Source organism: Clostridioides sp. ZZV14-6345, from assembly GCF_020657775.1.
Lineage (GTDB): Bacteria > Bacillota > Clostridia > Peptostreptococcales > Peptostreptococcaceae > Clostridioides > Clostridioides difficile_D.
The window spans coordinates 1-56,879 of sequence record NZ_JAGWCX010000018.1; the positions used below are offsets into that span (position 1 = coordinate 1).

General features: G+C 26.1%; 77 protein-coding genes and 2 tRNA genes (1 of these 79 running past the window's edge). 46 read left to right on the forward strand and 33 right to left on the reverse strand.

The window, feature by feature from the left end:
* Nucleotides 1–54 precede the first annotated feature (54 nt).
* The 25 genes from KGF39_RS06600 to KGF39_RS06715 all read right to left on the reverse strand — a co-directional run bounded on the left by KGF39_RS06600 (nt 55) and on the right by KGF39_RS06715 (nt 12,951).
* Nucleotides 55–948 (reverse strand): hypothetical protein, encoded by an 894-nt coding sequence (locus KGF39_RS06600; protein ID WP_227821662.1) that lies wholly within the window; start codon nt 946–948, stop codon nt 55–57.
* Between the two features lie 113 nt (nt 949–1,061).
* Nucleotides 1,062–2,021, reverse strand: coding sequence for a tyrosine-type recombinase/integrase (locus KGF39_RS06605; protein WP_227821663.1), 960 nt, complete (start codon nt 2,019–2,021; stop codon nt 1,062–1,064).
* Between the two features lie 151 nt (nt 2,022–2,172).
* On the reverse strand, nt 2,173–2,541 hold the full coding sequence (locus KGF39_RS06610) for a Fic family protein (RefSeq protein WP_227821664.1): 369 nt from the start codon (nt 2,539–2,541) through the stop codon (nt 2,173–2,175).
* Nucleotides 2,538–2,711, reverse strand: a complete 174-nt coding sequence (locus KGF39_RS06615) for a hypothetical protein (protein ID WP_227821665.1) — start codon at nt 2,709–2,711, stop codon at nt 2,538–2,540. Before KGF39_RS06615 ends, KGF39_RS06610 begins: the two co-directional genes overlap by 4 nt.
* A gap of 76 nt (nt 2,712–2,787) precedes the next feature.
* A complete protein-coding gene (locus KGF39_RS06620) occupies nt 2,788–3,360 on the reverse strand; it encodes an integrase (RefSeq protein ID WP_227821666.1) in 573 nt (190 codons plus the stop codon).
* Nucleotides 3,361–3,524: 164 nt separating this feature from the next.
* Complete coding sequence (locus KGF39_RS19860) at nt 3,525–3,650, reverse strand: hypothetical protein (protein ID WP_255643257.1); 126 nt, start codon at nt 3,648–3,650, stop codon at nt 3,525–3,527.
* Nucleotides 3,651–3,775: 125 nt separating this feature from the next.
* Nucleotides 3,776–4,294: a hypothetical protein gene (locus KGF39_RS06625; RefSeq protein ID WP_227821667.1), complete on the reverse strand. Its 519-nt coding sequence runs from the start codon at nt 4,292–4,294 to the stop codon at nt 3,776–3,778.
* A 90-nt stretch (nt 4,295–4,384) separates the two neighbouring features.
* Nucleotides 4,385–4,714, reverse strand: a complete 330-nt coding sequence (locus KGF39_RS06630) for a hypothetical protein (RefSeq protein ID WP_227821668.1) — start codon at nt 4,712–4,714, stop codon at nt 4,385–4,387.
* 32 nt (nt 4,715–4,746) lie between these two features.
* A complete protein-coding gene (locus KGF39_RS06635; protein WP_227821669.1) occupies nt 4,747–5,688 on the reverse strand; it encodes a hypothetical protein in 942 nt (313 codons plus the stop codon).
* 90 nt (nt 5,689–5,778) lie between these two features.
* On the reverse strand, nt 5,779–6,399 hold the full coding sequence (locus KGF39_RS06640) for a hypothetical protein (RefSeq protein WP_227821670.1): 621 nt from the start codon (nt 6,397–6,399) through the stop codon (nt 5,779–5,781).
* Nucleotides 6,400–6,459: 60 nt separating this feature from the next.
* Complete coding sequence (locus KGF39_RS06645) at nt 6,460–7,062, reverse strand: hypothetical protein (protein ID WP_227821671.1); 603 nt, start codon at nt 7,060–7,062, stop codon at nt 6,460–6,462.
* Nucleotides 7,063–7,268: 206 nt separating this feature from the next.
* Entirely contained in the window at nt 7,269–7,766 is a 498-nt protein-coding gene (locus KGF39_RS06650; RefSeq protein ID WP_227821672.1) for a hypothetical protein, read from the reverse strand.
* A gap of 238 nt (nt 7,767–8,004) precedes the next feature.
* Complete coding sequence (locus tag KGF39_RS06655; protein ID WP_227821673.1) at nt 8,005–8,259, reverse strand: hypothetical protein; 255 nt, start codon at nt 8,257–8,259, stop codon at nt 8,005–8,007.
* Nucleotides 8,260–8,307: 48 nt separating this feature from the next.
* Nucleotides 8,308–8,610 carry a hypothetical protein gene (locus tag KGF39_RS06660; RefSeq protein ID WP_021394637.1) on the reverse strand — a complete coding sequence of 101 codons (303 nt, stop codon included), beginning with the start codon at nt 8,608–8,610 and terminating at the stop codon, nt 8,308–8,310.
* 57 nt (nt 8,611–8,667) lie between these two features.
* Nucleotides 8,668–8,931: a hypothetical protein gene (locus KGF39_RS06665; RefSeq protein ID WP_227821674.1), complete on the reverse strand. Its 264-nt coding sequence runs from the start codon at nt 8,929–8,931 to the stop codon at nt 8,668–8,670.
* A gap of 21 nt (nt 8,932–8,952) precedes the next feature.
* Complete coding sequence (locus tag KGF39_RS06670) at nt 8,953–9,264, reverse strand: hypothetical protein (protein ID WP_227821675.1); 312 nt, start codon at nt 9,262–9,264, stop codon at nt 8,953–8,955.
* Nucleotides 9,265–9,277: 13 nt separating this feature from the next.
* The gene (locus tag KGF39_RS06675; protein WP_227821676.1) at nt 9,278–9,973 is read right to left on the reverse strand and encodes a hypothetical protein; all 696 of its coding nucleotides are present in this window, start codon (nt 9,971–9,973) and stop codon (nt 9,278–9,280) included.
* Between the two features lie 45 nt (nt 9,974–10,018).
* On the reverse strand, nt 10,019–10,255 hold the full coding sequence (locus KGF39_RS06680) for a hypothetical protein (protein WP_227821677.1): 237 nt from the start codon (nt 10,253–10,255) through the stop codon (nt 10,019–10,021).
* A gap of 12 nt (nt 10,256–10,267) precedes the next feature.
* On the reverse strand, nt 10,268–10,408 hold the full coding sequence (locus tag KGF39_RS06685; protein ID WP_021373113.1) for a hypothetical protein: 141 nt from the start codon (nt 10,406–10,408) through the stop codon (nt 10,268–10,270).
* A gap of 68 nt (nt 10,409–10,476) precedes the next feature.
* Nucleotides 10,477–10,755 carry a hypothetical protein gene (locus KGF39_RS06690; protein WP_227821678.1) on the reverse strand — a complete coding sequence of 93 codons (279 nt, stop codon included), beginning with the start codon at nt 10,753–10,755 and terminating at the stop codon, nt 10,477–10,479.
* Nucleotides 10,756–10,780: 25 nt separating this feature from the next.
* Nucleotides 10,781–11,287, reverse strand: a complete 507-nt coding sequence (locus KGF39_RS06695) for a hypothetical protein (RefSeq protein WP_227821679.1) — start codon at nt 11,285–11,287, stop codon at nt 10,781–10,783.
* Between the two features lie 141 nt (nt 11,288–11,428).
* Nucleotides 11,429–11,620 (reverse strand): helix-turn-helix domain-containing protein, encoded by a 192-nt coding sequence (locus KGF39_RS06700; RefSeq protein ID WP_009900703.1) that lies wholly within the window; start codon nt 11,618–11,620, stop codon nt 11,429–11,431.
* 91 nt (nt 11,621–11,711) lie between these two features.
* Nucleotides 11,712–12,014, reverse strand: coding sequence for a hypothetical protein (locus tag KGF39_RS06705; RefSeq protein WP_227821680.1), 303 nt, complete (start codon nt 12,012–12,014; stop codon nt 11,712–11,714).
* A gap of 13 nt (nt 12,015–12,027) precedes the next feature.
* Nucleotides 12,028–12,288: a hypothetical protein gene (locus KGF39_RS06710; RefSeq protein ID WP_227821681.1), complete on the reverse strand. Its 261-nt coding sequence runs from the start codon at nt 12,286–12,288 to the stop codon at nt 12,028–12,030.
* Nucleotides 12,289–12,762: 474 nt separating this feature from the next.
* A complete protein-coding gene (locus KGF39_RS06715) occupies nt 12,763–12,951 on the reverse strand; it encodes a helix-turn-helix domain-containing protein (RefSeq protein ID WP_227821682.1) in 189 nt (62 codons plus the stop codon).
* Nucleotides 12,952–13,044: 93 nt separating this feature from the next.
* Here KGF39_RS06715 and KGF39_RS06720 point away from each other — a divergent pair, with 93 nt between their 5' ends.
* On the forward strand, nt 13,045–13,356 hold the full coding sequence (locus KGF39_RS06720; protein ID WP_227821683.1) for a helix-turn-helix domain-containing protein: 312 nt from the start codon (nt 13,045–13,047) through the stop codon (nt 13,354–13,356).
* Nucleotides 13,357–13,508: 152 nt separating this feature from the next.
* Here the strand turns inward: KGF39_RS06720 and KGF39_RS06725 are convergent, their stop codons facing one another.
* From KGF39_RS06725 to KGF39_RS06740, 4 genes are all read right to left on the reverse strand, one after another.
* Nucleotides 13,509–13,709, reverse strand: a complete 201-nt coding sequence (locus KGF39_RS06725; protein WP_227821684.1) for a helix-turn-helix domain-containing protein — start codon at nt 13,707–13,709, stop codon at nt 13,509–13,511.
* Nucleotides 13,710–13,912: 203 nt separating this feature from the next.
* Nucleotides 13,913–14,071: a hypothetical protein gene (locus KGF39_RS06730; RefSeq protein WP_165483898.1), complete on the reverse strand. Its 159-nt coding sequence runs from the start codon at nt 14,069–14,071 to the stop codon at nt 13,913–13,915.
* A gap of 382 nt (nt 14,072–14,453) precedes the next feature.
* A complete protein-coding gene (locus KGF39_RS06735) occupies nt 14,454–14,810 on the reverse strand; it encodes a hypothetical protein (protein ID WP_227821685.1) in 357 nt (118 codons plus the stop codon).
* 13 nt (nt 14,811–14,823) lie between these two features.
* Nucleotides 14,824–15,168, reverse strand: coding sequence for a hypothetical protein (locus KGF39_RS06740; protein ID WP_227821686.1), 345 nt, complete (start codon nt 15,166–15,168; stop codon nt 14,824–14,826).
* Between the two features lie 1,558 nt (nt 15,169–16,726).
* Between KGF39_RS06740 and KGF39_RS06745 the strand changes: the two genes are divergently transcribed.
* Both KGF39_RS06745 and KGF39_RS06750 read left to right on the forward strand, forming a co-directional pair.
* Complete coding sequence (locus tag KGF39_RS06745) at nt 16,727–16,897, forward strand: hypothetical protein (RefSeq protein ID WP_227821687.1); 171 nt, start codon at nt 16,727–16,729, stop codon at nt 16,895–16,897.
* 16 nt (nt 16,898–16,913) lie between these two features.
* A complete protein-coding gene (locus tag KGF39_RS06750; RefSeq protein ID WP_227821688.1) occupies nt 16,914–17,858 on the forward strand; it encodes a plasmid segregation protein ParM domain-containing protein in 945 nt (314 codons plus the stop codon).
* Between the two features lie 126 nt (nt 17,859–17,984).
* On the opposite strand, the gene KGF39_RS06755 is transcribed toward KGF39_RS06750, so the two are convergent.
* Both KGF39_RS06755 and KGF39_RS06760 read right to left on the reverse strand, forming a co-directional pair.
* Nucleotides 17,985–18,602 carry a helix-turn-helix domain-containing protein gene (locus KGF39_RS06755; protein WP_227821689.1) on the reverse strand — a complete coding sequence of 206 codons (618 nt, stop codon included), beginning with the start codon at nt 18,600–18,602 and terminating at the stop codon, nt 17,985–17,987.
* 1 nt (nt 18,603) lies between these two features.
* Nucleotides 18,604–18,849 (reverse strand): hypothetical protein, encoded by a 246-nt coding sequence (locus KGF39_RS06760; protein WP_219674308.1) that lies wholly within the window; start codon nt 18,847–18,849, stop codon nt 18,604–18,606.
* 693 nt (nt 18,850–19,542) lie between these two features.
* Between KGF39_RS06760 and KGF39_RS06765 the strand changes: the two genes are divergently transcribed.
* The 36 genes from KGF39_RS06765 (at nt 19,543) to KGF39_RS06940 (ending at nt 48,204) form a co-directional block, all read left to right on the forward strand.
* Complete coding sequence (locus tag KGF39_RS06765; protein ID WP_227821690.1) at nt 19,543–19,737, forward strand: hypothetical protein; 195 nt, start codon at nt 19,543–19,545, stop codon at nt 19,735–19,737.
* Nucleotides 19,697–20,911 (forward strand): LuxR C-terminal-related transcriptional regulator, encoded by a 1,215-nt coding sequence (locus KGF39_RS06770; RefSeq protein ID WP_227821691.1) that lies wholly within the window; start codon nt 19,697–19,699, stop codon nt 20,909–20,911. Before KGF39_RS06765 ends, KGF39_RS06770 begins: the two co-directional genes overlap by 41 nt.
* 88 nt (nt 20,912–20,999) lie before the next feature.
* A complete protein-coding gene (locus KGF39_RS06775; RefSeq protein WP_021403118.1) occupies nt 21,000–21,305 on the forward strand; it encodes an HU family DNA-binding protein in 306 nt (101 codons plus the stop codon).
* Between the two features lie 443 nt (nt 21,306–21,748).
* Entirely contained in the window at nt 21,749–22,420 is a 672-nt protein-coding gene (locus KGF39_RS06780; RefSeq protein ID WP_227821692.1) for a hypothetical protein, read from the forward strand.
* 91 nt (nt 22,421–22,511) lie between these two features.
* Nucleotides 22,512–23,066, forward strand: coding sequence for a hypothetical protein (locus KGF39_RS06785; RefSeq protein WP_227821693.1), 555 nt, complete (start codon nt 22,512–22,514; stop codon nt 23,064–23,066).
* 430 nt (nt 23,067–23,496) lie between these two features.
* Nucleotides 23,497–24,327 carry a hypothetical protein gene (locus KGF39_RS06790; protein ID WP_227821694.1) on the forward strand — a complete coding sequence of 277 codons (831 nt, stop codon included), beginning with the start codon at nt 23,497–23,499 and terminating at the stop codon, nt 24,325–24,327.
* A gap of 18 nt (nt 24,328–24,345) precedes the next feature.
* Nucleotides 24,346–24,422, forward strand: a tRNA-Ile gene (locus tag KGF39_RS06795).
* A gap of 5 nt (nt 24,423–24,427) precedes the next feature.
* Nucleotides 24,428–24,518: transfer RNA gene (locus KGF39_RS06800), tRNA-Ser, on the forward strand.
* Between the two features lie 56 nt (nt 24,519–24,574).
* Complete coding sequence (locus KGF39_RS06805; protein WP_227821695.1) at nt 24,575–25,192, forward strand: hypothetical protein; 618 nt, start codon at nt 24,575–24,577, stop codon at nt 25,190–25,192.
* 363 nt (nt 25,193–25,555) lie between these two features.
* Entirely contained in the window at nt 25,556–25,744 is a 189-nt protein-coding gene (locus KGF39_RS06810; protein WP_009894806.1) for a hypothetical protein, read from the forward strand.
* A 75-nt stretch (nt 25,745–25,819) separates the two neighbouring features.
* A complete protein-coding gene (locus KGF39_RS06815) occupies nt 25,820–27,013 on the forward strand; it encodes a metallophosphoesterase (RefSeq protein WP_227821696.1) in 1,194 nt (397 codons plus the stop codon).
* A 141-nt stretch (nt 27,014–27,154) separates the two neighbouring features.
* Nucleotides 27,155–28,078: a hypothetical protein gene (locus tag KGF39_RS06820; protein ID WP_227821697.1), complete on the forward strand. Its 924-nt coding sequence runs from the start codon at nt 27,155–27,157 to the stop codon at nt 28,076–28,078.
* Nucleotides 28,071–29,846, forward strand: a complete 1,776-nt coding sequence (locus KGF39_RS06825; protein ID WP_227821698.1) for a hypothetical protein — start codon at nt 28,071–28,073, stop codon at nt 29,844–29,846. The genes KGF39_RS06820 and KGF39_RS06825 overlap by 8 nt, the downstream gene beginning before the upstream one ends.
* A 19-nt stretch (nt 29,847–29,865) precedes the next feature.
* Entirely contained in the window at nt 29,866–31,329 is a 1,464-nt protein-coding gene (locus KGF39_RS06830) for a hypothetical protein (RefSeq protein WP_227821699.1), read from the forward strand.
* Between the two features lie 12 nt (nt 31,330–31,341).
* Nucleotides 31,342–31,545 (forward strand): hypothetical protein, encoded by a 204-nt coding sequence (locus KGF39_RS06835; RefSeq protein WP_227821700.1) that lies wholly within the window; start codon nt 31,342–31,344, stop codon nt 31,543–31,545.
* 2 nt (nt 31,546–31,547) lie between these two features.
* Nucleotides 31,548–32,930: a hypothetical protein gene (locus tag KGF39_RS06840; RefSeq protein ID WP_227821701.1), complete on the forward strand. Its 1,383-nt coding sequence runs from the start codon at nt 31,548–31,550 to the stop codon at nt 32,928–32,930.
* A gap of 29 nt (nt 32,931–32,959) precedes the next feature.
* Nucleotides 32,960–33,409 (forward strand): hypothetical protein, encoded by a 450-nt coding sequence (locus KGF39_RS06845; RefSeq protein ID WP_227821702.1) that lies wholly within the window; start codon nt 32,960–32,962, stop codon nt 33,407–33,409.
* A 71-nt stretch (nt 33,410–33,480) separates the two neighbouring features.
* A complete protein-coding gene (locus KGF39_RS06850) occupies nt 33,481–34,461 on the forward strand; it encodes a hypothetical protein (protein WP_227821703.1) in 981 nt (326 codons plus the stop codon).
* Nucleotides 34,462–34,533: 72 nt separating this feature from the next.
* On the forward strand, nt 34,534–35,103 hold the full coding sequence (locus KGF39_RS06855) for a hypothetical protein (RefSeq protein WP_227821704.1): 570 nt from the start codon (nt 34,534–34,536) through the stop codon (nt 35,101–35,103).
* Nucleotides 35,104–35,118: 15 nt separating this feature from the next.
* Nucleotides 35,119–35,745: a hypothetical protein gene (locus KGF39_RS06860; protein WP_227821705.1), complete on the forward strand. Its 627-nt coding sequence runs from the start codon at nt 35,119–35,121 to the stop codon at nt 35,743–35,745.
* Nucleotides 35,745–36,734 carry a hypothetical protein gene (locus KGF39_RS06865; RefSeq protein WP_227821706.1) on the forward strand — a complete coding sequence of 330 codons (990 nt, stop codon included), beginning with the start codon at nt 35,745–35,747 and terminating at the stop codon, nt 36,732–36,734. The genes KGF39_RS06860 and KGF39_RS06865 overlap by 1 nt, the downstream gene beginning before the upstream one ends.
* A 14-nt stretch (nt 36,735–36,748) precedes the next feature.
* Entirely contained in the window at nt 36,749–37,243 is a 495-nt protein-coding gene (locus tag KGF39_RS06870; RefSeq protein WP_227821707.1) for a hypothetical protein, read from the forward strand.
* Complete coding sequence (locus KGF39_RS06875) at nt 37,243–38,037, forward strand: hypothetical protein (RefSeq protein WP_227821708.1); 795 nt, start codon at nt 37,243–37,245, stop codon at nt 38,035–38,037. Before KGF39_RS06870 ends, KGF39_RS06875 begins: the two co-directional genes overlap by 1 nt.
* Before the next feature lie 49 nt (nt 38,038–38,086).
* On the forward strand, nt 38,087–38,902 hold the full coding sequence (locus KGF39_RS06880) for a hypothetical protein (protein ID WP_227821709.1): 816 nt from the start codon (nt 38,087–38,089) through the stop codon (nt 38,900–38,902).
* A 129-nt stretch (nt 38,903–39,031) separates the two neighbouring features.
* Nucleotides 39,032–40,441 (forward strand): hypothetical protein, encoded by a 1,410-nt coding sequence (locus KGF39_RS06885; protein WP_227821710.1) that lies wholly within the window; start codon nt 39,032–39,034, stop codon nt 40,439–40,441.
* Complete coding sequence (locus KGF39_RS06890) at nt 40,392–41,213, forward strand: phage tail domain-containing protein (RefSeq protein WP_227821711.1); 822 nt, start codon at nt 40,392–40,394, stop codon at nt 41,211–41,213. Before KGF39_RS06885 ends, KGF39_RS06890 begins: the two co-directional genes overlap by 50 nt.
* 12 nt (nt 41,214–41,225) lie before the next feature.
* Nucleotides 41,226–41,438 (forward strand): hypothetical protein, encoded by a 213-nt coding sequence (locus KGF39_RS06895; protein ID WP_227821712.1) that lies wholly within the window; start codon nt 41,226–41,228, stop codon nt 41,436–41,438.
* Nucleotides 41,439–41,461: 23 nt separating this feature from the next.
* A complete protein-coding gene (locus KGF39_RS06900) occupies nt 41,462–41,911 on the forward strand; it encodes a hypothetical protein (RefSeq protein ID WP_227821713.1) in 450 nt (149 codons plus the stop codon).
* Nucleotides 41,912–42,346 (forward strand): hypothetical protein, encoded by a 435-nt coding sequence (locus KGF39_RS06905; RefSeq protein ID WP_227821714.1) that lies wholly within the window; start codon nt 41,912–41,914, stop codon nt 42,344–42,346.
* Nucleotides 42,347–42,567: 221 nt separating this feature from the next.
* A complete protein-coding gene (locus KGF39_RS20060; RefSeq protein ID WP_306800920.1) occupies nt 42,568–43,167 on the forward strand; it encodes a hypothetical protein in 600 nt (199 codons plus the stop codon).
* A 264-nt stretch (nt 43,168–43,431) separates the two neighbouring features.
* Entirely contained in the window at nt 43,432–44,754 is a 1,323-nt protein-coding gene (gene iscB, locus KGF39_RS06915; RefSeq protein WP_227821715.1) for an RNA-guided endonuclease IscB, read from the forward strand.
* Nucleotides 44,755–44,975: 221 nt separating this feature from the next.
* Nucleotides 44,976–45,719: a BRO family protein gene (locus KGF39_RS06920; RefSeq protein ID WP_227821716.1), complete on the forward strand. Its 744-nt coding sequence runs from the start codon at nt 44,976–44,978 to the stop codon at nt 45,717–45,719.
* 60 nt (nt 45,720–45,779) lie between these two features.
* Nucleotides 45,780–46,049 (forward strand): hypothetical protein, encoded by a 270-nt coding sequence (locus KGF39_RS06925; protein ID WP_227821717.1) that lies wholly within the window; start codon nt 45,780–45,782, stop codon nt 46,047–46,049.
* An 8-nt stretch (nt 46,050–46,057) separates the two neighbouring features.
* Nucleotides 46,058–46,606, forward strand: coding sequence for a hypothetical protein (locus tag KGF39_RS06930; protein ID WP_227821718.1), 549 nt, complete (start codon nt 46,058–46,060; stop codon nt 46,604–46,606).
* A gap of 301 nt (nt 46,607–46,907) precedes the next feature.
* Nucleotides 46,908–47,612, forward strand: a complete 705-nt coding sequence (locus KGF39_RS06935; protein WP_227821719.1) for a LytR/AlgR family response regulator transcription factor — start codon at nt 46,908–46,910, stop codon at nt 47,610–47,612.
* Nucleotides 47,613–47,844: 232 nt separating this feature from the next.
* Nucleotides 47,845–48,204: a hypothetical protein gene (locus tag KGF39_RS06940; protein ID WP_227821720.1), complete on the forward strand. Its 360-nt coding sequence runs from the start codon at nt 47,845–47,847 to the stop codon at nt 48,202–48,204.
* 159 nt (nt 48,205–48,363) lie between these two features.
* Here KGF39_RS06940 and KGF39_RS06945 read toward each other — a convergent pair whose 3' ends face one another.
* Entirely contained in the window at nt 48,364–49,125 is a 762-nt protein-coding gene (locus tag KGF39_RS06945) for a helix-turn-helix domain-containing protein (RefSeq protein ID WP_227821721.1), read from the reverse strand.
* Nucleotides 49,126–49,436: 311 nt separating this feature from the next.
* Between KGF39_RS06945 and KGF39_RS06950 the strand changes: the two genes are divergently transcribed.
* From KGF39_RS06950 to KGF39_RS06960, 3 genes are all read left to right on the forward strand, one after another.
* Entirely contained in the window at nt 49,437–49,607 is a 171-nt protein-coding gene (locus tag KGF39_RS06950; RefSeq protein WP_009900766.1) for a hypothetical protein, read from the forward strand.
* 118 nt (nt 49,608–49,725) lie between these two features.
* The gene (locus KGF39_RS06955; RefSeq protein ID WP_227821722.1) at nt 49,726–50,499 is read left to right on the forward strand and encodes a BRO family protein; all 774 of its coding nucleotides are present in this window, start codon (nt 49,726–49,728) and stop codon (nt 50,497–50,499) included.
* Between the two features lie 14 nt (nt 50,500–50,513).
* Nucleotides 50,514–50,852: a hypothetical protein gene (locus KGF39_RS06960; protein ID WP_227821723.1), complete on the forward strand. Its 339-nt coding sequence runs from the start codon at nt 50,514–50,516 to the stop codon at nt 50,850–50,852.
* A 129-nt stretch (nt 50,853–50,981) separates the two neighbouring features.
* On the opposite strand, the gene KGF39_RS06965 is transcribed toward KGF39_RS06960, so the two are convergent.
* Complete coding sequence (locus tag KGF39_RS06965) at nt 50,982–51,443, reverse strand: helix-turn-helix domain-containing protein (RefSeq protein WP_227821724.1); 462 nt, start codon at nt 51,441–51,443, stop codon at nt 50,982–50,984.
* A gap of 255 nt (nt 51,444–51,698) precedes the next feature.
* On the opposite strand from KGF39_RS06965, the gene KGF39_RS06970 reads away from it, so the two are divergent.
* From KGF39_RS06970 to KGF39_RS06985, 4 genes are all read left to right on the forward strand, one after another.
* Nucleotides 51,699–52,742 carry a phage antirepressor KilAC domain-containing protein gene (locus tag KGF39_RS06970; protein WP_227821725.1) on the forward strand — a complete coding sequence of 348 codons (1,044 nt, stop codon included), beginning with the start codon at nt 51,699–51,701 and terminating at the stop codon, nt 52,740–52,742.
* 102 nt (nt 52,743–52,844) lie between these two features.
* A complete protein-coding gene (locus KGF39_RS06975) occupies nt 52,845–53,558 on the forward strand; it encodes an SHOCT domain-containing protein (protein ID WP_227821726.1) in 714 nt (237 codons plus the stop codon).
* A gap of 59 nt (nt 53,559–53,617) precedes the next feature.
* A complete protein-coding gene (locus KGF39_RS06980) occupies nt 53,618–55,243 on the forward strand; it encodes a phage tail tape measure protein (RefSeq protein WP_227821727.1) in 1,626 nt (541 codons plus the stop codon).
* Between the two features lie 584 nt (nt 55,244–55,827).
* Nucleotides 55,828–56,879: the 5' end (the start) of a hypothetical protein gene (locus KGF39_RS06985; RefSeq protein WP_227821728.1), read on the forward strand. Its footprint extends 5,401 nt past the window's final position; 1,052 of the gene's 6,453 nt are visible here — the first part of the coding sequence; it begins with the start codon at nt 55,828–55,830; its stop codon lies beyond the right edge, outside the window.

A 56,879-nucleotide genomic window follows, 5' to 3' on the forward strand; every position in this document is an offset into this window, starting at 1 on the left:
AGCTTTTTACAAGCTACTACCCTTTAGGGTAGTTGGCAGTTGACAAAAAGATTTTTATTCTCGATTAGTCTTTAAATTATGATACCTCTGATGATATGCTTTATATATATTATTTGCATCGCCTTTCAAGCATTTTAATTCTAAATATCGTTTTATCTCTGGAATAGACCAAGATACACACTCATAAGCTTCTTGTTCATACATGTCATATATTATCCCTGATTTTTGTAAAGTCTTACCAGTCAGATGTATATCTAAATCTGAAAATGCTACTGATAAAGTTTTCAACCTATTTTGTATTCCATTCTTACTAATAGCCTTCATACCATTATCAGTTAATTTGGTAGGTCTAGTTTTTATTATATATTCACAATCCATGTTAAATTTATATTCTGTTTCTTTACTAGTTCCTTTTATTTCGCTTTTAGTATAATAATCTTCTACAATAACATCTTCTAATATTTCCTTCATATAATCATCACAAATAAATCTTCTGTCTGGAAGGTCTATATATGAATAATCTTTTGCTATATCTGACACTTTCAAATATCTTAATTCTATATAATCTTTTCCCATGATACCCTCAAAGAGAGCATATACTATAAATTTATCCTGAGCATTTAAAAATGCACTACATATATTTTTTATTTGGTTTCTTGTAAAATATTTATTAGCATTAAATTTTATCATATCTGTATATTTGTTAGTATCTATACTTATATTACAATTGTTCTCTTTTAATATCTCTCTTAAAATTTTTAAGTTATTATATACAGTTGTAGCAGATTCTCCTATCAATCTTCCTTTTATAAAATTATCTATATTTTGTTCATTTAAATTACTTATTTTATCTATTTTAGCTTTAGTTATAAACTCTTCTAAGTATCCATTTATTCTGTTGCGTCTTACTTCTTCTTCTCTTATTGTACTTTCTAATTTATTAACCATTTTTTTTAATTCACTCCCTTTTTAAGCCTATATAATAAATTATAGTACAACATAATCTATAAGTACATATTATTATGTTTTATTTAGCTTAATTGTTCTATAATTTTTTAATATTAATTAACATCTCCCACTTTTAATAATTTATATATTGGATTATTTTCAGTCATTTTTTTTGTATTGCTTTCTTTGTCTTGATGCATATAATATTTATACATTGTCTGTATACTTTTATTACCTGTAAATTTTCCTATTTCTTCTAATTTTGTTCCTGTTCCAGACATTAATGAAACAAAACTATGTTTAAAACTATGTGGTGTTACATGTGGCAATCCAGCTAACTTCAATGCTTTTTCTACAAGTCTTTCAATTGACCTTGTTGTTAATCTTGAATTATTCTTAGATAAGAACAAAGCATTTGTGCTGTCTTTATTATCTTTTTTGCCTTCAATTTGGTTTCTAAAATATAAAAAATCTCTATACATTTTTAATACTTGTTCATTTAAACCTACATTTCTTTTTAATTTTCTTTTTCCTATTACTTCAAAATTTCCATTAGAGAAATTTATGTCTTTTATATTCATTTTTTCTATTTCATGTATTCTCATACCAGTAAAAATAAGTATGTTTATAATCAAATTATCTCTGCAAGTATTATAACTTTTATTATCAACATATACTTTATTCATAGTTTCTAATAACTTAATAATTTCATCTTTAGTTAATATCTTTTTCTCAGATTGAATTTTATCTTGTAATTTTTTAACGTAGGCAACTGGATTATCTTTTATCTTACCTTTAGCTCTAAGGAAAGCACAATAAGCTTTAAATGATGCTCTTTTTCTATTTATTGTAGCTGCTTTCATTCCTTTTTCTTTTAATAAGATAAGCCATTTTTCTTGTATGTCTGTAAAAAGTATTTTATCAAGCTCTTCCATTGTACAATCTTCTTTTTTAAATAAATACCTTATGCCTTCTTTTACATCGGCTCTATATGCTTTTATTGTTTTCTCATCTCTATCATTATATAACTTTAAATTTAATAAAAATTCTTCTAGAGCCTCTATTCCAGTCATATGTACCACATCCTTTTTATATTATATTTATATCATATACCTATTTTATTTAGTTGTCAATATTTCTAAGTGATTTTATATTTTATTTAGTTTAATTTATCTTACCAAAATATAAAATTTTTTGATAAGATATTAAATTAAAACTACGATTTTATTTTTTATTCCAAGTTTTTAACATATTACTCAAATCGGATTCACTTATTTTATTTAAAGCTATTTCTATAGCTAAACTTTCTTTATCATAATTTATATCTATATTATATTTGTCACAAAGTATTAATAGTGTAGCTAATCCAGTTCTTTTATTTGCATCTATAAATATATGTCCTTGTATAATACCTACTACAATATGAGATATTTTTTCTTCAACTGTAGGATACATAACTCTACCAAATACTTCCTGATTTATACCATTAATTATACTTATAGCAAGATTTTTATTTCTAACACCTATTCCAGCTCCACCATATCTTTCAATCATCTTTTTGTTAATTTTACATATATATTCAAGTGTAATCATTTACTTGCCAACCTTCTAAATACATCATCATTTTCTTCTATACACTTATCTATTTCATTATCAGAAATCGGACAAAGATTATCTAATTCTTTTCTGATTTCTTGACTATATATATAACCTTTTGATTTTATAAATTCAAGTACTTCATCTATTGTTATTTTATCGACCATAATAATGCCTCCATTTTATATTATAGTTATATTTATATTACCCTAAAATAGTAATAATTACAACAATACAAAAATGTTATTTATCATACTTCTTTATGTATTCTAATAATGCCATACTCATCAAATCAGACTTATTAAACTCTCTAAACTTTTCACAAAACGCATCAAATAAATTCCATGCATCTTTATTTAACCTAACTGTAGTCCTTATAGCATCTTTTGAATGTAAATCAATCTTAATACCATCTTGTACAACTTCTATGACGCTTGTATCATCTTTATTCTTAAACCAATTCAATACATCTTGTATTTTAGCATAGTCTTTTGCTAAAGAAATTATATTATTTTTAAATTGATTGTCAATTACTACGTTATTACTGTTGTCATCTTCTATTGTCATATTAAATATATTATCATTATTACTTTGTGATTTACTATTTACTACCTTTGTCATACTATTGTCACCAATAAATATATACTCATCATTTATACGCTTATAACCTTTTTTAGTGAGATATTTTCTTATACTACTTTCAGACACACCAAGATCTATGGCAACTTTAGTTAAGCTCTTACTATTATTTAACTTACTATTAATATATTCAACTATATATGTTATATCATTGTTTTTTAAATCATTCCAAGTCATGTAATCACCTCAACTTAAGTATACTATATGAGATTACGATTGTCATACTATGTTCATCTTTTAATTCTATCTTTTATCTACATATATTTCTAAACTATATCATTTTTTTACAATATTATATCTATTAAACAATAGATAATTAAACTCAATGCAACTAAAATAAGTCAACCAACAAAACTTTCTTTTTTACTATCAAACATATTCAAAAATCTTAACGAATCTTTAAATATTGAAATAGATAATCTTATAACTACACAAATTGCTAATACAATAAATAACGTTTTAAACATTTTTTCTCCTTTTAAAATGGTTATTTTAATGTCTTTTATATTAAAAAACTGTATCATTATAATACAGTTTTACGTTTTTTATAAATAAAGGTAATCACTTATACCTTTAGAATAGTTGACAATTTCTACTCTGTTTTAAAACTAGAATAAGCTCCAGCCATTTTCTTTATATCTCTTGAATTAAAATTTCTTTGTAATTTATTGATTGTCATAACATATTTATTCCTATCAAAATTATTATCTAACTGCTCCATTCTACATTTTTTTATGTATTTAGATGTATTAGTGTTTAGTCCAACATGTCTTAATCCTTTTACAATATTATTATTAGCTTCTACTAATATTAAATTCATAGCTAATCCTTGATTTTCTCCAATTTCTGCTATTTCTTTGACTTTGCTTAAATTAAATGAAAATGGTATATCAGCGTCTCCTATTCCAGACGTGTTTGTAAACACAAAGAAAATAATTTTTTCTAAAAAAGCCACATCTATTCTTAAATTACCTGTTTTAAATCCTGTTATTTCTTTATCTGATAAATTACTTAACTTGAATACAACTATAAATCCAGATTCATCAAAAGAAATATTCAGACCTTCTTGTGCATTTGCTTCTAGTTTTTTACCAACTTCTATTTTAAACATAGTTCATATTCCTCCAATTTCATATACTCTACATTATAAGTATAACTTACTTAATACTATCTTTCATCATTATATTTTTTTACAATACACTTAAAATTCTATATTAATCAACTTATTGTTAGCTCTTAGATATTTTGCAATACTTCTTTCTATTTCTTCTCTAATCTTTGCAACCTCATCATTAAATTCATTACTTTCAGTTAGTTCTTCTGTATCTGAAATATCTTTATATTTCTTTGAAAAAATTGTATTGGAATATGGAATATATGCAGTGTATTTTACAACATTCTTATCTCTACAATCATTATCTGTTTTAAAATCAACTTGCAAATTATTTACAAATATTGTAGTATTGTCTATCTTTTTTATTTCATATCCTATCTCGACATGTTCCCATTTTTCTTTAAAATATTTTTCCATATATTCATCTCCCTTTTTATGTATTTAATGATTTAATTATCATAAACTATATTTTGATTATAAATTACTCTATACCATTTTTCATTATGATATTTATAAATTTCTTTATCAGCATACCTTCCTTTACTATATTTTACTGCATAATAACCATTTTCAAATTTATATGTTACTGTTGCACCACTTTTTGATTTATCTATTATTGTTGTTAGAAAAGAAATTATTTCACCATTTTCATCACATTTAGCAACATAATATCCAGGCGATGAAGAAAAAGTTTGTCCATTTAATTTTTTTAGTTCATATGGAATATTATTGAACTCTTTTAGTTCAATAGTTTTAACAATTTGCTTATTTAATATCTCATACTTTATATTGTATTTCTTTAATTTATTCAAATTTATTTTGTATTCAAATTTATTTTTAATCGTTGAGGACTCTGATAATTTACATATTTTAGTATCTCTCAATATACCAAATAAAATATTATAATCACTTTCATTTATAGATTTATGTTTGTCTTTATCTAAACAAAATGAATTTTCATCAAAATAAGTAACATATACAATATTATTATCTAAAAACTCTCTATTTGTTTTTATAATATTTTCTATTTTCTCTACATATTCATGACATACATTCTTCAATTCTCTTTCAAATATTTCTTTATATTTTTTAATATCAGATATTGAAATAATATCACTAGAATCAATATCATCTTTTAAATTATCTGTAATTTTATCAATATCATAATTAATTAAAGCAAGGTCGTCTAATTCATCTATACTAGTTTCTATTGAAATGAGAATTATATGCTTTTCTTCTTCATCTTTATCACTAATGTTTTTTAATTTTTCAATACATGAGTCTAATAAAAACTTCATTCTTTTTATTTTTGCATACTTAAAAATACTATCTACATATTCTTTATCAATCGATTCATCCTTTGAAAATATGTTTAACTTTGAGTTAAACATTATTCTATTATAATATCTATCTAACATATCTTTTAAAAGTACTTTTTTATATCATTTAAAGCTCTAGTTACGTCCATTTTGATATCCTCCTTATTTTTTATATATATAAATCAATTCTTCCTCAACATTTTTTTCATACTCTTCTATAATTTTAATAAATGATGAAATAAAATTATTGTCTAAAACTTTTTCTATTGGTAAATGAAATATGGTTAATATTCTATACTCACATTCATCATCTGTTTCAATCTCTATTCCTAAATTATTTATATCATTTTTAAAATTATTAAGTTTATTAATGTAAAATTCTTTTTCTTTAAATACTCCGCTATCAGTGTATTTTTCAATAACTTTTATAAGATTCTCATAAAAAGGTATATAGTCACATACACCAACATACTTAATTGTATCATCTTCATTACAATAAACTGAATATACTTTATCTCCTAGTTTTACACTTTGAGGTGAGCCTCTATATTTAGGTTCTTTATACTTGTATTTTAATATAAAATTATTAACAACTTCTTCATTTAGATATGGCTCTTTGAAAATAAGATTTAATTCTTTTAATTCCTCTAAGTTGCTATTATCATCTTTTTCTAATTCAGTTTCTAATAAATCTAGTAATAATTTAAGCTTAGATTCTTCTAATTCAAAAGTTTTTATTTTATCTTTTATTTTTAAAGTTGACTCTTTTATATCTATTCTCATATTGTGTTTCCTCCTTATTTTTATGGACTTCATAATACTTTGTGTACTATCTACATATTTTTAATTCTTATAAATATAAACTAGTTCATCATTTATATTTTTGTGATAATCATCCAGTATATCAACAAACGAATTGATAAAATTATCATCTAAAATTTTTTCTATAGGTAAATAGAAAGTTGTAAAAACTGTATACTCATTTAAATTACTTTCTTTTATTAATATACCTAAATTTTTAATAGATTCTTTGAAATTATTAAGTTTATCAATATAAAAATTTTTTTCTTTAAATACATTTGTATTGTTATATTTGTCCATATCTGCTATAAAACTTTCATAACTTGGCATAGCGTATTTTATTGATGCAAATTTAATCATATCCTCTTTTTTATATTCAACTGAGTATATTCTTTTGTTTAACATTATACTTGGTAAATCATGTGTGTATTTATCATATTTATATTTCAATATAAACTTTTCAACAATTTCTTCATCTGTAGAGGGGTCTTTAAAAATAAGCTCTAATTCTTTTAGTTCTTTGCTTCCTTCTTTTTCAATAGATTCTAAAATTGATAAGAGTAAGCTAACTTTAGACTCTTCTAATTTAAATGTAAACATTTTTTCTTTTCTTCTTAATGTAGATTCTTTTATTTCATTTCTCATATAATGCTCCTCCATTTTTAATATTTATAATTTAATTATATCAGTCATCGGTGAACTATTTTTGTATCAAATAAATATTTTTATAAAATTTTATTCTATTGTAAAACCTTTTAATTTACCATCTCTAATAATAAAAGTTAATCCTATTGTATGCCATCTAAAAGCATCATACAGACTTATGTTGTGTATATCTTTCATATAACATATCATATAGTTACCTCATTATCAAAATAAGTATTAATACAATTAGTTAAATCAATTTTACTATCTAATGTTAAATACCAGTCACCCATACAAGAAGGATAAAAGCAATATTTATTATCCTGTTTCATATAAACAATTGAACTTCCATCACTTAAAAATATTTTAATGTTTCCATTGTTATTCAACTTATTAACCACATATATATTATTTGAGTGACTTACATTATTTGATAGCTCTTTGTAAGTTGCAACTGCGTTATCTAAATCTTTTTTGTTGTCAAAGCTATAGTTCCAGTCGCCTAAACATTTAGGATAGAAATTATAAACTTGCTCTTTAGTATCATATAAAACTATACTTTCATCTTCTAAAACTTCTACAATTCTATCTGTATAATCTACATAAAAATTATCTAATTCGGCAGCCTCAACTTTTGTTACTCCTGTAATTCCTATAATAATTAAACCTAATAACATTCCCATAACTGTATTTTTAAATTTCATTTTTATACCCTCCTAGTTTATAATTATGACTTCGTACAAGCCTCTATAAGCTGTTTGAAAATCATCTTAATGTATTTATACCTTTTGTTTTTTACAATCTTTAAAACCTTTTTATCAAATCACTATCATTATCAATTAATGTATAGTATCATATTTATAATAATAGTAGTTTGATAATTTATGTATCTTATTAAAATCATTCTTTTATACACTTCAATGCTCCATTTGTCTTTAAGTATTATAAATAATTTTCCATCTTACATTTTAATAATTTAATTTTAATCTTATCTAATATTTTAAAGATTGTTTTTTCTGCTCCAGTCGTAGTTATCTGATTTATATTTTTTGTTGCAATAAAATTATTTTCAAAACAAGTTGGTATTTTTATGTCTAAGTATTCACTAATAATAAATATATCTAGTATATATAATTCCATACATTCCTTACCATTAGCCCATTCTATAGCATTTCTCATAACATCTTCTATTTTCACATTCTTCTATAGTCATTTTGTAAACCTCCAATTTGTATTTAAATGTTGTTATTTCATATTTCTTTCTATCTGAAACGCTACCAATCCATATGCCTCAGCTTGTCCTTTTGCTATTTCATCCTCGTTTCTATATGCATATCTCTCGTATTCAAACTCTAATTGTTTAAAATATTTAACTATTTCATTTTTTGTTTTAGTGGTTCTTTCCAGTTCAAACGCTGCCATCTCCCATGCTTCAACTTGCCCCTTTGCTACTTCATTATTATTTATATCTGCGTCTTTCTTATAACTAGATGCTATTATTCTAAAGTATTCAATTGTTTCCTCTTTTGTTCTATATGTTCTTTTCATTTTTACGCCCTCCTAATTTTATATTAAAATTAATATTTTAATTAGTTTTTAATTCTATCAAGATTTTTCTTCTTTTTTACATATGTCTTTTATATGCTCCATTATTTTATAAAACATTTTTTTGCTGATTCTTTTTCTAATTAACTTACCATCACAATCTTTTTTTAAAGAAACACTATCCTCTAATCTATAATATCTTTTTGTACGACAGTCATATTCATAGTGATAACCACCTGTGTACATACTTATATACCCCTCACTAAATCCATTATTAAACACATAATTTTCGCCTCTTTTATCTTTGCAAATATAGTTATACATGTTATTTCCTCCCTATTATTTTTATTTACTTATACTTTTTTTAATTTTAGTAATATAGTTTAAATACTTTTTACTATATTCTTGTATCTTTGTATTTTCTTTAGCTCTTTTATAAATTGTCTCTTCATCAATATTTGTTTGATACTTTCCCTTACCTCTTCCAAAATCAAAAGGATATGTAAGCCCCATACTGCATAATTCTTGCATTACTAAATTTGCATATTTCCATACAGTTGGTTTATAATATTTTTGTTCGCAAAAACCTATTCCTATTAAGTGTTCTATAGTATTGTTAAGCTCTATATTTAAATTGTTTTCAATTGTTTTATTCATATTTTCCCTCCTGTTATTTTAAGTTACTTATATTTTCTGAATATCTTATTAAAAATTTTTCTATATCATTAAAAACATATCTTAAAAAAGGTATTTTATATTCACAATCTATATTTACTAACTTATCTTTTTTTATATTAAATGTAAACTTATGGTTATATTCCCTGTTATTATATTTAAAGCATATATCCCCAATTAAATTATTATCACAATCCTTCATTATCTCATTAAATTTAAATACTTTAGAATAGTTATTAGCCAATAATATTTTTTTGCATTGCTCTGTCCATGTTTTTACATATGTATAATTATTTATTGTTAAAATGTTATATTGAGAAGAGTCAATTTTATTTTGTCTTAATAATAAAACTGTTTCCATCCATTTACATCCTTTACCCATACAAAACAATTCTTTTACACATTCCTTATTATCAGTATTCTCTTCTTCGCTTTCAATTAATTTATTGTAGTCTAATCTTAAATCAAATAAGGTATTATATATTGCTGCATCTGATATAGTCCAAACCTTCCAACTTACACTACTATATATTTCTTCATCTTTTAAATCAATTTCACCTATATTATTTTTAATATAATCCTCTACCAATTCAAATATTATATTTTGTCTAGTATATTTTTTTACATTTCTTACAAGAACTTGAAAAACTGGATGCCCTTCTATATCATAAAATACGACTATTTTATTCATTTTATTTTCCTCCTATAAATTAACTGTTTTATTTACTTAAATTATTTAAAATTCTTTATATTGCATTTTATTCTCACTATCTAAATACATCATATTATTAATATTTTGTATTAATTGCTGTCTCAATTCTTCTCCTTTTAAAGACCAGTCTAATCCGATTAAATTTCCCAGTCTGACATATAAAGAATTATAAGTTCCTGCTTCTCCTATTGTTTCACCTTCTAAAAGGTCACATATATTTATTAAATCTGTTGCTGTCATATATTCAGAATAATTTACCATGTTATTACCTCCTTATAATTTATTAGCTTGTTTCAATAATTCTAATTGATTGCTGTTTCCATATTTTGAAATAATACTTTCTGTAGTACTCCAATAGCTACTATCTAAATCCTTTTTAAACAATGATTTTATCTTGATTATCAATTTTTTCATAACTTATTCCCCTTTCAAATTTTTTGACTGGAAGTGGCGTTTTTAAAGAACGCCCTAAAACTTTTTTATTAACAGTCATAATAATCTGTAACATAAACATGATTTTTTCTAAATTCTACACTCGTCTTGTAATGTAGATTCATAGAATATCCATAATATTCTCTTTCGTATTCTGGCATTATTTTTATATTTTCTATTCCCTTCATATATAGCCATTGAGATATCATTTTTTTGTTCCATTTTCTGGGAAAAGCGTAAACCGTTGTTACCTTTTCCAATTCGTTTGAATATCTTTTTATCTCATGTACCTGCATTTTATATAATTTGTTAATTTTAGAATTTTTCATTTTTATATCCTCCTTTTAATTTTATCTATTTCCATTCATTCTTTTGACCTTCTAATATTTCCATATCTTCGCATATTTTCCACGTTACATAATCCAATGATATTGATTGACCTGTGCAACCTCTACCCCAAATATTCTCCGATGATATTACAACTTCCCCTAATTCTTTTAATTTATTACATAACCATCCACTAACTATCCAAAATTCATATATTTCGTTGGGTTCATCTTGTTCATTTTCTAGCTCTGTTAATTCATTTCTTAATTCTTCAATTTGATTTTCTATATTTTCTATTTCTTTTTCGTTTTCTAAAGTATTTAATTTAATTTCTAATTCTTCTATCTTTTCATCAAGTACTTCTATTTTGTCACTATTATCTATATATACATTTTCTAAGTCATCATAGTCGAATGGTTTGTCGTCTCCTTCTTGTTTTAATATATACTCAACCATTGATGTAACACATGTATATACTTCTCTACTTACAAAATTACTTGTTATTTTTTGATTTTTTGAACTATTATAATTCATTTTTATATCCCCCTTTTATTTGTTTTACGACCATTCGGTCATATTTTGATTTAAAGCTTTCCCTTTTTCTTGATTTAATTATAATTCATAAAGACCATATTGTCAAGTCTATTTGGTCATATATCCTTTTAAAAATTTTTATTATTTTTCTAATAAAGTGTTTGCATCAATGTCTAAAAAAGTTATTAATCGTTCAAATTCAGATATTGAAAATTCACGTTCTCCTTTTTCTTTTCTTACATAAGAACGCAATGAAATATTTATACCTCTTGCAACATCTTCTTGTGAGTATTTTTTTTCTTCTCTTATTTCTCTTAATAGATATAATTTCACTTTGTCTCCTCCAATATTATCATAGAATAATAATACCATACTAAGAGCTTATAGAAAAGACACTCAAATTCAAGTGTCTTTTTATGTACTGCTATTTAATTGATTTTAACTTTGCTATTTCATTCCAATTTTTAGATGTAGCCATTTCTACAAAGTTCATGTCATTTTTTAAAGTGTCTATTTTTTCTCCAACTCCTGTTATGCCTTCCATATTTCTAGCAACTTGATTATAAGTTAAGTCTAGTTTCTTTTTAATTTCTTCTTGACCTTCTTTTAAATCACTAAGTTGGTTTTCAATCCCATCAAAACGACCATCCATATTATCTAGTCTATTTTCGATTCTGTCAAACCTAGTATCCATTTTTTGTAATAATTCTAATATTTTCTCATCCATACTATTCACACTCCTATTTTATTGCTTTAAGTGTTGCTATATCATTTAGATTATAATTTGTAATAGTTTCTATCTTATTAATATCTAATTGCATAAGTTTTATACTTCTTTTTGTATCTTCTGCCTTTATGTCTAGTTTTAATATATCGCCTTTTATTTCTTTTAAGTCGTCTTTAATTTCAACTTGTCCAGTTTTTAAATCGCTGATATCTCGTTTCATTCCTTTAATATCATTTTGTATTTCCTGTAATAGTTCTAGTATCTTTTCATCCATAGCATTCACCATCCTATTATATTATTATAACATAATTCAAGTGTTATATTCCAACACTTACTAAGATAATCTAATATAAAGAATTTAAATCACCTTAGTAAATATTAGATAGTTTATAACCATGTAGGTGTCAAGCAGTACAAACTATAATTTTAATGCTCAATCTTTAGTACTTTTGATAACGCAGTACCTCACAACTGCTATGTCATATTAAATTGTATTGAGTGCCATTATAGGAGCAACTAGGTTGATACCTCAATTTTTTATAGGCTTTAATTGGAAACCTTTATTAATTTACTTGTTTAATATTATTTATTAGCTAGAGTTTTAAGAAGGTTCTTCGCCTGTTACTTCTGTGAGAGGTGGTTCAGTGTTTTCTTGTTCTCCTTTGCTATGATTTAATTATACGACATTATCTCATTTTTGACAAGTCATTTTTGAGATTTATTTATTAAAAATAATGGAATTAATCGACTAATCAAGTAATTCCAATGGGTTTACATCTAAGATTTTATATATTTTTTCTAGTTCGGTTACAGTAAAATCCGTTTTGCCTTGCTCTTTTCTATTATATGTTTTGTAATTTATATCTATTAACAAAGAAAACTCTAATTGAGTATATCCCTTTTGTTCCCTCAGTTCTTTTAATTTATCAAGTTTCATTTTACCACATCCTTTTTTGTACTATATGTTATATAATATTTTAAGAATAGTATTTTGTCAAATATGAGATTTTTAAAATAAAGAGGTGATAATATGAACAGATTAAGAGAATTAAGAAAAGAAATGGATTTATCTACACAAGAAATTGCAGATAAACTGAATGTACATTATACAAGTATTCAAAATTGGGAAAATGGTAGAAGAAAAATAGATATTGAAAAATTGAAGGAATTATCACATATATACAATGTAAGTATAGACTATATATTATGTCTTACAGATAATAGAGAGAATATACAACTAGAAGAAGAAGAAAAACAATTACTAGACAACTATAGAGAGTTAGACAACAAGAGTAAAACAATAGTTCAAGAACAAGTCAACACATTAAAGAAACTACTTTAAGCTAGAGTATATATGTCTAGCTTATTTTTTATATTCGATTCTAAAATACAAAGGTACAAACATAAGGCAATCGTATTGAAACATATTTAGAATGGATTTAAATAGCTTGTACAATATGTTATTGTAATAAAATAGACTAGCTATAATCTAGTCTATTTTTTATGTGGTTCTAATAATTCATTTGCATTTATATCTAAGTAATATAATATTTGTTCTAATTCTTCAACTGAAAAATCTCTTTGCCCATTTTCCTTATAAGCATATGCCCTTATACTCATACCCATTTTGGTGCTTAATGTTTGTTGAGTATAACCCTTTTGTTCTCTTAACTCTTTTAACTTATTAAGCTTCATTATATCACCTCATTAATTTTAAAAATAAAGACTACAGATTGCTTTTAATGCAAAATATAAGAAGAAGAAAAAACCTAATACTTTTACTATTTGTAATGTAGTTTTAATATGTTGATTCATTAAATCACCTCATTTACTTTTAATATTAGGTGTGTTACAATATACCTATACAATGTATCTATATAGGTATATTGTATTGGCTATTAATGTTTAATTATGTAGATAAGTATTAATAACCAACCGATACAAGAACATAAAACAATTAAAATATGTTCAAGTGATTTAAATACTTGGACAAGGAGCTTTTCAAGTTGTGCCACCAACTCGATTAGCTCTTTTATTTTATCTTTTGTTATTCTCATAACGTCACCCCCTAATATTAAATTGTATAAGGTAGTGTTTAATACTACCTTAATTATATTATAAGATTATAGGTAAAAAAATACAAGTAAATTTCTTCTCATCATTCAAAGCTTTTAAGTTTGAGAATTTCCTTCTAGTTATTTATATTCAATTCTAAAACATAAAGGTAATAAAATAAGGCAATCACATTACAATACGCTTAGAATGGATTTAAATGGATTGTATAATATATTATATTGTGTAGAATATACTATAATATAACCATATCAAAAAATCCGATGACTCGCATACTTATATAAATATATATATCAATATGCAGGTCATCGGAAAAAATATAAAAATATAAAAGTACTTAACAAAATGTCAAGTACTTTTTATGTATTATTTTACTTTTTTTAATTTAGTTATATCTTTCCAATTATCTATTGTAACAGTTTCTAAAGTGTTTAACTTATTAGCAACTTCTTGTATACTTTCTTTTGTTTCGGTCATATCCCCTTGAATATGAAGAATATCAAAGGACATTTTGTCATGCTCTGCTTTGCTTACATTAGCTTTATGTTCTAAAGCTTTAAGTATTTGAGTGTTCTCATTTAATTGAGACTCTACTATATCAAGTCTGTTTTCAATACTGTTAAATCTAGTATTCATATCTGTTTTTACTTCTTTTAGTTCGTTTTCAATTCCATTAAGCTTACTATCCATTTTTTGCAATAATTCTAATATTTTTTCATCCATCATGTTCACACTCCTACTTAATTGATTTAAGCTTTGCTATGTCTGTCCAGTTACTAGATGTAACTATCTCAACTTTGTTTAAATCCTTTTTAATATCTGTTGTATCCTCTACCAATTTAGAAGTATGTTTAATTACTGCGTCTAATGTATTTCTGTTAACCTTAACATCTGACTTAATTTCTGTAATATCATTTTGCATTTCTGTAATATCATTTCGCATTTCTGTAATATCATTTTGCATATCTGTAATATTACCTTGCATTGTGTTAAGTCTATTATTAGTTTCAACTTGTCCAACTTTTAAATCTTTAATGTCTCTTTGCATTTCTTGTAATAGTTCTAATATTTTTTCATCCATCACGTTCACTCTCCTATTTTATTATTATAACATAATAGTTAATGTTATATACAGCTAATTGTCGTATTCTAATCAACTTGTGTCATTATAAGTTTTCATTTATCACACTTCCTTTTAATTTTATTTATTTGATGTTTTAATGATACATTACTTTCCAATTTTTGTCAATATATTCTATGATATTTATATATTTTATTTAGTTATTGTTCATGTAAAAATATTGCTTAACATGTTGATATTACTGTCTTATGAGTACATAATTGTGTAAATTATTTTTTATATCTACTATAGTATGTGAATTTGATTGATGATTAAGAAATGTAGTGATTATGTGATAGTAATGTAGTGATAATAGACGCTAATAATGTAGTGTGATAGATGCTAATAATGTAAGAGTTCTATTTCTATAAGCTTTTTTTATTTAATAATGAACACAAAAAAATGATAACTCATGCTATCATCTTTAAAATAACATGAATTATCATTTCTAATAAAAAAATTAAGATTTAGTACCTTTTATTCGTTTTCAGCAAAGTAATTTCTTTTCTTAACATACATTAACAACGTCGTATAATAAAGTGATTATGCGACGTTAACACTGAAATACAGCAAAAGGGGGCTATTTTCATACTTTAGAATCAATTGATATTCATTATCATGTTATAGTCCTTTTTCTTCTACATCCCAAATTTCATTCAGCCCTTAAAATAAACATTCATACAAAATTACACCACTAATTCAAACTTTCAAACATACACTCATTAATAATCTCAAACCGTCTCCGAGTACTATAAAATAGAATTGATTCACTACTCTCTTTTCATTATTTATGATAAAAAAATAGCCCCATCTATGCTTTGAACCTATATTATAAGGCTAAAGCATCAACAGGGGGTGTATGTTTTATTTTAATTTATGTTAACTATATAAAATACATATTATTTCCTATAAACTAACTATAATTATCATAAAATAATTTTAAATAGTGTATGTTTTAAATTTGAATACCTCAAAATCATATAGACAAAATTTTAATTCTATCAAGTTATCATTTTTTACTTAAAATTCAATACAATTCAAACAAAATACACTTCGTGCAATTTATTCAAGATTAAAACATATAAATATGCCTATTTTATAGAAGAATATATAGTAATTTATGTACTTTTTCATATCAATTTTCGTAGACACTATACTCTAGAAAAGCAATCTAAAATGATAAATTTTATAAAATAATTTTCAAATTTAGGTAGTGTATGTATGATTTTTATAAAAATTATCAACATTTAATATACAATTGCTTTTAAATTTCTTTACAATCTTAACTTCACTTTAATAAAAATTGTAATATCATTCATTTTACAATTGTAATATATATTGCATTATAATTATAGTTTAATTATATATTTAATTTATATTAAATTTGCATTGTAATTATATACCAATTGAAATATAATTAATCTATATAAACTATAAAAAGGAGGAGATTTTTATAAAAAAGGATATTTATAGTTTACAAATACCAATTCCAATTGAACTTGCAGATAAATTAAAAGAGTTGGCTGAAAAAGATGAAAGAAGTTTAAGATTATATTGTAAAAGAGTGCTACAGCTCCATGTTGATGAAGTCTATAAAAATGACATTGATATTGATGAAGTTGACATTAATAATCAAAATGAAATTGTAAAGAAAAAGAAAAAAGTTGGAGAACTAAAACCACAATTATAACAGGAGGAACTTATTTATGAAAAAAGAAAAAGTAAAAATAGCAGTAGATTTAGGTAATAGTATGCTTAATGCAGCTGCATATATTGATGGAAAATTAGTTTTGAAAAAATTACCTAATAAATTACAATTTGAAAAAACAATTTCTCCAAAGGCAAGAGTTTTGAAAAAAGATGATAAAACGCTCTATATGGGTGTAGGAGACTTAAACAATAATGTTCTTAAACATACTAGAAAAAATTTATTAGAGCAAGTTTTAGTGATGATACATGAGTTATTTCCTGATAATGACAGTCTTTGTGTGGAGCTAGTAGTTGGATTACCACCAATGCAATTGTTTAATACAAAATATTTAAAATTATTCAAAGATATATTTATACAAGCTGGAAATATAGAGTTTAATATTAATGGAAAAAATAAAACTATAGAAATAATTAGTGTCGATGTTAAAGCTGAAGGTTACTCTGGATTTATTTCACTTGTAGATAAAATTACTACAAAACAGAATATTTTAGGTATAGATATAGGTGGTAGCACTGTAGATACATGTAATTATGCTTATGATTATGAAGATGATATGTATTACCCAGACATAACAGATACAATAGAAAAAGGAATTATAGACTTTGAAGTAGCTGTAGCAAATAAATTCAATAGAGAAAATGGTGCAGATATAAAAATAAGTCAAATAGATGTAATATTAAGAAATGATATTGACATCATTGAGTACGAAGGTTCTGAATACAAATTAGAGGATTATATTGATGCAATGCATCCCATAATTGATGACATAATTAATAAAATTACAAATAAATTTGGACAACTATCTGGATATTACATAGTCGGAATTGGAGGGGGATATAAAACATTCAATAGATATGCCAGTCAATTTATAAGTAAACAACTAGAGGTCGATGATGATTCTCGTTTCTATGCAAATGTAATTGGATACCTTGAGCAATAATACTAAAAATATCTAATGAGAGCCATTTTAAGATGGTTATATGCCTGTCTACGATAATTTATTCATATTCAGAAATAAAATCGCTTAAAATAGATTTTAAAGGTCACTACGTTAGTGACCTTTTCCTTATTTTTTTTGTTGTTTTTTTATTATCTCTCTTGCTGTATTTGCAGTTTGTTTAATTTCTTCTTCTGACATAGAATATATCTCTATTTCAGTAAATCCACTCTCTTTTAATACTTGAATATCTTTTTCTTTTTGTGCTATAATATTGTTATTATGAATTTTGTTTAAAATTTTTTCTTTCATGTCACTTGTTGAAGGTGCTACTTCTTCAGGTGACTTTTCATTTTTTTTGTCATCTTTATGATTATGATTTGTGTTATTTTTTATTTGTGATTTAGACATTACAATTTCATATACATTATTCTTATACAAATTGTCTTCATTTTGAATTCGATAAACTCTGATAAAACCTTTTTCTTTTAAAATCTTTAAATATTTATTGAGTGTTGACCTATTAATATTTAAATCTTTACAAATAGTTTCTATTGTTGGATGGCAATATTTTTTGTTACCTGTGTATGAAGCTAAATATGCATATATTGCTTTGCTTTGAATTGGAATTTCAGGATTTTTCATTAAGTATTTTGGCGATATCCCATATCCATCAGACAAAATACTATCATTTTCAATTTGGATATCAATTGAATCATTAGAGTTGAGTTTTAAGATATCAGTCATATTAATTCAATTTGTATTGATATTCAAATTTGCCTTTTTCCAAAACTCTGTTTACCTCAAGATATCCATTCTCTTTTAATTCATTCCACGCCATCCTAAAAGAATGTCTTTTTACATCCAAATGTTCAAATAGAAATTTCTTAGAAAAACATGGGTCGTCTTTAAAAAACAAAATTGTTCCATATAATCCTTTCGCTCTCAAACTTATACTTGTATCTTCAAAGATATTTTTCTTCTCCGTATTCAAAATTTCAACCCCCTTTCAATAAGATTATTGTAATTTATTATTCGGGATTTTTCAAGCCTTTTTTTCTTTTCTAAATAAATACATACAAAAACAAAGATATTAAAACCTTGTTATTATTAATAGCTTATTCTGTGGACTGTCGAAAATATCAGCGGTCTATTTTCCCGACCATGGAAGTTTTAATACATCGGAAGAATGTCTAAATTTCAATATTTTCTTAATTATTTACTCGATAGCCTATTTTATCCTTAGTCGAAAAAACGAACTACGGAGGAAAATTTATAAAATTCGATTTATACATACAAATAAAAAATAATTTGTGGATAAAATTACAAGTTATCAACAAGATATACACAGCATATCAACAGGTTATCAACAGGTTATCAACAAGCTAAAAATTTAAAAACATTGATAATTGGTGCAAAAAATACCCTAATTTTTATGTATAAGAAAAGCATATTATGTGGAACTATTTTAGCTAATAATAAGCTAAATAAAATACGAAATTGACAAAAATAATATAAAATGTTAATATATAATTATAGATAAAATGAGATAAATTATTAAATAATTAGGAGGAAATTTACATGTGAAAAAGCGTTAACAACTAAATAAAATTAAAAATAAAAATATGAATGGAGGTAGTTAAGATGAGGAGAATGAAAAAATATAAAGGGATGAAAGGGCTAAAAAATGGTAAACAAGAATATAAAAATGTTAAGAGAGGATTATAGTGAATTTTTAGATGACTGGAATATAATTGGGAAAAGAAATATATATAAATGTCCAGAATGTCAATATCATGGTAATAAATGTGATAGACATAATAATGATGAGGGGGTGGCTTATGGCTTTAGCAAGTGGCGATTTCAAAGGGAAAATAAATAATAAAAATATTTGGGATTATATATCTAAATTGGATGATAAATTAGAAACATTAGAAGAAAGAAAAGAGTTTATTAATGAGTTATTAAATTTAAAAGATATAGAAGGTCTTAAATTCAGCAATGATAAATTTTGGCAAGAAATATTTGATAGAGGAATATGTAAAGCTAATTTAAATACAACAGATGTATTATGGTCAAATACTAATATAAGTCATTTTTTAGAAAGACTAGGTACATATTTATTGACAAAAGATAACAAAAACAAAGAAAAGGAAAATGTAAAAATATATACATCTTTAACAGAATTCAAAAGAATGATTCAGCAAGAAAAAAAGATACGAAAACATGGAGAAGTAGTAGAATACGAGAATGGAAACAGTGAATATTCAAAAGGGAAACCAATAAGAATATTAAAAAATCAAAAAAATTTCAAACTAGCTCCAGACACAAAAATAACTAAAAAAGATAGAGTAAAGTATCCAGAAATAGAAGATTATTATAAGTATAAGCAGTATTTATTAAATTTAAAAAACAATAAAGAGCTTAGAGAAAAGTTAGCAAAAGATAAAAATATAAATAATAAAGAACTCAAAATTACAAAAGGTGGTGATGTTTATAAATTTGCATTGAGACAAATGGCTATGGTTACAGATGATATGTTACAAGTAAAATTACAAAAAGATAAAAATATAGTATGGAAAGCTCCATTAAAAGATAGTGGTAATAATATTATTATGGATTGTGATTTAATAGATTTGTTTGACCCAGTACATGTAAAAGAATTATTACAAATTCCCTACAATGAAAACTTAATAGATGAGATAGCATTAAGTAAGCAAGATATATTAAATAAAATAGAATTAACTGACACACAAAAAATTATATTATCATCATGGGAGAAGGGTGTTACTCAAAATGAAATAGCCAAGCAATTAGGTATAGCACAAAAAAATGTAAATTTACATATTGATAGAATAGTAAATAAATTTATAGACAAATATACTGAAATATATGAAGATGAATATTATTATGTTTATTTAGTAAAAGGGAAATATAAAAAATGTAGTAAGTGTGGAGAAATCAAGCTAATACAAAGGTTTGATAGAAATGGAAAAAAGGGTTATAAGTCAATGTGTAAAACTTGTAGACAAGATGGTGTCCAAAATAGGGTATAAAATCGGCTGGAAAAGATATTAATATATGTAGGGGTAATTAATGCTACTACAAATAAATAAAATGTATAAAGTCGAGGAGAGATTGAAAATGAGAAAAAATGAGTATGTAAAATTATTTCAAGAGAAACTAAAAGAAGAAGGATTAGAACTAAAACAAAAAGAAGTAGATGTAGTATTAGATGCATTTAAAGAACTAGTTGTAGATATATTTAAATCAGGTGAAGACGCTACTATAGGTGGATTTCTAAAAATAGGAAGAAAAGAAATAGAAGCATGTGAAAAAACACATACTTTACCAGGAAAAGAAGGAGAAAAATATATTGTACCAGCCAGTACTAAACCAACAGTTAAATTTATAACTTCTTTTGTAAAAGAACATATGATATTAAAATAGTCATAAACTAAATAAAATACAAAATTAAATAGATAAGTCTTGAATTAGGCTTATCATTATGGAGATACAGGAGATTTTTAATGGTTCGATTCCATTAATCTCCACCTTTTAAGTAAAAAGAAAGCCCATGTCGTGAGATAGCAGTAAGTCTTTCTTTTTCTTTTTATTAAGAAAGAGAGGATGATATCATAGAAGAGATAAATATAAAAGAAGTAAGCAAGATAATATGTGTTAGTGAAAATACATTATATAAAGATTTTAAAAAATGTATTACTAAATTAGAAAAAAATAATATCTCTTATCATGGAAAAGGCAAAAAAAGAAAGTTTTATAAAAAAGAAATAAAAGACAGTGAATATATAGCATATGATATCTTTAAACAAATTGCTTATAATGTTTGGAGATTTGATAATAAAACAGATGTAGATAAATTGTTGTATTATATGGCTGTAATTTTAAGTATGCAGGACATGAAAGGTAATATTAGCGTGTTATCATCAAATCAAATTGCAAATATAGTAGGAATAGACAAAAGTACTGTATCAAGATATAAAAATAAATTAATTAAAAATAATATCTTTATGCCTTCTAATCTATCTAAAACAATTACATATGCTACTTTTAAAGACATAGATGTCTTAAGTATTAAAAGTGAATTAATACCACATAAAGAAAATTGTAAAAATAGAGTAAATCAAGATAAAGAATTAGATAATTTTAGATATCAGGTGAAACTGGTAGCAGATAAAAATATAAACTTTAAAAGAAAAGACAATATCATAGTTGATAATAGTTTGTATGAAGATTATCTAAATGCATGTAGAATTATAGCAAATACACCATTTTTAAAAGATAGAGAAAATTATAATAGAGTAGTAAATATGGTAAAACATAATAAACATGAATTAAATGTAACTCAGAAAGATAAATACATAGCATTTAATGAATTTGCAAGAGAAATAGGATTAGTTAAGTTATATCAAGTACATAAGACAGAATATAGAACTAATGTTATGAAAAATAAAGAGTTATTAGATATAATTGTTAAAGCTTTTAGGTATAGAAATAATAATAGTAATATTAATAATAAATTAGTAAAATACAACTCATATTAATTTTTCCGATGACTCGCATACTTATATAAATATATATATCAATATGCAGGTCATCGGATTTTTTGAAAGAAATATTTTAAAGGTGACTATTATGAATTTACAATACTTTGAAAAGGATAAATATTATGTTTATAAACATTACATTATAGATCATGATGGTAAAGAGAATGTCTTTTATATTGGTAAAGGAATAGGAGACAGAATTTATAATCAAATTAGAAATGAAAAGTGGGATAACATAGTAAAGAGTAATAACAATAATTATAATGTTAATATTATTAGATATTTTGAAAATGAAAAGGATGCATTAGATTATGAAGTGAAATTGCAATTATATTATTGGAGCAATGGACAATGTAAAGGTTGTGCTGATATAGATGCAGCAATAGGCAAAGAAAAAATAAAGAAACAAAATAAATTATTAGAAGAAGGATTGGTTATACAAGATGACTATTTAAATAAATGGTTATTTAAATATGAATTGGAAGATATCATCAATACATATGAGTTAAAAGATAATAAAAGAAGAGTAATGTCTGCTAATAAATTCATTAATTATTTAAAAGAATGTAATTATAGGATTGAAAAAGCTAGAAAAAGAACAAAAAAGAAACAAGAAACATTATATAAAATATGTAATAAGTAGGATTTTATAATTATAATATTAAATCACAAGGCTTTAGCCGAAGTGATAGCAAGGAACGTAAGTGACGCGGTAGCTATTACTAACGCCTTCACTTCGTTCAGTTGTTATCCTCAGCTAAAGCTTCGGATTTACTATTTTTAATTTAATACATAGGGGTTAAAAGCCCCCTTATATAGTGATATATGATAGTAAACCTAGAATATGTTAAAAGTTAATACAATTAACAGAGATAGCTCATTTTGAAAAGCTCTGGTGACTAATAATAGGCATCTTATAATATGAGATGATGATGTCACTAAAATATTAAACTACAACATGAAATTTGTGGGATAATTACTCACCATTTCAGAGCTGGAAGAAAGCCCATGTCGTGAGATAGCAGTAAGTCTTTCTTCCTTTTAAATAAATACTAAAAGGGAGATTTGGTCAAATGAATGGTGAAAAACTTATAGAAAATAAAGAATTAAGAGATAGAAATATAGATAGAGTAGATGTATTGGAACATGTGAAAGAGATATTAACTTTAGCAAATACAGATTTTAGTACAGTAGAACTTGTTTCTGAGTATTATGAAGTAGATAGAGATACAATAAAAAAACTTATACAGAGAAATAGAATTGAATTAGAATTAGATGGTCTTAAGTTATATAAATACAATGATATAGCTGAAGTACTTGAAAATACTAAAAAGGGACTGGATGTCACTTTTAAAATTCCTCCAAGAGGTCTAATATTAATACCTAAAAGAGCTATTCTTAGAATAGGCATGTTACTTAGAGATTCAGAAGTTGCTAAAGAAGTTAGAACTAGATTACTAGATATTGTACATGATGCAGAAGAACAAACTGAAATTGTAATAGAAGAAATTAGAAATGAACAAAATATAAAAGAAGACATGCTTGAAGCGATAATTTCTGGCGACCATAATAAATTATCTGTACTACAGACAGAATTAATAGGGTTGAAGAATAAAAGAATATCTTATTTAGAAGATGTTATAACTAATTCAGTCACTATAACAGAAAGTAAAGCTATTATTAATAAATGTGTTAGGACAATAGCAGTTAAAAAATTTAATTGTATGTTTGGTAAAGCATGGGATGAATTTTATAGATTTATTAACTATAAACTTGGCATTAATGTTAGAAATCGAAAAGGTAAAGGATTAGCTAGATTTTCAGATGAAGAAATCTTAAAGATGGAAAAGATAGCTAAAAGCTGGTTAGAGGAAAATGATATAGATTTTAAATTGGTAATATAATTTAAATTTGTTTTCAAAAGGGATATAGCTCAGGTGGTTAGAGCATTCGGTTTATACCCGAAAGGTCATAGGTTCGACTCCTATTATTCCTACCAAATATGGAGAGGTACTCAAGCGGTAAAGAGGATAGTTTGCTAAACTATTAGGTCAATTAATTTGATACGAGGGTTCAAATCCCTTCCTCTCTTCCAATAAAAAAAAGTTTGTTATTTTTAAATAATATTTTAATTAAAAGGGAGATGTTTTTATGGTTAAATATAATGTTCATAAAGCTTTAGCAGAAAAGAAGTTATTAGAAGATAAGATAGATAGATGCATTAGTAATTTCAAAATTGTAGGTACTAAAAAAGGGTCTGATAAAAATGTATATGAAACAAAAACAAGTGTAGAAGATTTTAATGTAGAAGTTTCAAGTAAATACCAACAAATAGAAGATTTAATATATAATTATAACGCATTAGATAAAGCAATTAATATCTCTAATGCTATAACAAATGTTCAAATTGGTAATAAAAATTATACAGTTTTAGAAGCAATAAAAAGAAAAAATAGTATAGAATTAGATAAATCCTTGTTGAGACAAATGGTTAGTAACTATGATTGTATGATGTCTGAAGTAAATCGTAGAAATGAAGAAGTACAAAGAAATACAGACAGAATGTTTGAGGAAAAAGAAAAAAGTAAAGATGGAGCAGAACTTATTTCATTTTATAAAAAACAACAAGAATGGTCTTTAGTAGACCCTTTAAAAGTAAGAGAGAAAATAGAAAAGTTAAGGGATGAAATAGAAGAATTTGAAAAAGAAGTTGATTTTGCATTGAGTACATCAAATGCACTTACAATTATAGAAATAGATTTAAAATAGTCTTTAATTAGGCTATTTTTTAATTTGCAGGTTAGGCGAATAACATAAATTATAAGTTCCCATTGGTTTTGGGTTAAAAATCAAACAGCTTATATAAAAGAGATAAGTACATACAAACAGAACAATTGTACTGTATACAAGATGGATATAAAGCTTAAAGTTAAAAATTCAAATGTAAAATCTCAAGGATAAAAGATTAAATTATTAAAATAGTAAAAATAAAATAAAAAAGTTATAGAAAATCCTTGATAAATGCTAAATGCGTTAACTTATATTAGCTATTGTTAGCTACAAGGCTGCCTAATTTGCAAATAAATATATTCCCAGTAGAGTTAATAAAATTATAAAAAAAGGTGAGAGTACATGAAAAATAATAAAGGAACAGTGTTAGAAAAATGTGAAATAATAAAACAAGAAAATAATACATATAAAATTATAGAACATTTGAAAGATGGAGACCATGAAGTATTACTTAGTGATGTTTTGGATAAGTATACTGGTGATACAGATTTAAACATAACGATAAGATTAAGTGAAACAATAGTCCAATAAATTAACATTGGGCTATTTATTTTTACTTAATATATCGATAATGATATTTATGTGATAAACAGGGAGATATTGAATATGGAAGACATATTGAAGAAAAAAGAAGATGAATCTTTGATTGATTACAGGTTTAGAATACGATTAGCAAAAGCTAATAAAGAGATAGATTTGGATTGGGGAGAGATAGTTGAACTATTAGGGTTAGAATGTTCTCCAGACCATTGTAGAAAGGTTTCTTATGGCTTGAAAGAGGCTTTTGATTATCTTAATTCTAAGATACAGGATAATTCTACTCAAGAAGAGATTGATAAAATAAATGAGAAAATATTAGAGTTGAAAAAGATGAAAGTACAGTTATCTGATGAAAGGTCATTAGTAAATAAGAAAATAAGAGAATATTCAAGAGTGGATAATATAATTGATTTATTTAATAATAAAATAGATGATATATCACTTCATAAGCCGTTTCTAAGTGATTCTAGTTACAAAAGCTATGAATCTTCAAATCAAGAGGCTATTATGCTAATTTCAGACATACATTATGGATTAGAGACTATTAATGCATTTAATAGATATAATTCAGAAATATTCAAGATAAGGATACAATATTTAAAAGATAAAATTATTGAATATAGTAAGTTACATAAGGTTAAGAGACTACATGTAATGTTACTTGGAGATTTAATTTCTGGACATATACATAATTCTATAAGGTTAGAAAATAGAGAAAATATAGTTGAACAAATTATAGAAGTATCTGAAATAATTAGTGAATTTATATATGAACTATCTAAAGAAATTGATAAAATTATTGTTTATTCAGTGGGTGGAAATCATGATAGAGTTCTTCCTAAAAAAGATGAAAACTTAGATAAAGATAATTTTACATTATTAATAGATGAATATATAAAGCTAAGAATTAAAAGTTTAGGCAATGTAATATACCAAGAGAACATATATGATAATGACATAATAGTAGCTAGAATATGTGGAAATACATGTTTCGCAGTACATGGAGATAAAGATAAAATGTCTACAGCAATTCCTAAATTAACCTCTCTAATAAAATCAATTCCTGATTATATTTTCATGGCTCATCTACATAATTGTAAAGAAGATAGTTATGGAGAAAGTGAAATTATTGTAAATGGAAGTTTTTCTGGAACAGATACATATGCTAAGAATCTAAGATTAAGTTCATATGCAATGCAAAAATTAATGATATTTAATGATGATGGAAGATTATGTACTTATAATATTAAGCTTAAATAGAGCTAATTATTAAAGGACTAATACGATAATATTTCATCATTATGATATGGTATTAGTCCTTTAAAGGGCTAAATTCAATCTCCCTTCTGAGGTCAGTTTCATGCTGACCTCTCTTTTTCATCTCAAAAGGAGAGTGATAGATTGGCTAGAAAAGGTAAGATTAAATGTTTTTGCTGTGGAGAAGAAAAGTCGGCAGCAAGAGATTTTTATAGTAGTTCTAGTGAGTTATATAGTGTTATAGGAGTTTTCCCTATATGTAAAGATTGTGTGAAGGATAGATACAGTAAATTATTATCGTTATATAACATGGATATAAAGAAAGCATTTCAAAGACTTTTAATGACGATGGATTTATATTGCAATGAAGAATTATTAAATAATTGTATAGAGAAATCTAAACATAATGGCAAGGATTGGTTTGGAGAATATATAAGGCAAATAACATCAAATAGTAAATATAAAATAAAAAGTACATTAGATAATATTGAAGTATTAGAAGATATTAATAAAGTTGAAACAGAATCTGAAAGCAAAGAAAATTTAAAAGATAAAATACCTAAAAAACTTATTAGAAAATGGGGAAAAGGGTTAGAGTATGATGATTATGAATATTTGGAAGAAAAATATGATGAGTATTCTAAATTTTATAATGATAAAACCCCAACTCAAAAAACTTTATTACAACAAATAAGTAAATGTCTCTGGAAATTAAATTGGGCATATATAGAAGATGATGATAGTGTAAAAAAATACACAGATACATTATCTAAGCTTATGGCAGACGCAGACATAAAACCATCATCTAAAAGTAAAATAGATGATGATGACAATTTGATATTTGGTAAAATAATGCAAATATATGAAAAGACTAAACCTGTTCGAGATAAAGCCAAACAGTATAAAGACGTTGATGGTATTTATAAATATATTTATAAGTTTTTTATAAAACCTACTGCTATGGCTCTAGGATTAGCAAAAGGAAATTATGATGTTGATGATGGGGACAAGAATATTGAATTAAATGATGAGTTTAATGAAATAATCAAAGGTTCAAAAGATGAATGAAGATGTTAAATTAGATAGAGATTTTACCGAGTATGAATATAGAGATGATTTAACTAATGATACAAGAGAAGATTTACTAAAAGGAATTGGTGAATATTGGGGAGCTTTCTATAAAGAAAATCCTCATCGTTTTGCTAGAGACTATTTAAATATTAAATTACATATGTTTCAACAAATAATTATATACATGATGAATCAATCTGACCAAGTTTGTATTATTGCTACAAGAGGGATAGGTAAATCATGGCTTTTAGCTGTATATGCTTGTTTGAGAGCTATACTATATCCGGGTTCATCAATATTAATTGCCTCTAAACGAAAGAAACAAGCAAAATTGCTTATTACAAGTAAAATAATGGGTGATTTAGTATTAAAATCTGAAGCTCTAAGAAAAGAAATAAAAGTTCTTCAAAATAACAATAATGAAGTTTATATTGAATTTTATAATGGAAGTAGAATAGAAGCAGTTGTTTCTAATGATGATGCAAGAGGATATAGAGCGAATTGCTTAATTATAGATGAATATAGAATGCTTTCCTTAGATGTTGTAGATAATGTATTACTGCCATTCTTAAACACTCCTAGACAACCCGGTTATTTAAGTAATCCAGAGTACTCTGATTTAAGAGAAGAAAATATAGAAGTATACCTTTCTTCGGGTTGGTATCAACATGAATGGAGCTATCAGCGTTATAAAGAAACAATAGAAGGGATGTTAAAGGGGGAATCATCTTTTTCTTGTAATATACCATTTATATGTTCTTTAGAACATGGTCTTTTAACAAAAAAAAGAATAAAAAAAGAAATGAAAAAAGAAAGTATGTCGCCATCATCTTTCTTAATGGAGTATTGTGGAGTATTTTTTAATGAAAGTGATTCAGCTTTCTTTAAATCTAGTTGGATAAATCCATGTAGGACATTAGATAATGTATTCTACCCTCCAGATAATACTGAGTATTTAAAATATAAAAATTCTAAAAATAAGAAATATAAATTACCTAAAGTAAAAAATGAATATAGGATAATTGGTGCAGACATAGCTTTAGCAAAAGGAAGTAATAATGACAATTCAATATTTACTTTAATGAGATTAATTCCAAATGGAGACACCTATAAAAGATATATAGTACATATGGAATCTTATAATGGTATGGAAGCAGAAAAGCAATGTATAAGATTAAAACAATTATTTGAAGATTTTGATGCGGACAATATGATTATAGACACTGGAGGTATTGGTACTACTGTATGGAGTTATATTCAAAAGGAAAATTATGACTCGGAAAGAGATAAATGGCATAATGCATTTACTTGTTTTAATGAAGATAATGCAGTAGATAAGAGTATGTCAAGAAATGCAATAGATGTAGTTTATTCAATGAAAGCTTACACTGAGATAAATAGTAAAATAGCACTTTCATTAAGAGATGCATTTATAAATAAAAATATATATTTGCCTATAAGTAGCCTTGAAGCAAAGGAAATGATATATGAACAAAATAAAATAAAGACCGAAGACTTAGAAGGAAGAGCAACAGCAGAGGCTAAATTATTACTGCCATATATTCAAACAGATGCATTAGTAAATGAATTGATAACATTAGAATATGAGAATAGAGAAGGAAAAATAAGAATAACTGAAAAGGGCAGAAATAGAAAAGATAGATATAGCTCGGTTGGGTATTGTAATTTCTTAGCAAATTTAATAGAAGAGAGAGAATACAAAAATAAGAAAAAGAATAAGAAAAAATTCTTATTCTTAAATTAAAGTGTGGTGATATGGTTGGGTGAAAGATAGAGATATAGATAATCCAATAAAAAATATAAAAAAAGAAAATACAAATCAATTCGCTTCAAATTTAATATTTGAGTCTAAAAATCCTCTAAAAAACATTGAAAAAGTATATAACAAAATCTATAGACCAAGAAAAATAACAAGAAAACAAGTAAGAACAGCTTTGAAAAATCCTTTAGAAAATGTAGATATTCTGCAAGAAGCATCAGAAATATTAAAATTAACGAATGGTATGTTAAAAGAATTCATATTATATAAATCTATGATTTTAACATATGACCATTTTATAATACCTACTGATGTTAGCAAATATAAGACAACTGAAATTATGCAGAAAAAAGAATATGAAGCAGCTAAATATGTAGAAAAGTTTAAAATAAAATTTAATGCAAAATGGATGGCTGAAAGAATACTGACCAATGGCGAACTGTATATTTACAAGAGAGAAAATAAAAACAGTATCTTAATTCAAGAAATACCAGCAAGTTTATGTAAAATAGTAGGTAAAAATAATAATATGGTATCAAAGTATGCTATAGATTTATCTGGTATAACTGATGAAAGTATAGGTTTTTATCCTGCTGAAATCCAAAATTTATACAATCTTTATAAAAATGGTAAATTAGGAGCAAATGAAAATCTCTTAGATGGTTCTTATTATAAATTAGATAATAATGCAGCAGCTTTTAATTTAGATATGTGGGGTAAAAAAGGAATTCCATATTATGCCCATATTTTTGATTCTCTTCTAGCATTAGAAGATATGGATGACATACAAGATAATAATGCTAAAATTGATAACTTTAAGTTACTACATCAACTAGCAGATACAGATGAGGATGGAAATCTGTTATTAGACCAAGATACACTTATGATGTTTCATGAGTCTATAAAAAGTGTTGTTCCTGATGGAATTGGTGTTATTACTACACCAATGAAAGTAGATTCTGTTGTATTAGGTGATGAAAAAGTTAAAATAATGGAATATATAAATAAAGTAAAAGAGAGTATTTATGATAATTCTGGTATTAATAATGAATTATTTAATGGAAATAAATCTACAAATGAAGCGATTGCTATAGGAGCTACTGTTGATATATTACTTCCATTAAAAATTCAAAGTATGATAGAAAATTGGATAAATGATGAATTAGGACAAAATCCTAAAAGTAGAAACTGGACTCTTAATTTTGTAGGCACTTCTGAATATAATAAAAGACAAGTCATTCAAGATGAAAGAGAAAACTTGACATTATATGGTTCGAGAAAAAAATATTTAGCAACTCAAGGTCTCACTCCTCTCCAAGTACTTAATATTACTCAAAATGAAAAAATGTTAGGACTAGAAGAAAGTCTAATGCCTATGCAGACAGCTCATACAATTTCAAAAAAAGGAAGACCTGATAATTCACAAATTAGTGAAGGAAATACACAAACAGGTGAAAGTTTAGAATAGGAGGATAGAAATGTGAATTTTATTTGTGCTTTAAATAACCAAGATAAGGATGAATTAATTGCAAAAGGATTTAGATATATAATGAGTCAAGATTTAGATACTCAAACAATTTATATGTTTAAAAACAATTCAGATAAATTTTTGAATTTTTCACAAGAAGATAAATCGAAATATTTATTTACTAATAATATGTTTTTTAGTGAGGGGGTGGGATAAATTTGAAAATAGAAAAAATACCTTGTAAAATACAAACATTTTCTAATGATTTTGAAGACGGTTTTTTTAAAGCAAAGGCTATTATAATGCATGAAGGTGTAAATAGAAAAAATGTTTCATTTTCTAAAGAAGCTATTGATGATGCTAAAGAAAGTTTAAAAAATAGACCATTGTTAGCATATATAAAAAGAAATGCAGATGAAGAAGCATTAGATTTTGAAGCTCATAAAATAATACCTAAGCTAATAAAAACTGAAAATGGATATCAATTAAAATATTTTTATTTAGAACAACCTATTGGACTTTTTAGTGAAAGTTGTAATCCAAGATATGAAATAATAGATGAAGTAGAGCATTTGGTAGCAGATTGTTATATATGGGAAGGTTACTGTAATGAAAGTTATCAATTAATCATAGATAATGATGGTACAAAAGATATTTCTATGGAAATAAAAACTATTGAAAGTGAAGAAAATTCAGATACAGGGGTTACAGATATAAAAAAATTCCAGTTTAGAGGAGTAACTATTTTAGGTGATGAAGTTGAGCAAGGTATGAATGGAACTTGTAACTTAAATATTTATTCAAACAACGAATATGATGTTTTTGTTCAAGAGATGAATAATAAGATAAGGAACTATGAAAAGGAGAGTGGTAGTGTGCCAGAAAACAATGTGATTAATACAGAACCTCAGGTTCAAACCTTTGGCTTATCTGTAGAGAATATAAGAGACCAATTATATACACAAATAGAATCAAGAACTATAGAAAAAACAGATTATTGGGGTGATAAATATAATTCAAGAGAATTTTGGTATATAGATTTGTTACCAAATGAAAATATTTTAATAGTAGAAGATTCAAATTGCTATACATGCTATGGTATACCTTATTCAATCAGTGGAGATACAATAACTGCTAATTTTGATAATAAAAAAGAATATATAAGTGAATGGCGAGAAAAAACAGGAGAATCAAATACAGTTCATTTCGATTCAAATAGAGATGAATTAAAAGAAAGAGTTTTGGAAAAGTTTCAATTAAAAGAAGAAGAGATAAATACAATGAAATGCAAACTAGATAAACTTGAAACATTCAAAAAATCAATAGATAATGAAAAATATGCAGAAGATGTAGAATCTATAATTCAAAATTTTAGTTTTGATGAAGATGAGATACAAGAATTAAAAGAAAAAGTTTTAAACAAGGATATTACTAAAGAAATTTTTCAAAAGGAACTATATGCTTTAGAAGGTATGAAAATAGTTAACAGTAGAAGGGGAAAAATGAATTTTAGTAATACAGATGATAATTCAATTGACTTAACATCAATAAAATCGAAAAAAGAGTCTAAACAAAAGCCGTATGGTGGAATTTTAGGCTAATTTTTATATAAAATAAAGGAGGAAATTAAATGGCAACAATAGTAAGATTAGATAGATTACCATACCCAAATCCAATATCAATAAAACATAAAAATGAAACTCCATTAGAAAATGGAGCTTTTTTAGGAATAAAGGGATTTGCACAAAACGAAAGAGAGTGTTATGAGGTAGAAGCATTAAAAGATGATTCTCAGTTAGCTATATTGAAATGTTCAGTTTTGATGCATGATGAAAGATTAGATGAAAGAGACTTTGTACTAAAAAAAGATATAGCTGGAAGGGCATATTTACCACAAAAAGGTGAAGTTTATACAATAGCTAAATCTCATTTTGATGGTGACTTAGTAGTTGGAGATAAATTGGAGAAAAAAGCAGCTACTTACCAACTAACTAAAAAAACAACAAATGAAGCAGTCGCAATAGTTAGAAAAATTTTATCATATGAGGGACAGCCTTCAGTAATGATAGAAATAATATAAAAAATAATGATTAAATACAAAACACCTTTAGGGTGTTATTTTTATGCAAAGAAATAGGAGGAATAAATATAATGGCAAGATTGACAGATTTAGAAAAACTATCAATTGACTTATATACTGGTAATGTACAAGAGTTTTCTGTTGGAGAAGCAGAAGATAAACTGAGAAAATTATTGGAAGAAAAAGTTGGTGGAGAATGGAATTATTATAATTTCCAGAAAAATAAATGGGATATATTCGCTATAATGACAGAATTGTTAACAGTTACAACTGCGAGGTTAGTCAAAGAGACTTTTTCCCCTTTTGTTGAATTTAAAGACTGTGCATTAGGAGATACTATAGAATTTAAAGTGGATGATGATAGACTTTATGATGTTGCAGTTATAGCAGCAGGAACAAACAACTTATTAAGACAAAAATTATTAGAGTCAAAAGTTCCTATGACATCATTTGAATTAGGTATAAAAATTTATGCTGAATTTGATGAATTTATGGCAGGAAGAATAAATTGGGCTAAGATGGTTCAAAATGTTGCGAAGTCATTTGAACATGAGATAGTGTCATTAATAGGTAAAACATTTGTATCTGCTTATACAGGTATAGATTCAGATATGACAGTTACTGGTACTATGGACAGCGATAAGTTAACAGAGCTTATAGAAAAAGTAGCTGGTTCAAGCGGAAATAAAGTTACCATATATGGGACAAAATTAGCATTATCTAAAATACCAGGCATAGAATGGTTAGAATCAGATGCTAATGACAAGAGAAATCATGGTTATATAAGAATATTTAATGGTGTTGACTGTGTAGAAATAAAAAATACATATGATAAAGACAATAAAACTTGGGGTGTAGCAACTGATAAGTTATTTATAGTTCCATCTGGTGTAAAACCAATAATGGCTGGTTTTGAAGGTGATGCGTTCATAGATGAAGACAGAGGAACTGGAAAGAGACAAGATAGACAATTAGAATACTTATTTACAAGAAAAATATTAGTAGGTGTTGTTAGAGCGGTTAACTATGGATTATATTCAATAAGTGCATAGGTAGAAATTATAAGAGATGGATTTATTTATTCATCTCTTATTTTTATATGATAAGGATGGGAGATGAACAATATGGCTAAAGTAAATAAAGAAAATATAAAAGAAGAAAATGAAAAAGTAGTTAATGTTAAGACAAAAAATAAAAGCATTATAAGAAAAGAATTAAAAGCTAATGCGAAAAACATAGAAGTTGAAATTATGAACATAACAAATGGTTCGATATTTTATAAATGTAAAAGAACAAATGAGATTATAGAATTGGATGAGCCTGGAGATACAACAACTGTTTCTTTGGATTTATTACTTAATATGAAGACACAGTCAAAAAATATGTTAGATAGATTAGGGCTGTCTATTATAGATGTTTTTGATGGCGTAGATTTAAATTCTATATTAGATTTATTAGGATTAGAAGATAAGTATAAATTATGTGATATGAAACTAGAGAGTATAGATGATTTTATAGAAAATTCAACAAATGAAAAGTTTGAAAAAGCTTTAGATGAAGTAAATGAAAAGATATTAAAAAGAATTGTTGAGAGAGCAATTAAGTTATCAAAGCAAGGACGATTAGATAGTAATTATAAAAGAATTTTACTAGAAGAAAAATCACATAGCAAATATTTGTTTTCTAGCATATAAAAGGAGAGATGTTAAATGTCCACTCCTTTATATAAAATATATGAATCATTTTTGTCTCAAATAGAAGATGATATTCTGGCTTTTATGAAAGCAACCGTTGTAGAAAAATTACTATTAAGATATTTAAAAAGTTCTATAACTGAATTTACTACTTGTACTAAAGATTTATCTATAATTGATTGTGACTATGGAAGTTTTCTTATAGAAAAAGGAAAATTGCTTTATGAACTAGATTTTTATAGTCAGGATGTCAAATTAGATTTAATAGGAGTAGATACGAAAAATGTTTATATATTAAATAAAGATTATAAGGTAGAATTTATAGACACAAAATGTTTATTAACTTTTGAAATTGAGTTAAATGAAGATGTTGAGTTTAATTGGATTACAAGAGGAAAAATTATAGATGATTTAGAGGAAGATGAAATTAATATTCTTGCATTGGGAATGATTTATTATTGGTTGCAACCTAAAATACTTAGAGATGATAGTTTGAAGAATCAGATAACAGACCATGATTTTAAAAGATTGTCTCAAGCTAATATGCTGGATAAATTAATGAAGTTAAAAAAACTATCTCAATCAGAACTAAAAACTAAGGTTAGAAACTACTCTTACAAAGATTTTAAAGGATTTAATTGATGGATTATTTCAATGATTATAAAGATAGAGTATTAGGAGACGCTACAAGTTTAAAAGAAAAAACAACCAATGAGATAGAGAGTAATTTTAAAAAATATCTAAATACTGCTCCAACTGCACTAATAGTTCCTATAGCAGATATTGGAGAAATAACAATCACAGATAAAACTAAGAAAGTTTTAGTTTCTATAAATGACATTACCAATAATGATAAAAGAGCTTTAGATGAAAAGTATTTGTACACCCCTAAAGATATGAATGTGGATGTAGGATGTTATGTATTTTATGATAATAGCTACTGGATAACTATATTCAAAGAACATCAGACAATAAATACAAAAAAGCACTTTGTAATGAAAAGATGTAATCAATTTTTTAATTATAAATATAAAGGTCAAATGTATAAAATCCCTATATCTGTTGAAAATCTAACTCTTTACTCTGATGGTATGGCAGATAATAAATACACATCTGTAGCAGATACAAAAAGACAGCTTTACTTTGGAAGCAATCACATAACTAAAACCATAGATATTGACACTAGAATAATGTTAACTGGTAAGACTGTATTTAGAGTTACTAGTATTAATGACTTTGAGTATAATGGCAGAGAAACGGGGGCAGATGGTCTTATTAAAGCTATCTGTTTACAAGATGCCTTGATTTCAAAAGATGATACAATAAATAATATAGCTTGGAATGATTTATCTGAAAATGATAGTGTAATCATTCCTTTTAGTAAAATTATGGGTGAAGAAATAATAAATTTAGGTGAAGAAAATGAGTACACAATAGACCATTCTCAAGGCGTTAAGTGGCTCTTAGACAAGCAATATGGATATTGTAATATAATTAATCAAGATGAGAAAAGATGTGTCATACAGGCTAATACATTGGCTAAGTATTCTGGCTTAGAAGCATTGCTATTGGTTAAAGACAGAGAAACAAATGAAACTATAGATATTAAAAAAATAATATTAAGGGGGTAGATATATGAGTTTATATGGATTTCCCTAACAAGTTAATTTCAAATATAGGAACAACTCTAATGTCAAATCAAGACTTCGCTAAATTTATGATTTATAATAACGAATCAAAAAAAGATATTTTATCCATGCCTGATATAAAAAATCCTGTTAAAGAACTTAGAAATAAAAAAGTATTTTTTAATAGAAGAGTAGAAAAAGTATTAAAAGAAGCAGATGTTTCTGTTTACATAACATTATTTAAATATAATCTTTATAAAGATAGAAGTAGAATAATAAAAAGTACTAATATTGAAATTGGTGTAGTATGTCATGATGAATGCCAAGATACTTTTAATGGATTAAGAGATGCTGCATTAGTATGTTGTATAGTGGACATAATCACTGAAAATGAGGAAATAGCAGGTATAGGAAAAATAAAATTAGAGAACTGTTCTCCTATGTTTAATCTAGATACAAGTTATAATGGATTCAGCATAGTTGTATCGGCTGAAAGTTTTGGTGATATGTAATGTTAGAAAATTATTATATCACAGCCCTACCAATTAAATTAAGTGAGACTTTAGGAACTATATACCAACCTACTATTGAAGAACTTATTAAATTTGATATGGCTAATTTAGAGATAGTTAATCCATTTTTAGTACTTGAAAAGAGCTATTCTCAGCTATGTAACGAAGAATCATTTGAATTGAAATGTAAATATGATGTTATACCTATCTTGGATTTAATGATGTTAACATCAAGAAAAGACTCTTCAGAGAAAGTTGAATTACTTAGTGATAAGATAAAAAAATCTTTATCTATATTATATAAAACTGATATTAAAAATATTGAGTATATGAATAATATTAAAATCGGTATTTTAATTAAATTTGATGACAAAAAGAAAAATGCTTTTATAAGCCGAGAAGATTTTGGACTAGTATCAGATTTGATTTTAGAGATGTTTTGTATTGATAAAAAGAATTTATTTAAAGATGATGATTCTAAAGAATATAAAGATGCAGAATTACAAAAAATATGGGAAAAATTAAAGCGATATAGAAAAGAAAAAGAAAATAAGGAAGCATACCATCTTTGTGATTACATAAATATAGTACAAAATATTGATGGTTATATTCCCATAAATGAAATACTACAAATGACTTATTGGCAATTGATTAATACCTATAAAACTAAGATACAATTTAAGAATTATAATGAAAGTTTAGGCTATGCTTGGTCATTTAAATATCAAACTGATACAGATAAGATGATTCATTGGTCTAAAAATATAAAAATACAAAATAGCTCTGTTAAATAGCAGGGCTATTTTGTGTGCAAATAAAAAAAATGAAAGGTGGAATTTTTACATGGCTTATGCATTAAAAGACTCATGTAATACATTTATGTATTCAAGAAGTACAGGTAAACCATTTTTATATATGGATTACGTAAATACAGCAACATTATCAATAAAAGGAGAGGCGGTATTCGCAAAGGCAAAAGGAATACCTAAGATAAGTTTCTCTGGTGCTAAAACAGGTACATTTAAATTAGAGACAGAGATATTTGAATTTAAATATCTAGCACTATTATTAGACGGAAAGGTTTCTAAAGGTTCAGCAGATATATCTAAGAGATATATAGGTAAAATAGATAGTGAAAAGAAAATAGAACTGCCAGGTCTTGCTAAAGCTGGTTCTATATCTGTATTCAAAACAGGAAAAGATAAGAAAGAATTACTAGACGAGATAGGAATAACTCCAACTATTACGGATACTGATGGAAAAACTACTTTAACTTGGAGTTCTGGTTCAGGTATACCTGTTGAAGAAGATTTATTGTCAGTATTCTATTTAGAAGAAAAAGCTAATTTAAATAGAATAACTGTATCTGATGTGGCAAATGGTGAATCATTTAAAATACAAGGGGTAACATCTATGAAAGATGAGTTTGGAGAAGAATCATTATTTCAGTTCACTATTTACAATTGCAAACCTCAAGTCGATGCAGAAATAGTGTTATCTGCCGAAAATGTCGCTTCTTTAGCGGCTACATTTGATTTGCTTCTTGATGAAGATAATAACTTTGTTGAGATTGTATCACTAGAAGATAGTGCTGATGCTGACTCTAAAACTGAAAAAATGGCAAGAACAATAAATAAGGAAATGAAAAAAGCAAGTTAATAGATTCCCTACTCTTTTGAGTAGGGGTTATTTTTTTACGTTTAAATTTGGTTTTAATCGGATTTGAACTTAAAAAAATGAAAGAAGGTGATTTTTATAGAGCTGAAAGATATAAAAATAAGAAAAGGAATGAGTAAGCAAGAAGTAAACAATTTAATAAATAAGTATTTAGAATTAATTGATAATGTTTATTTTGGGAAAGAATATAATCATAATTGGAGATGTAAATGTGGAAATCTTATAGAAAATAGAAAATGGCATAATATAAGATATGATAAGATGTTTAAGTGTAAAAAATGTAAATATGAAGAAATAGAATACCGATATAGATATGAGGTAGAAAAAGATGGGGAATATGAATACATAAAAAGTTTTAGAGCTGGAGAAAAATTACCAAATGGAAAAATAGTATATAATCCTTTTATACAAATAAAACACAAGTATTGTGGTAACATATATGAAGTAAATGCAAATAATTTTATAAATACAGGTCAAAGATGCCCAAAGTGTTGTCAAAAATATGAAAATTCAATTCTACATAAAAATAAATATATAGCAAATTTAATATATATGGATGAGCATAAAAATAATGTTAATCCTAAATTAATATATGCCAATTCAAATAAAAGATTTTATTTCAAATGTCCCAGATGTAATAAAATTAGTAGCAACCCCAAAAATCTATTTAAGTTTTCAAATAAAGATAATTATAATTGTGAATATTGTTCAGATGGTATTTCAGTACCAGAAAAATTTATGTCTAGCATATTAAATCAGTTAAATTTAAAATTCATTACACAACTATCGAATTTAAATTTTTTATGGATAACAAAGAATATAAGATATGATTTTTATATAGAGAAATTAAATATAATAATTGAAACACATGGTAAACAACACTATGAACAAATGATTAGAAAGGGCGTAAAAAATAAAGTAAGAAGTCTAAAAGAAGAACAAATCAATGATAAATTTAAAAAAGAATTAGCTATAGAAAATGGAATAGAAGAAAAAAAATATATAGTTATAGATTGTAGAAATTCTGAGTTGGCTTGGTTAAAAGAAAATATTACTAAGTCGCTAGGAAATATATTAGATTTAAGTAATATAGACTGGAATAAAGCATGGGAAGAAAGTCAGAATAGTCTATGTGTTAAAGCATGGGAATTGTGGAATAGCGGAACTAGGAGTACTAAAAAAATAGGACATATATTAAATTTAAATATTAGCACTATATGTAGATATTTGAAAATAGGTGCAGAATTAAAGATTTGTAATTACAATCCTAGCACTCAAGCATCCGAAATCAACTCCAGTAAAAAGATATTGGTATTTCCAAATGGTGAAAAAATAAACTTTCCTTCTATAAATCATTTATGTGAATTTTTATGCATCTCAAGAAATTTTTATTATAGAAATATAGAACAAAATAATAATAAAATTGATTCAAATATATCTTATAGGTTGAAAAATAAGATGTTATTGTTTGATGGATGTGTTGTTAAAAATAGCAATGAGGAAGGTGAGTATTATTTTTAATTCAGAAAATTTTTACTTTAATGGAAGATATAATAGAGATAATGGTGTGATTTTAGTAACTATGGATTCTGATATTTTGAATAACTATGGATTGTCTTATAGTGAGCCTTTGAAGTCTGAAAATAATTTTAATAATAACCCATACTATTTTTCAGATGAATCTGAGGTAGAAACTGTTACAGTAATGATATGTTTAGTTGATAAATACAATAATCCAGAAGTGTGGAATGATTACATATTGGAAGATATATGTAGATGGCTTACAACCTCAGAATTTAAAGAATTTATTAGTGAAGATAATATAGAAAATGTTTATTATTTTAAAATGAAAAAAATAACTAAAAAATTTAATCACTTAGGTTATGGCGTGTTAGAGATAGAGTTTCAGCCATATACAAATTATGCTTATAGAAGCTTTCAAAAAGTCATAACTGTCAAGGATACAAGGGAAATTAAACTAAATAATGTGTCTAATGTAGATGAAGAATATGCTCCAGTAATTGATATTGAATGTCTAAAAGAAGGAGATATAACAATTAGAAACTCCACTATCAGCGATAATGAAGAAGACAATTTAGTTATAAGTGGATTAGAATTAAATGAAAAAATAACAATAGATAATTTGTATTACACTGTTTTGAATAGTACTGGTGAGAATAGGTTTAATATTGTTAATAGAAAGTGGATTAGGTTAAGAAGAGGTGTAAATATATTGAAGTTTACTGGAAACTGTAAAGTTTCTATTAAGTGTAAATATCCAATAATAAAATAAGGGAAGGTAAAGATGAGAATTTTAGAATTAAGTGTTGATGAATATAAGCAATTAGAAAATATAAAAGATTCATACTCTAGTAAAGTAGATGAATATGGACTTATCATTAAGGATACAACATTTCGATGTAATGATGATGAATTTATTAATATAAAAATACATAAGAACAAACTATTAATGACAAAGGATTTTATTTGTTTTTATGTAAGACCTATAAATCAATAATAAAATAAAGGGAGAACGATAATATGAATAAAATACAAGTAGATAAATTAATGAAAGATGAGATAAGAGCAATAATACCATTTACAGATGAGAATGGAAAAGAAGAATATATAGAAGTTAGAAATCCTGATAAAAAAACTAAAGAAGAAATATTGAATAAGATATGGGTTGGTATGGAGAACCCAGATTTAGCATTATCTCAAGAAGATATTCTTAAAATGTTGATTGATAAATTGACTAACATAGAATTAAATATTGAAATAGAAAATTTAATAAATAGTGAAGTATCTAGTGAATTAGAAACTGTGATGTATTACATTGGTCAAATAGAAAATGAATTAACTGCATCTTTATTAATGAATACTGAGGTTAAATTAGGTCAGATGAAGAATGAAATATTACAAGAGAGGGTACTTAAAGAGACTGAGGAAATCGAAAAAATGAATAATATTAAAGATAAGGTAGTGAATTAGATGGTATTTAAATCATTAGATGAATTAGTTGCTTATACTAAAGTTAAGATTGCTGCATCTATGCCAGAAGTTGGAGAAGAAATGAAGGAAATTATGAAAGAAGAGGTCGTTAAACAAGCTTATGGAAGTTTTATTCCAAATGTTTATGAAAGAACAGGAGATTTATTAGATGCTTCTGAAATAGCTGAAATTACTGCAAATTCTGTTACATCTGAGATAAAAGATAATGGAGGATGGAGTCCACTTGCAGGTGGTCATTTCTTTCCTATGTATGGATTTGAAGGTGGTAGTGTTTGGACTCATGGTAGCACTAGAGAAGAACCTAAATTTAGACCTAAGACAAATATAATGAGTGAAAGTGAAGCTAAAGTAAGGACTAAGATACCTAAATGTTTTAAATCAACTATGAATGGATTAGGAGTGCCAGTAGAATAGTATAAAGCTCATATACACATTTTCTTAAAACAAATAAAATTTAAAAATATATTGTAAAAGATAAAAAAGTATGATACTATTTAAAAATAGAGAGTTAATATATTAATCATATTTTTAATTAAAAAATTATTTTATTAATACTAACAACTAAATAAAATACATAATAATGATTAATGATATGGAGGGTGTTGGTTAAATTTTATAAAAAGGGAGATGTGTGTATGAGCAAAGAAAGAAGAAATGAAGTATTTTCAAATGAAGAATTAGGAGTAAATGTTAGAACTATAAGTTACGAGGATGGAAGTATAGATATCAATGCTGAAGATACAGCTATTGGATTTGGATGGTATCAAACTCAAAATAAAAATGGTAAACAATATGTATCAATCAGATGGGAGAGAATAAATGAATTTTGTAGTGAATTTGGTTTCCCCCACTTGTGGGGGAAAGATGATTATATGCCAGAATCTCTTTTCTACATGTTAGGTATGAAAGCTAAAAATGAAGCAGCAGTAAAATTTCAAAAATGGTTAGCAATAGATGTAATTCCAACTATTCGTAAGCATGGAGCTTATATGACTGATACAAAGATAGAAGAAATACTATCTAATCCAGATACAATTATAAAACTGGCTACAGAACTAAAAGAAAAGAGAGAAAAAATCAAACAATTGGAAACAGAAGTTGTCCATAAAGAAGATGTGATAATTGGATTAGTTGAAGATATAAGTTTAGCAGAGAAAAGACAAAGAATTAATCAGATAGTTAAATATAAGGTAGAGCCGAGAAATTTTAGTAAAAGGTCAATAACCCACCTCTAAAGAGGTAGGCTTGAAGTTATCTCCAAGTCGTATTGACCAGATTCAGTTTTAAACTACATTATTGAGGTCATAACACCTACAAATGCTTCTCCAGTTTGTAGCCTCTGTTGCATATTATTAAACAGTTTGTGGGTACAGACAGTGTAATATGCTATCAAGCCTTAATAATCTTATCGAGGAGAGCAGTTTCTAACTGCGTTACCTATAAAGTTAATTTCTTGACTTCATAGAGTTTATTCTTTAATACTAAAGGAGGTTTTTTATTTGGTATTCGTACTCAATAAAAACAAAAAACCATTGAACCCTTGTCACTTTGCTGTAGCAAGAAAATTACTTAAACAAGGAAAAGCTGTTGTTCATAAACAGTTCCCTTTCACTATTAGACTAAAAGACTTAAAAGAAGTTAATCCTAAAGGTTTAATTATTAAATTAGATCCAGGAGCTAAACAAACAGGCGTAGCCCTTCACAAGTTTAATGGTGAAGTTATACTTCTTGCAACCATAGAACATAGAGCAGATAAAATTAAACAAAACTTAGAAGCTCGTAGAGCATTTAGAAGAACAAGAAGAAATAGAAAAATAAGATATAGAGTACCAAGATTTTTGAATCGCAAACGACCTGAAAGGTGGCTACCTCCATCAATTCAAAGTATAGTGGATAATGTCAAAAATTTTATAATAAAACTTAAAAAGTTATGCTATATAGATACAATCTATATAGAAACAGTAAGGTTTGATACTCAATTAATGCTAAATCCTTCAATTGAAGGAGTAGATTATCAACAAGGCACTCTCTTAGGGTATGAAATTCGTGAATATCTATTATATACTTATGGTCATACATGTCAGTATTGTAAAGGACTCACGAATGACACTAAATTAGAAATTGAGCATAAGCATCCTAAATCAAGAGGAGGTTCAAATTCTATTAGAAACTTAACCTTAGCTTGTAGAACTTGTAACCAAGAAAAAGGTAATAATACACTTGATGAATGGGTACAATCGCTAAGTAAATCAAAGTTAGATAAAGAAAGAGTAAAAAATATAAACTTAATCTTAAAAACTAATAAACCAGTAAGTCTAAAAGATACTGCTAAAGTAAATAGCAGTAGAAATGCTATTTTAAGAGAAATGTATAAATTAATTTCTAACGTAGTGGTATCTACTGGAGGTGTAACTAAGCATAATAGAATAAAAGTTAATTTGCCTAAAACTCATTACTATGATGCTTTGTGTGTTAAGAAAACTCCTAAAATCAAAATACACAAAGGGTTGAAGGAGCTATATATAAAATCAATAGGAAGAGGTACAAGAAGTAGAACCTTATTAAATAAGTATGGTTTTCCAAGAGCATATTTACCAAGACAAAAACAGTTCTTTGGCTATCAATCAGGGGATATGGTAAAAGCTAATATACCAAAAGGGAAATATATAGGTCAATATATATCAAATGTAAGTTGTAGAAGTACAGGAACATTTGCAATCTATTCAAAGAAACACGGCAAACAGATAGATGTAAACCATAAATATTTAAAACTAATACAAAAAGGTGATGGTTACAGATATGAGTTAAAGACTCTTGCCTAACAGAAAGAGGGGCAAATTCCTCACACCACTGAAGTAGCGTGTCCCCTTTTGCATTTTTTATGGGTTTCCGTTATAGAAGAAAAAGTTTGTTAGATTTAGATGTTATAAATAGTCATTTCAAAGTAGCATTGATAATTAAATAATAAGACTAGAGAGATTAGTCTAATATCATTGTTATTCTAATCTCTTAAACTAAATAAAATTAAAAAGGAGATTGATATATGAATAATTTGATGGTATTTGAAGGTAAAGAGGTAGAAATATTTGAGTTTGAAGGTAAAATTTTATTCAATCCTAAACATGTGGCTAAATGCTTGGAGTTAAGTGAAAGTGCAACAAGAAATCATTTATCTAAAATGAACAGTAAACAAGTAGTGTTATTAAAAAATTCTAATGTCCGAGATACGGACTTTAGAAAGTTACATAACACAGGAGAAAATTTTCTAACAGAAAGTGGAGTTTATAAACTAATATTCACATCAAGAAAAGAAGAGGCAGAGAGATTTCAAGATTGGATTGCTGATGAAGTGTTACCAAGCATTCGTAAAACAGGTGCATACAATATTAATAGTGACAATATAAAAGATGTATTAATACCAATCATGTTAAATGGGATGTTAGCAGGATTTGAACAATTTTCAATAGAAAATGATAAGAAAATAGATGATAGATTTAACCAGATAAAAAATAGAATGGATGAAAAGATTAATGATGTAAAAAGTCTAATTGGATTTAGGTCTAAGAATGTAACTATGTTGTCAAAATTATTAAAGTTAAAATTATCTTACATTAAAGGTTATAATGTTAATGCAAATGACTATGATTATAGAAGTACGACCACTAAGATTTTTTCAAGGTATAATGTGTCTAAATGGGAAGACATACCTGTGTCTAAATTTAATGAAGTTCATGCTTTGATTGATACTTTAGAAGAAGTAGATGATATATATACTTGGAAAAATTAAAGAATTCCCAGTGTTGGGATTTAAATATCTATTTTTAAAAATATAAGGAGTGTATATTAATTGGAACAAAAATATCAAATAGGATTTAGTGATGAATTTACTTATAATAATCATGCGTCGAAATATGAGATAACACAAGATGGTTTATTGAAATTATATGTTGAAGATTGTGCCAAAGCTTTAGGTGTAGTAGATAATAAAGTTTTAAAAAATGGAGAGATATCTTCTACTGTAAGATGGAATAGAGTATATGATGATTTAGTTGGTATAGAAAAAATCGCCAACGTTGGCGATTTCAAAAAATTAGATAAAGATATAAAAAACATATAAGAAACAAAATGAAAAATATGACAATATCAGAAAGTGAGCTTTATTTATGGAGTTTTAGAGTAGATAGCGAACAGGGAAAATTATTTAGGAATTGGTTAGCTAATGTAGTACTGCCTAATTTAAGAGAGCATGGTATTTATGTAAATGGGATGGAGAATATGACTCCAGAACAGATAAAAAAAGTTACAGATGAAAGAATAGAGAGATATATTCTTAGAAAGTTTGGAATAGGAATTAGAAGAAAATTAACAGATGCTATTAAACAAATATTAAGTCCTGCAACACATCAGGGATATATTTATGCCAACTATACAAATTTATTGTACAAAGTTTTATTTGGCATGGATTGTAAATCATATAAGAATAGTTTAGGAGTTAAAGAAAAAGAAAATTTAAGAGATTTTGTAGATGAGAATATTTTGCAAGATATTACAAACACAGAAGAGTTCATGAGCAATCTTATTCAGTCTGGAATAACTGATATTATAATGTTAGAAAATATCATGAACACATGGAGAAGAAATAATAGTTCTACTAAAAATATATCTTACAATTAAAATCTACTTATAGCATCTAAAGTAATAGATTTCTATACAAATGATATAAATATAATAAGATTAGTAACTCTTATAGATTTTTAAATAAAATAAGAGCTACTAATCTTATTATATTTGTAGAATATAGAATATTATATATAAATTTATAAAAAACAAATAAAATGATAAAAAACAAAAATAAATAACATATTATTACATATTTTTCCATTTTAATTATTTTAAAAAAGTGTTAGAATTTGTATAACAAATAATAATTCCGGAAGACTTGTTTGAATTTTATAGCAATATTGGAGGTATTATTATGTTTAAAATAGTAATATGTGAAGATGAAGCAATTCAAAGAAAAATAATGTTTGAATATATAGAAGTTTTTTTAAAAAAAGATATTGAATATGAAATTATTTGTTTCAACAATGGAGAAGAATTAATAAATAATTATATTAAAGCAGATATAATTTTCATGGATATAGGATTTAAGGGTATGAATGGATTAGAAACAGCAAAAGAAATAAGAAAAATAGACAAAGATGTTGTTATAATATTTGCAACAGCTTTCGTGTCGTATGCTACAGAGGGCTATGATGTTAGAGCTTTTAGTTATTTGTTAAAACCTATATCATATAATGCTTTTGAAAAAATAATGTTAAAATATTTTATTGAGAAGTCTGAGGAAAAGAAATTAATAGAATTTAAAATAAAAGATGAAATAAAAGTAATAAAATTAGAAGAAATAATATGTGTAGAGAGTTTAGGTAAATATATAAAAGTTCACACTAAGACTGAAAGTTTTTTCACTGCTACTAAAATCAAAGAAGTTGAAGAGAAGCTTTCTAGTAAAGTATTCTTTAGATGTCATAAAAGCTTTTTAATAAATTTATTAGAAGTTAGAAATTATAATAGAAAAGAAGCAATTTTAGGCGATAGGAAGATAAAAGCAGCAATTTCTTATAGAAAATATAACAATTTCAAAAAGAGCCTTACTTCTTTTTTATGTGATAAATTCTGAATAAAATAAATCACCCCCTAATTTAAAATGAATAAAATTATTCTTAAAATTGCGTTTATACCGTTTTCCCATGCGTTCATTACTTTTCTCTTGATTTTATATTGAAAAGAAATTATCATATAATTAAAAGATACGTATCCTATTTAAAAGAGAAACTTATCAAGAAATTATTAAAGATAGGTTTTAAGATTATTTAGTATTTTGAAGTACATTTTATAGGGGGATGACGTATATGCAAAAATTAAAAAAAGATTTTGTGAAAAGTGTGGGTATAATTAAATCATCTGAAATATTTCAAGGAAATATATTAGAGAAGAATGAGCAAAGAGTTGAGATGATTGAACATACGAAGCAAGATGTTAATTTATTAACTAAAATTGAACATCTTTTTGAAAATATAAATGAATGCAATTTACAAGATGCACAATACATAATAGAAAATGAATTGTTTTATGAAAGAGTTTCAATTAATACAATAAATAAATACATAAATAAATTTGGTGATATAAATGATTTTAAATATGCATATAGATTAAAGGCAAAGAATGGGTTTAGGAGAACTATGGATTATTTAGTTAGAAAAAAGCATTAAAATAATTAAATTTATAAATATTAGAGACAATCTTAATTGATTGTCTCTTTTTGTTGGATAATTTGTGTTGTAGTTATTTCAACGATGACAACAGTATGACAAAGATAATTATGTTTATATATTAGAAATAAAAATAAGCATCTCTAGTTGTTGAGATACTTATCTTAGATTGTTTTTATCTTGTATTAGTTTATCTACTAGATTTGAGATTAAGTTTATACAGTCATCATTTAGCAGGTTTATTTTACTGACTAGAGGTAATTCTGTTTTGTCAAAATATTTTTCTTTTTTATCAGTAATATAAGAATCTATATCATTTTCAGATATATACTCTCCTAGTGTTTTTTGTAATACTTCAGAGCTGCTATTAAGTATAGTATATTTAACATCACGATTAGGAGCTACTTCAAGTGCCTTATCATAATCATCAAACGCATTCTCTTTTTGTCCAAGAAATGTATAAAGATTTCCTCTATCTAGATATGCAAGTGCAAAATTAGGATTTATTTGAATAGCTCTTGTATAGTCTTTAATTGCATCTTCATAGTTGTTTAAAAATATACGCATAAAAGCTCTATCATAATAATCTGTTGCAGAAGCTGAGTCTAATATATTTGATGTATATTTATCTATACCCCGTTTTATAAAAGTGTATTGGTCTTTAGTTAGAGGTATATATTTTTTATATATTATTTTTAATCTATAAATTTCACCAAGGTCGTAATCTTGAAGTTTAGTAAGTATTTCTTCAGATGTATCTAAGGCTATAGCTATTTTTTTTAGAATCTCAATATTAGGAGTTCTTTCTTCTCTTTCATAATTACCTAGTGCAACTCTTGATATTCCTGCTTTTTCAGCTAATTGTTCTTGTGTCATCATTTTGGCTGTTCTAAATGTTTTTATATTTTCTCCAATACTCATAATATCAGCTCCTTTTTCATAAGTTTAACATAAATGACAACAAATGTATATATTTTGTTGACATTTTGACATGATGCTATTATACTAAAATTAAGATAACAAAAAGTATACGAATGTTATCATATGTTGTCTTGATTTTAGTATAATATTATTTTTAGGTTGATGGAGGTTTTGTTTGGAGATTGACAATATATGAAATTCCTCAAATTGATTAATTAAAAAAATAATTAGAAAAATCTGGATAATATATTGACTTTTTGGAACACAAATAATATTATTATATTGTGGAACACAAAAAGTGAGGTGAAACAATGAGTTCTAAGATAGGAAGACCAAAAGTAGATAATCCTAAAAATGTTGATGTTAAAGTAAGGTTTGATGAAAATACTCATAAGAAATTGTTAGATTATTGTGAGAAAGAGAATATTACTAGAACAGAAGCAATAAGAAAAGGAGTAGATTTACTTTTGGAAAACAAATAAAAAGTAGCCCACATACCGACCAAAGTAACGATGGACTACCTTATACAAGAAGTTATTCTCTATGAAATATTCTATCATAGAGAGGCACTTCTTACAATCAATTTGAGGAGGGTTTTGTATGATGAATAATTTGGAATTGGTTAAATCGGAAAGTTTTGGAAAAGTACAGTGTGATTTTTATGAGAATGATACAAAAGATATATTAATGACTAGAGAACAAATAGGGACAGCATTGGGATATTCAGAACCAAGGGTTGCAATAGCCAAGATGCATAATAGATATAAAGATAGATTAGATAAGTTTTCAGGGGTTGTCAGTTTGGTATCCCCTCAAGGCACACCTCAAGATACAATTGTTTATACAGCAAAAGGAGTAATGGAGATATGCAGATATAGCAGACAACCTAAAGCTGATGATTTTATGGACTGGGTATGGGATGTTGTAGATACTATAAGAAAAACTGGTTCATATGATATAAACAACTTAGAAGAAAGAGTAGCTCCAATGATATTTAATGGTATACTTGCTGGGATTAAACAAGTTGCAATAGAAAACGATAAAAAGATAGATACTAGATTTAATCAAATAGAAAATAAATTAGATAAGAAATATGAAAAACAAGATAGACAGTTCCAAGAAATGAAAAATATGATAGGATTTAAAGCTAAGAACACAAGGATGTTATCAAAATTGCTAAAGATAAAGCTATCAGAATTAAAAGGATATAATGTTAATGCTTATAACTATGACTATAGAACTGTGGTAACGAGACTATTTTCAATATACAATGTTGAGAAATGGGAAGACATACCTATTGCTAAATTTAACGAGGTTCATGCTATGATAGATGGCATAGAGAGTATGGACGATGTATATACTTGGAACAATTAGGGTGGTGACTGTTTATGTGTATAATTAAAACAGTTCACAAATTCGATGGGAATATATTGCAGAGAAATGCAAAAAGAGTTCAGATGATAAGGGATATAAAAGACAGTAGTAATTTGACGATTATAATTAAAAGATTTTTAGATAATGTAAAAGATTACAATTTGAAGAATGTGAGATACATAATAGAAAACGAATTATTCTTTGAAAGGATTTCTGTTGATATGATATGTAGATATATGGATACATTGAATAAGTATGAAAATATAGAATGTATATTTGAAGAAGCTTATATATTAAAAGCAGAAAATGGATTTAGAAGAACTGTAGACTATTTGGTTAGACAAACATATTGATGGATAAGTTAAAAATATTAAGGCAGCTTATATAGCTGTCTTTTTTATAATAGAGTAAAGGTGTGTCCATAGTGGACACTTGGTGGAATTCCAACGTTGGACTAGCATGGTACAAAAAAGAGGTGTATATTAATTATCCTCTTCTTTTTGTTTATAGGCATTTTCCATCATTCTTTTTATAGCTTTCTTGTCTTCTTTGTCTAATTTTACATAAAGTTTAGCCATATATTTTACTTCCTCATCAATATCAAGTGAATCAAGAAATATATCTAAGTTGTCTGTAAACTCTTCTTTATTATTTTTAGATTTCTCAATTATATCATAATTAGAATTATCTTCACATATGATTGACGACATACTAGGTATATTTGCATTGACTGAATAACTAGTTTTTGTATGACCTAATAAATAGTCTGTAGTGACATTAAAGTATTCAGCTAGTTTAACTATCAATTCTGGAGAAGGTGTTCTTTTCCCTTGCTCATAAAATCCATATGCACTTGTTGTGACACCAATACTATTTGCTACTTCCTTTTGTGTGAGTTTTTTTAAATCTCGTAAGTATTTTAGTTTTTCTGAAATTGAATTCATTTAATCACCTCTAACATAATTATACAACTATTAGTTGTTAAAGTAAATAAAAAAAACATTGACAACAACAAATAGATGGTATAATATGTAATTATAAACAACAAATAGATGATATATTGCAACTAAATGTTGTTTACAAAGGGAATAAAGGGGCTATTCTCCCCGCCAAGATTGAATAGCCCCTTAGGTATATAATCCTATATTAATAATATTATATACCATTTCCTTATAAAAAACTATAAGGAGGTATTAATTATGGAAATAATTAATAGAGAAGATGAAAAAAGAGTAATAAGCTTCAACAATGAATTGTTCGGAGAAATAAGAACAGTTGAGATTGATGGTAAAATGTATTTTGTTGCAACAGATATAGCAAAAGCTCTTGGATATGCAAAGCCAAATAATGCAATTGAAAGACATTGTAGGTATACCCTAAAACAGGGAATACCTCACCCACAAAGTAAAACTAAAACTTTGGAAGTGAATATAATACCAGAAGGTGATGTGTATAGGTTGATTACAAATAGCGAATTACCAAGTGCTGAAAAATTTGAGCGTTGGGTATTTGATGAAGTATTACCCACAATAAGAAAACATGGAGCTTATATGACCAATGAAACACTAGAGAAGGCAATCAACGACCCAGACTGGACAATACAACTACTCACAGAGCTAAAGAAAGAGAGAGCTACTAAAGAGAAATTAAAAGTAGAACAAGAGAAAAACAAACCAAAACTTGAATTAGCTAATGCTATAGAAAGTTCATCAAGCTCAATACTAATTGCTCAATTATCTAAGATATTAAATCAAAATGGAGTAGATATAGGACAAAATAGATTGTTTGAATGGATGAGAAACAATGAATATCTGATTAGGAAGAAAAGAGCTGACCATAATTCCCCAACTCAAAAGTCAATGGATTTAAAAATATTAGAGGTTTCTGAGAGTGTTGGCATAGATAAAGATGGAAATACGATAGTTAGATATACTCCTATTGTAACTGGAAAAGGACAAATATATTTTCTTAACAAAATATTGAAAGAGAATAGTCAGGTACTTAAGAGATTTATGATAAATAATGATTACATAAAAGGTGTAATGGTTGAGATAGGCAAAACATATGCTATATATGACCATGAGTACTATGGATTTATTGGAATATTAAAGAGTGTAAGAAATGAGAAAATAAGAGTAGAAGAAATCGGAGATATTTCTAGGAGTAGAGACATTCCAATCTGTATGATAGATTACATAGAAGAAGCTAGTAAAGAAGATATTAACAAATACTTGAGTAAATGATTTTGTGGAAATAGGAGTTTTGGCTTCTATTTCCTTTTGTAGTATAAATTTTCCTTTAGACTTGATATAATTGAAGTATCAGAGTATAGGGGGAGGTATATTATGGAAGAATATTCAGGGCGTTTAATCTTTATAGGAGCAGTTGTAGGTTCTTTTATTATTTATTGTTTTATAAAAAATGCAATAGATAATGCTAAAGAAAAGGAAGCTAGATTAGAACGAATAGCAGAAAGAAATAGAGAAAAAACAAAAGTAGAACAGGCAATCCAAAAAAATATTTCAATGTCTAAATGTCAAGCTTTTGGTAACTCAAATAGTGACAGTGTGATATTGAGTAATAATGGTAAAATATCTATTATTCATGCTGGATTTAAGACAGCAGTTAAAAAAAATATAGAAGATTTAGTAAGCATTAAATTCAACATGCAAGTTAGTGAAAAAAATCAGATGAGAATAATATCTATAGTTCCTACATATGATAAATATACTTTTGTAGAAAAAATATATTTAACTTTGATATTTGAACTTAATACTTATGAAGTATTTTATATTCCAGAATATAAAAATATAAATAATGCGGACATTCAAGAAAAAATAAAAGAAATGGAAAGATTTAAACTAGTTGTAGAGAATGAAGCAACTAAATTTAAAAATGCTAAAATAGAAAGCAATAATAATATAAAAAAAGATGATGAGGAGGATATATCTAAAATTTCAAATGCATTAAAAGAATTACAGAGTTTGAAAGAGCAAGAAATATTAACAGAAGAAGAATTTAATGAAAAGAAAAAAGTATTATTGGAGAAAATTAAATAAAAATATTAAGACAGTATATTAACTGTCTTTTTTTATGTATTAAAAAAGGAGTTGGTTAAATGGCAGAAGAGTTTAAAATTAAGACCAGTATTGAACTTGATGACAAAAAGGCTAGGCAACAATTAGCATCATTGAAGACATCTGCAAAAGAAAATAATATAAAATTAAATGTAGAAATGAATACAGCATCTCTAAATAATTTGAAACAATTAGAGAACACATTAAAACAAATTAATAAACTTAGTAGAGAAACACAAAATGGATTATTTGGTGGAAAAGGTAGCTCGAATGGAAATATAAATAAGTTAACTTCTCAATATGATAACTTTAAGAAGAAAATAGAGTCTACTCAAAGACAATTAAAGAAATTTACTCAGACAAATATTTTAGACAATAAGCAAATAGGAGAAATTAACAAATTATCAGGAGAATTGAAAAGATTATCTAATATTAAATTAGGTGGTCTAAATTCAAAGGCTTTATCAGATTTATCAAATGTTCAGTCTAAGTTGGCTAATATGAAAATACCAGATATGAATACAAAAATGGCTTCTCAATTTAAAACTCTTCAAAATGAAGCTGGTAAATTAGCCAATAAAATAGAAACATTGGGTAAGTCTGGATATGCAGATACATCTAAACTACAAGCTTTATCAAATTCATTAAAGTCAATTCAAAATTTAAATCTTAAAAATCTAACTTCTAATCAAATACAATCAGAAATACAAAAACTAGAACAATTAAAAAATAAAGTTAAAGAAGTAGAAAATGCTACTAAAAATACTAAATTAGATGCTAAGTTCAATATGAATCTTTCCAAAGTAATTTCAGATTTAAATAGGCTTAGACAAAAATGTTTAGAATTGGGTCAATCAACTGCTGGAATTGATAAACTAGAAAAAGAATTAATGCAATTAAATGGGATGCCTCTAGGTCAAAAAGTAAAGGAATTAGATGCAATTAAAAATAGATTAAGCAACATGAAATCTAATTTCACAGGATTAGGAACTAGTGTAAAAGCAACAAATGGTTTCTTTAGTGATTTATATGGTTCGATGAGAACTTATACTCTAGGTAATATGATAGGTATGTCTATTACAAATGGTGTAAGAAATATTAAAACAACTATTGTTGAACTAGATAGTGCCTTAAGAGATATGATGAAAGTAGCACCTGATAATTTTGAAGGAACAAGTGAGCAATTAAAGAATGTAAAAAATGAAGCAATCTCAATAGGGAAAGATACGGCTAGAGCATCAGAAGATATAATTCAGGGGGCATCTAAAGCTCTGCAAACTGGTGTAAAATCCGTATCAGACAGTTTGAAGATAGCTAAACAATCAGCAGTTTTTGCAAATGTTGGTGATTTAGACCAAGAAACTGCCAATAAGTACTTAACTAGTGTCATGTCCGCTTATGGTGGAATGACAAAAGCATTAAAACCAATTAAAGATACTAGAGTTCAAATTAAAGGAATGAGTAAAGATTATGATAATCTTACAAAGTTTCTTGATTTATCGAACTATGCAGGTAATAATTTTGCAATAACAACTGGCGATGTAGGAGCTGCATTACAAAGAAGTGCAAGTATGTTGTCATCAGCAGGTGTTTCAATGGAAGACTCTGTTGCTTTGATAATTGGAGGAAATGAATCTGTACAAAATGCTAAACTTTTGGCGTGTTAAACAGAAATGTTTAATATTATAAGGGGGCAAAATCGGTGAAGGCTGAGATGTTACCACCGAGGTAAATTAAAAAATTAAAGGATTTTAATCACCGTAACGCATAGGAAATGAACCTATGCTATTTTTATGTTTGAAATAGTATAGAATAGAATTTTCCCACGAGTGTCCTCCATCTTAACAGATAGTGCTGAAGATGAAAATATATGCTGAACTTATACAAATAAGAAGTATAAGAACTATAGGATAAAAAGCCTATAGGATAACAATTTGGAAAAAGTAGGTACAGCACTCAAAACAATTGGTTAACAAAATAGCCCTTTTATATAGTGATATATAATTGAACTCAGAATATCAGGGAAAATCCTTAGAGCTTTAATTACCAAGCATTAGAGAAATCAAAATGTGGCATTGCTAATCACAGTGGTATGGTAATAAGATTAAAGATTGGATAATCCTGAGACACAGTCCTAAGTCAATTGATAAGGAAAGGTCGCAACGACTACCAATGAGTATCTTATTAAAGATAATGGTATAGTCTATTCCCATTTTTAAATATCTGGAAACAGAGGGTGTTAAAGATAAACATGAGTGGTATCAAAGCTTCCGCCTCCACAGGAGAAATTTCACTTAATAAAACAGCAAAAACTTTACAAGAAACAGCTAAAATAAATGTATTAGATAAACAAACTGGTCAGGTAAGAGATATGATGTCAATTTTAGATGAATTGGCAGAAAAGTGGCATAGTGTTGGTGAAGATGCTTTAACTAAAAATCAAAAAAGTGGTATTGCTGAAGCGATTTCAGGCAAAAACCACATCAATACATTTTTTGCGATAATGGACAATTGGTCTCAAACAAAGAAATTTCAAAACGCTTTTTTAAATGGTGATGTATTTGGCTCTGCTGAAAAAGAAAATGAGAGATTTATAAATTCAGCAGAAGGAAAGATTATAAAGTTAAAAGAAAGTCTAAAACAATTAGTTACAGATACCATATCTACTGATATGTTTAAGACTAGCTTAGATGGATTATCTGGAATTACTGGTGTTTTAAATGGTATAACTAAAGCAGCAGATAAAATGCATTTATCTCTTCCATTAGCGATAGGCACTTTATCATCTTTGTTTATGACAATCAAAGCATTAGGAACTGGAAAACCAATTACAAATTTAGGAGGGAGTATATTTAGTGCCTTTCAAAACAATAGAAAATCTGTTAAATTTAAGGACTTTGAAAGAGCTACAAAATTTACTAATCAATATACAAATGCTATAAATAAAAATACTAATGCTTCAAACAATAACGCTAAATCAAATGCTATTGTCAATAGAACCATAAATAGCCAAAATGGTATTGTAGGAAAGTATACATCAACAACTAACAGTTTAAAAAAGGCTACAGCTAAAGAAATAAAAATAAATGAAGACAGAACAAAGTCGTATGAAAAGTACAATCAAAAATTAAAAGTTGTATCTAAAAGTAGAAAAGATACAATTGGTGATGGACTTAGTAATATTGGTAAAGCATTTGCAGGAAGTAGCATTGTAAATTTTGGTAAGGGCATAGCAACTACAGTTGGAAATTCTTTAGTACTAACTGCTGCATTTGCAGGAGTAACTTTATTAGCTCAGGCTAT

Excerpts from the sequence above, each read along its gene's own strand:
- KGF39_RS06600 (WP_227821662.1), bottom strand. The coding sequence starts at position 948 with ATGGTTAATAAATTAGAAAGTACAATAAGAGAAGAAGAAGTAAGACGC.
- KGF39_RS06605 (WP_227821663.1), bottom strand. The coding sequence starts at position 2,021 with ATGACTGGAATAGAGGCTCTAGAAGAATTTTTATTAAATTTAAAGTTA.
- KGF39_RS06610 (WP_227821664.1), bottom strand. The coding sequence starts at position 2,541 with ATGATTACACTTGAATATATATGTAAAATTAACAAAAAGATGATTGAA.
- KGF39_RS06615 (WP_227821665.1), bottom strand. The coding sequence starts at position 2,711 with ATGGTCGATAAAATAACAATAGATGAAGTACTTGAATTTATAAAATCA.
- KGF39_RS06620 (WP_227821666.1), bottom strand. The coding sequence starts at position 3,360 with ATGACTTGGAATGATTTAAAAAACAATGATATAACATATATAGTTGAA.
- KGF39_RS19860 (WP_255643257.1), bottom strand. The coding sequence starts at position 3,650 with ATGTTTAAAACGTTATTTATTGTATTAGCAATTTGTGTAGTTATAAGA.
- KGF39_RS06625 (WP_227821667.1), bottom strand. The coding sequence starts at position 4,294 with ATGTTTAAAATAGAAGTTGGTAAAAAACTAGAAGCAAATGCACAAGAA.
- KGF39_RS06630 (WP_227821668.1), bottom strand. The coding sequence starts at position 4,714 with ATGGAAAAATATTTTAAAGAAAAATGGGAACATGTCGAGATAGGATAT.
- KGF39_RS06635 (WP_227821669.1), bottom strand. The coding sequence starts at position 5,688 with ATGTTTAACTCAAAGTTAAACATATTTTCAAAGGATGAATCGATTGAT.
- KGF39_RS06640 (WP_227821670.1), bottom strand. The coding sequence starts at position 6,399 with ATGAGAATAGATATAAAAGAGTCAACTTTAAAAATAAAAGATAAAATA.
- KGF39_RS06645 (WP_227821671.1), bottom strand. The coding sequence starts at position 7,062 with ATGAGAAATGAAATAAAAGAATCTACATTAAGAAGAAAAGAAAAAATG.
- KGF39_RS06650 (WP_227821672.1), bottom strand. The coding sequence starts at position 7,766 with ATGAAATTTAAAAATACAGTTATGGGAATGTTATTAGGTTTAATTATT.
- KGF39_RS06660 (WP_021394637.1), bottom strand. The coding sequence starts at position 8,610 with ATGAAAAGAACATATAGAACAAAAGAGGAAACAATTGAATACTTTAGA.
- KGF39_RS06665 (WP_227821674.1), bottom strand. The coding sequence starts at position 8,931 with ATGTATAACTATATTTGCAAAGATAAAAGAGGCGAAAATTATGTGTTT.
- KGF39_RS06670 (WP_227821675.1), bottom strand. The coding sequence starts at position 9,264 with ATGAATAAAACAATTGAAAACAATTTAAATATAGAGCTTAACAATACT.
- KGF39_RS06675 (WP_227821676.1), bottom strand. The coding sequence starts at position 9,973 with ATGAATAAAATAGTCGTATTTTATGATATAGAAGGGCATCCAGTTTTT.
- KGF39_RS06680 (WP_227821677.1), bottom strand. The coding sequence starts at position 10,255 with ATGGTAAATTATTCTGAATATATGACAGCAACAGATTTAATAAATATA.
- KGF39_RS06685 (WP_021373113.1), bottom strand. The coding sequence starts at position 10,408 with ATGAAAAAATTGATAATCAAGATAAAATCATTGTTTAAAAAGGATTTA.
- KGF39_RS06690 (WP_227821678.1), bottom strand. The coding sequence starts at position 10,755 with ATGAAAAATTCTAAAATTAACAAATTATATAAAATGCAGGTACATGAG.
- KGF39_RS06695 (WP_227821679.1), bottom strand. The coding sequence starts at position 11,287 with ATGAATTATAATAGTTCAAAAAATCAAAAAATAACAAGTAATTTTGTA.
- KGF39_RS06705 (WP_227821680.1), bottom strand. The coding sequence starts at position 12,014 with ATGGATGAGAAAATATTAGAATTATTACAAAAAATGGATACTAGGTTT.
- KGF39_RS06710 (WP_227821681.1), bottom strand. The coding sequence starts at position 12,288 with ATGGATGAAAAGATACTAGAACTATTACAGGAAATACAAAATGATATT.
- KGF39_RS06715 (WP_227821682.1), bottom strand. The coding sequence starts at position 12,951 with ATGAAACTTGATAAATTAAAAGAACTGAGGGAACAAAAGGGATATACT.
- KGF39_RS06720 (WP_227821683.1), top strand. The coding sequence starts at position 13,045 with ATGAACAGATTAAGAGAATTAAGAAAAGAAATGGATTTATCTACACAA.
- KGF39_RS06725 (WP_227821684.1), bottom strand. The coding sequence starts at position 13,709 with ATGAAGCTTAATAAGTTAAAAGAGTTAAGAGAACAAAAGGGTTATACT.
- KGF39_RS06730 (WP_165483898.1), bottom strand. The coding sequence starts at position 14,071 with ATGAGAATAACAAAAGATAAAATAAAAGAGCTAATCGAGTTGGTGGCA.
- KGF39_RS06735 (WP_227821685.1), bottom strand. The coding sequence starts at position 14,810 with ATGGATGAAAAAATATTAGAATTATTGCAAAAAATGGATAGTAAGCTT.
- KGF39_RS06740 (WP_227821686.1), bottom strand. The coding sequence starts at position 15,168 with ATGGATGAAAAAATATTAGAACTATTACAAGAAATGCAAAGAGACATT.
- KGF39_RS06750 (WP_227821688.1), top strand. The coding sequence starts at position 16,914 with ATGAAAAAAGAAAAAGTAAAAATAGCAGTAGATTTAGGTAATAGTATG.
- KGF39_RS06755 (WP_227821689.1), bottom strand. The coding sequence starts at position 18,602 with ATGACTGATATCTTAAAACTCAACTCTAATGATTCAATTGATATCCAA.
- KGF39_RS06765 (WP_227821690.1), top strand. The coding sequence starts at position 19,543 with ATGGTAAACAAGAATATAAAAATGTTAAGAGAGGATTATAGTGAATTT.
- KGF39_RS06770 (WP_227821691.1), top strand. The coding sequence starts at position 19,697 with ATGGCTTTAGCAAGTGGCGATTTCAAAGGGAAAATAAATAATAAAAAT.
- KGF39_RS06775 (WP_021403118.1), top strand. The coding sequence starts at position 21,000 with ATGAGAAAAAATGAGTATGTAAAATTATTTCAAGAGAAACTAAAAGAA.
- KGF39_RS06780 (WP_227821692.1), top strand. The coding sequence starts at position 21,749 with ATGGCTGTAATTTTAAGTATGCAGGACATGAAAGGTAATATTAGCGTG.
- KGF39_RS06785 (WP_227821693.1), top strand. The coding sequence starts at position 22,512 with ATGAATTTACAATACTTTGAAAAGGATAAATATTATGTTTATAAACAT.
- KGF39_RS06790 (WP_227821694.1), top strand. The coding sequence starts at position 23,497 with ATGAATGGTGAAAAACTTATAGAAAATAAAGAATTAAGAGATAGAAAT.
- KGF39_RS06805 (WP_227821695.1), top strand. The coding sequence starts at position 24,575 with ATGGTTAAATATAATGTTCATAAAGCTTTAGCAGAAAAGAAGTTATTA.
- KGF39_RS06810 (WP_009894806.1), top strand. The coding sequence starts at position 25,556 with ATGAAAAATAATAAAGGAACAGTGTTAGAAAAATGTGAAATAATAAAA.
- KGF39_RS06815 (WP_227821696.1), top strand. The coding sequence starts at position 25,820 with ATGGAAGACATATTGAAGAAAAAAGAAGATGAATCTTTGATTGATTAC.
- KGF39_RS06825 (WP_227821698.1), top strand. The coding sequence starts at position 28,071 with ATGAATGAAGATGTTAAATTAGATAGAGATTTTACCGAGTATGAATAT.
- KGF39_RS06845 (WP_227821702.1), top strand. The coding sequence starts at position 32,960 with ATGGCAACAATAGTAAGATTAGATAGATTACCATACCCAAATCCAATA.
- KGF39_RS06850 (WP_227821703.1), top strand. The coding sequence starts at position 33,481 with ATGGCAAGATTGACAGATTTAGAAAAACTATCAATTGACTTATATACT.
- KGF39_RS06855 (WP_227821704.1), top strand. The coding sequence starts at position 34,534 with ATGGCTAAAGTAAATAAAGAAAATATAAAAGAAGAAAATGAAAAAGTA.
- KGF39_RS06860 (WP_227821705.1), top strand. The coding sequence starts at position 35,119 with ATGTCCACTCCTTTATATAAAATATATGAATCATTTTTGTCTCAAATA.
- KGF39_RS06865 (WP_227821706.1), top strand. The coding sequence starts at position 35,745 with ATGGATTATTTCAATGATTATAAAGATAGAGTATTAGGAGACGCTACA.
- KGF39_RS06870 (WP_227821707.1), top strand. The coding sequence starts at position 36,749 with ATGGATTTCCCTAACAAGTTAATTTCAAATATAGGAACAACTCTAATG.
- KGF39_RS06875 (WP_227821708.1), top strand. The coding sequence starts at position 37,243 with ATGTTAGAAAATTATTATATCACAGCCCTACCAATTAAATTAAGTGAG.
- KGF39_RS06880 (WP_227821709.1), top strand. The coding sequence starts at position 38,087 with ATGGCTTATGCATTAAAAGACTCATGTAATACATTTATGTATTCAAGA.
- KGF39_RS06885 (WP_227821710.1), top strand. The coding sequence starts at position 39,032 with ATGAGTAAGCAAGAAGTAAACAATTTAATAAATAAGTATTTAGAATTA.
- KGF39_RS06890 (WP_227821711.1), top strand. The coding sequence starts at position 40,392 with ATGGATGTGTTGTTAAAAATAGCAATGAGGAAGGTGAGTATTATTTTT.
- KGF39_RS06895 (WP_227821712.1), top strand. The coding sequence starts at position 41,226 with ATGAGAATTTTAGAATTAAGTGTTGATGAATATAAGCAATTAGAAAAT.
- KGF39_RS06900 (WP_227821713.1), top strand. The coding sequence starts at position 41,462 with ATGAATAAAATACAAGTAGATAAATTAATGAAAGATGAGATAAGAGCA.
- KGF39_RS06905 (WP_227821714.1), top strand. The coding sequence starts at position 41,912 with ATGGTATTTAAATCATTAGATGAATTAGTTGCTTATACTAAAGTTAAG.
- KGF39_RS20060 (WP_306800920.1), top strand. The coding sequence starts at position 42,568 with ATGAGCAAAGAAAGAAGAAATGAAGTATTTTCAAATGAAGAATTAGGA.
- KGF39_RS06920 (WP_227821716.1), top strand. The coding sequence starts at position 44,976 with ATGAATAATTTGATGGTATTTGAAGGTAAAGAGGTAGAAATATTTGAG.
- KGF39_RS06930 (WP_227821718.1), top strand. The coding sequence starts at position 46,058 with ATGAAAAATATGACAATATCAGAAAGTGAGCTTTATTTATGGAGTTTT.
- KGF39_RS06935 (WP_227821719.1), top strand. The coding sequence starts at position 46,908 with ATGTTTAAAATAGTAATATGTGAAGATGAAGCAATTCAAAGAAAAATA.
- KGF39_RS06940 (WP_227821720.1), top strand. The coding sequence starts at position 47,845 with ATGCAAAAATTAAAAAAAGATTTTGTGAAAAGTGTGGGTATAATTAAA.
- KGF39_RS06945 (WP_227821721.1), bottom strand. The coding sequence starts at position 49,125 with ATGAGTATTGGAGAAAATATAAAAACATTTAGAACAGCCAAAATGATG.
- KGF39_RS06950 (WP_009900766.1), top strand. The coding sequence starts at position 49,437 with ATGAGTTCTAAGATAGGAAGACCAAAAGTAGATAATCCTAAAAATGTT.
- KGF39_RS06955 (WP_227821722.1), top strand. The coding sequence starts at position 49,726 with ATGATGAATAATTTGGAATTGGTTAAATCGGAAAGTTTTGGAAAAGTA.
- KGF39_RS06960 (WP_227821723.1), top strand. The coding sequence starts at position 50,514 with ATGTGTATAATTAAAACAGTTCACAAATTCGATGGGAATATATTGCAG.
- KGF39_RS06965 (WP_227821724.1), bottom strand. The coding sequence starts at position 51,443 with ATGAATTCAATTTCAGAAAAACTAAAATACTTACGAGATTTAAAAAAA.
- KGF39_RS06970 (WP_227821725.1), top strand. The coding sequence starts at position 51,699 with ATGGAAATAATTAATAGAGAAGATGAAAAAAGAGTAATAAGCTTCAAC.
- KGF39_RS06975 (WP_227821726.1), top strand. The coding sequence starts at position 52,845 with ATGGAAGAATATTCAGGGCGTTTAATCTTTATAGGAGCAGTTGTAGGT.
- KGF39_RS06980 (WP_227821727.1), top strand. The coding sequence starts at position 53,618 with ATGGCAGAAGAGTTTAAAATTAAGACCAGTATTGAACTTGATGACAAA.